General features: G+C 65.6%; 47 protein-coding genes and 5 pseudogenes (1 of these 52 running past the window's edge). 16 read left to right on the top strand and 36 right to left on the bottom strand.

Annotated features, from left to right (window positions below):
• The 12 genes and pseudogenes from SJH88_RS00260 to SJH88_RS00205 form a co-directional block, all read right to left on the bottom strand.
• Positions 1–948, bottom strand: partial view of a LapD/MoxY N-terminal periplasmic domain-containing protein gene (locus SJH88_RS00260; RefSeq protein WP_274753285.1) — the 5' portion only. Its footprint begins 153 nt before the window's first position; 948 of the gene's 1101 nt are visible here — the first part of the coding sequence; the start codon lies at positions 946–948; its stop codon lies off the left edge, out of view.
• A gap of 94 nt (positions 949–1042) precedes the next feature.
• Positions 1043–1249 (bottom strand): annotated as a pseudogene (locus SJH88_RS00255) (transglutaminase-like cysteine peptidase); the annotation flags it as partial.
• 67 nt (positions 1250–1316) lie between these two features.
• Positions 1317–2243 carry a class I SAM-dependent methyltransferase gene (locus tag SJH88_RS00250; protein ID WP_274753284.1) on the bottom strand — a complete coding sequence of 309 codons (927 nt, stop codon included), beginning with the start codon at positions 2241–2243 and terminating at the stop codon, positions 1317–1319.
• Positions 2243–2860 carry a DUF1415 domain-containing protein gene (locus SJH88_RS00245; RefSeq protein WP_234687581.1) on the bottom strand — a complete coding sequence of 206 codons (618 nt, stop codon included), beginning with the start codon at positions 2858–2860 and terminating at the stop codon, positions 2243–2245. Before SJH88_RS00245 ends, SJH88_RS00250 begins: the two co-directional genes overlap by 1 nt.
• A 118-nt stretch (positions 2861–2978) precedes the next feature.
• Complete coding sequence (locus SJH88_RS00240; protein ID WP_081888901.1) at positions 2979–4154, bottom strand: deoxyguanosinetriphosphate triphosphohydrolase; 1176 nt, start codon at positions 4152–4154, stop codon at positions 2979–2981.
• A 147-nt stretch (positions 4155–4301) separates the two neighbouring features.
• Positions 4302–5426, bottom strand: a complete 1125-nt coding sequence (gene aroB / locus SJH88_RS00235) for a 3-dehydroquinate synthase (protein WP_274753283.1) — start codon at positions 5424–5426, stop codon at positions 4302–4304.
• Positions 5427–5519: 93 nt separating this feature from the next.
• A complete protein-coding gene (locus SJH88_RS00230; RefSeq protein WP_390887247.1) occupies positions 5520–6071 on the bottom strand; it encodes a shikimate kinase in 552 nt (183 codons plus the stop codon).
• Between the two features lie 73 nt (positions 6072–6144).
• Positions 6145–8214: a type IV pilus secretin PilQ gene (locus SJH88_RS00225; RefSeq protein WP_420921701.1), complete on the bottom strand. Its 2070-nt coding sequence runs from the start codon at positions 8212–8214 to the stop codon at positions 6145–6147.
• The gene (locus SJH88_RS00220) at positions 8214–8762 is read right to left on the bottom strand and encodes a pilus assembly protein PilP (protein WP_043385479.1); all 549 of its coding nucleotides are present in this window, start codon (positions 8760–8762) and stop codon (positions 8214–8216) included. The genes SJH88_RS00225 and SJH88_RS00220 overlap by 1 nt, the downstream gene beginning before the upstream one ends.
• A complete protein-coding gene (locus SJH88_RS00215; protein WP_260674768.1) occupies positions 8759–9439 on the bottom strand; it encodes a type IV pilus inner membrane component PilO in 681 nt (226 codons plus the stop codon). The genes SJH88_RS00220 and SJH88_RS00215 overlap by 4 nt, the downstream gene beginning before the upstream one ends.
• Positions 9436–10047 carry a PilN domain-containing protein gene (locus SJH88_RS00210; protein ID WP_274753281.1) on the bottom strand — a complete coding sequence of 204 codons (612 nt, stop codon included), beginning with the start codon at positions 10045–10047 and terminating at the stop codon, positions 9436–9438. Before SJH88_RS00210 ends, SJH88_RS00215 begins: the two co-directional genes overlap by 4 nt.
• Positions 10044–11122, bottom strand: a pseudogene (locus SJH88_RS00205) (pilus assembly protein PilM). Before SJH88_RS00205 ends, SJH88_RS00210 begins: the two are co-directional and overlap by 4 nt.
• Positions 11123–11431: 309 nt before the next feature.
• Between SJH88_RS00205 and SJH88_RS00200 the strand changes: the two are divergent.
• Positions 11432–13753: a penicillin-binding protein 1A gene (locus SJH88_RS00200; protein ID WP_043385464.1), complete on the top strand. Its 2322-nt coding sequence runs from the start codon at positions 11432–11434 to the stop codon at positions 13751–13753.
• A 75-nt stretch (positions 13754–13828) separates the two neighbouring features.
• Here the strand turns inward: SJH88_RS00200 and cyaY are convergent, their stop codons facing one another.
• A complete protein-coding gene (gene cyaY, locus SJH88_RS00195) occupies positions 13829–14167 on the bottom strand; it encodes an iron donor protein CyaY (protein ID WP_154164215.1) in 339 nt (112 codons plus the stop codon).
• Between the two features lie 12 nt (positions 14168–14179).
• On the opposite strand from cyaY, the gene lptM reads away from it, so the two are divergent.
• The 3 genes from lptM to SJH88_RS00180 all read left to right on the top strand — a co-directional run bounded on the left by lptM (position 14180) and on the right by SJH88_RS00180 (position 15934).
• Positions 14180–14377, top strand: coding sequence for an LPS translocon maturation chaperone LptM (gene lptM / locus SJH88_RS00190; RefSeq protein WP_081770784.1), 198 nt, complete (start codon positions 14180–14182; stop codon positions 14375–14377).
• A gap of 129 nt (positions 14378–14506) precedes the next feature.
• A complete protein-coding gene (locus SJH88_RS00185) occupies positions 14507–15337 on the top strand; it encodes an oxygen-binding di-iron domain-containing protein (RefSeq protein WP_154164217.1) in 831 nt (276 codons plus the stop codon).
• A gap of 66 nt (positions 15338–15403) precedes the next feature.
• Complete coding sequence (locus tag SJH88_RS00180; RefSeq protein ID WP_162524708.1) at positions 15404–15934, top strand: ImmA/IrrE family metallo-endopeptidase; 531 nt, start codon at positions 15404–15406, stop codon at positions 15932–15934.
• A gap of 58 nt (positions 15935–15992) precedes the next feature.
• Here the strand turns inward: SJH88_RS00180 and SJH88_RS00175 are convergent, their stop codons facing one another.
• The 10 genes and pseudogenes from SJH88_RS00175 to SJH88_RS00130 form a co-directional block, all read right to left on the bottom strand.
• A complete protein-coding gene (locus SJH88_RS00175) occupies positions 15993–17123 on the bottom strand; it encodes an acyl-CoA dehydrogenase family protein (protein WP_042414417.1) in 1131 nt (376 codons plus the stop codon).
• 116 nt (positions 17124–17239) lie between these two features.
• A complete protein-coding gene (locus SJH88_RS00170; protein ID WP_234687569.1) occupies positions 17240–17902 on the bottom strand; it encodes an SDR family oxidoreductase in 663 nt (220 codons plus the stop codon).
• A 46-nt stretch (positions 17903–17948) separates the two neighbouring features.
• On the bottom strand, positions 17949–18575 hold the full coding sequence (locus SJH88_RS00165; RefSeq protein ID WP_274753280.1) for a pyridoxamine 5'-phosphate oxidase family protein: 627 nt from the start codon (positions 18573–18575) through the stop codon (positions 17949–17951).
• Positions 18572–19669, bottom strand: coding sequence for a hypothetical protein (locus tag SJH88_RS00160; RefSeq protein ID WP_274753279.1), 1098 nt, complete (start codon positions 19667–19669; stop codon positions 18572–18574). The genes SJH88_RS00165 and SJH88_RS00160 overlap by 4 nt, the downstream gene beginning before the upstream one ends.
• A 125-nt stretch (positions 19670–19794) precedes the next feature.
• Positions 19795–20985, bottom strand: coding sequence for an acetyl-CoA C-acyltransferase (locus SJH88_RS00155; protein WP_274753278.1), 1191 nt, complete (start codon positions 20983–20985; stop codon positions 19795–19797).
• Positions 20986–21024: 39 nt separating this feature from the next.
• Positions 21025–22832: pseudogene (aceK, locus tag SJH88_RS00150) on the bottom strand (bifunctional isocitrate dehydrogenase kinase/phosphatase).
• Between the two features lie 61 nt (positions 22833–22893).
• Positions 22894–23556, bottom strand: coding sequence for a carbonate dehydratase (gene can, locus SJH88_RS00145; RefSeq protein ID WP_042414435.1), 663 nt, complete (start codon positions 23554–23556; stop codon positions 22894–22896).
• A 53-nt stretch (positions 23557–23609) separates the two neighbouring features.
• Complete coding sequence (locus tag SJH88_RS00140; RefSeq protein ID WP_043385428.1) at positions 23610–24791, bottom strand: isovaleryl-CoA dehydrogenase; 1182 nt, start codon at positions 24789–24791, stop codon at positions 23610–23612.
• A gap of 56 nt (positions 24792–24847) precedes the next feature.
• On the bottom strand, positions 24848–25291 hold the full coding sequence (locus tag SJH88_RS00135; protein ID WP_274753277.1) for a PaaI family thioesterase: 444 nt from the start codon (positions 25289–25291) through the stop codon (positions 24848–24850).
• 51 nt (positions 25292–25342) lie between these two features.
• A complete protein-coding gene (locus SJH88_RS00130) occupies positions 25343–25762 on the bottom strand; it encodes a MerR family transcriptional regulator (RefSeq protein WP_042414599.1) in 420 nt (139 codons plus the stop codon).
• A gap of 123 nt (positions 25763–25885) precedes the next feature.
• On the opposite strand from SJH88_RS00130, the gene SJH88_RS00125 reads away from it, so the two are divergent.
• From SJH88_RS00125 to cyoE, 4 genes are all read left to right on the top strand, one after another.
• Positions 25886–26296: a YchJ family protein gene (locus SJH88_RS00125; RefSeq protein ID WP_274753276.1), complete on the top strand. Its 411-nt coding sequence runs from the start codon at positions 25886–25888 to the stop codon at positions 26294–26296.
• 54 nt (positions 26297–26350) lie between these two features.
• The gene (locus SJH88_RS00120; RefSeq protein ID WP_274753275.1) at positions 26351–27043 is read left to right on the top strand and encodes an HAD family hydrolase; all 693 of its coding nucleotides are present in this window, start codon (positions 26351–26353) and stop codon (positions 27041–27043) included.
• 375 nt (positions 27044–27418) lie between these two features.
• The gene (locus SJH88_RS00115; RefSeq protein WP_274753274.1) at positions 27419–28594 is read left to right on the top strand and encodes a COX15/CtaA family protein; all 1176 of its coding nucleotides are present in this window, start codon (positions 27419–27421) and stop codon (positions 28592–28594) included.
• A complete protein-coding gene (gene cyoE / locus SJH88_RS00110; RefSeq protein ID WP_154164229.1) occupies positions 28591–29493 on the top strand; it encodes a heme o synthase in 903 nt (300 codons plus the stop codon). Before SJH88_RS00115 ends, cyoE begins: the two co-directional genes overlap by 4 nt.
• A gap of 599 nt (positions 29494–30092) precedes the next feature.
• Here the strand turns inward: cyoE and SJH88_RS00105 are convergent.
• The 5 genes and pseudogenes from SJH88_RS00105 to cyoA form a co-directional block, all read right to left on the bottom strand.
• Positions 30093–30869, bottom strand: coding sequence for an SURF1 family protein (locus SJH88_RS00105; protein ID WP_270151153.1), 777 nt, complete (start codon positions 30867–30869; stop codon positions 30093–30095).
• Between the two features lie 2 nt (positions 30870–30871).
• Complete coding sequence (gene cyoD, locus SJH88_RS00100; RefSeq protein WP_270151150.1) at positions 30872–31345, bottom strand: cytochrome o ubiquinol oxidase subunit IV; 474 nt, start codon at positions 31343–31345, stop codon at positions 30872–30874.
• Entirely contained in the window at positions 31346–31960 is a 615-nt protein-coding gene (gene cyoC / locus SJH88_RS00095; protein WP_042414457.1) for a cytochrome o ubiquinol oxidase subunit III, read from the bottom strand.
• Positions 31953–33889 (bottom strand): annotated as a pseudogene (gene cyoB, locus SJH88_RS00090) (cytochrome o ubiquinol oxidase subunit I). The gene cyoC and the pseudogene cyoB overlap by 8 nt, the downstream one beginning before the upstream one ends.
• A 127-nt stretch (positions 33890–34016) precedes the next feature.
• Positions 34017–35063, bottom strand: a complete 1047-nt coding sequence (gene cyoA, locus SJH88_RS00085) for a ubiquinol oxidase subunit II (protein ID WP_042414464.1) — start codon at positions 35061–35063, stop codon at positions 34017–34019.
• A gap of 422 nt (positions 35064–35485) precedes the next feature.
• Here cyoA and SJH88_RS00080 point away from each other — a divergent pair, with 422 nt between their 5' ends.
• Positions 35486–36826 (top strand): MFS transporter, encoded by a 1341-nt coding sequence (locus SJH88_RS00080; protein WP_045267528.1) that lies wholly within the window; start codon positions 35486–35488, stop codon positions 36824–36826.
• 170 nt (positions 36827–36996) lie between these two features.
• Positions 36997–42929: pseudogene (uvrA, locus tag SJH88_RS00075) on the top strand (excinuclease ABC subunit UvrA).
• A gap of 27 nt (positions 42930–42956) precedes the next feature.
• Here uvrA and SJH88_RS00070 read toward each other — a convergent pair.
• Entirely contained in the window at positions 42957–44141 is a 1185-nt protein-coding gene (locus SJH88_RS00070; RefSeq protein WP_043385399.1) for an MFS transporter, read from the bottom strand.
• A 149-nt stretch (positions 44142–44290) separates the two neighbouring features.
• Here SJH88_RS00070 and SJH88_RS00065 point away from each other — a divergent pair, with 149 nt between their 5' ends.
• Both SJH88_RS00065 and SJH88_RS00060 read left to right on the top strand, forming a co-directional pair.
• Positions 44291–45262 (top strand): LysR family transcriptional regulator, encoded by a 972-nt coding sequence (locus SJH88_RS00065; RefSeq protein ID WP_420921700.1) that lies wholly within the window; start codon positions 44291–44293, stop codon positions 45260–45262.
• 88 nt (positions 45263–45350) lie between these two features.
• On the top strand, positions 45351–45674 hold the full coding sequence (locus SJH88_RS00060) for a hypothetical protein (protein WP_043385396.1): 324 nt from the start codon (positions 45351–45353) through the stop codon (positions 45672–45674).
• 92 nt (positions 45675–45766) lie between these two features.
• Here the strand turns inward: SJH88_RS00060 and SJH88_RS00055 are convergent, their stop codons facing one another.
• A complete protein-coding gene (locus tag SJH88_RS00055) occupies positions 45767–46339 on the bottom strand; it encodes an RBBP9/YdeN family alpha/beta hydrolase (RefSeq protein WP_274753272.1) in 573 nt (190 codons plus the stop codon).
• Positions 46340–46582: 243 nt separating this feature from the next.
• On the opposite strand from SJH88_RS00055, the gene SJH88_RS00050 reads away from it, so the two are divergent.
• On the top strand, positions 46583–47575 hold the full coding sequence (locus SJH88_RS00050; protein ID WP_274753271.1) for a Bug family tripartite tricarboxylate transporter substrate binding protein: 993 nt from the start codon (positions 46583–46585) through the stop codon (positions 47573–47575).
• A gap of 266 nt (positions 47576–47841) precedes the next feature.
• Here the strand turns inward: SJH88_RS00050 and SJH88_RS00045 are convergent, their stop codons facing one another.
• Positions 47842–48816: a LysR family transcriptional regulator gene (locus SJH88_RS00045; RefSeq protein WP_081770782.1), complete on the bottom strand. Its 975-nt coding sequence runs from the start codon at positions 48814–48816 to the stop codon at positions 47842–47844.
• A gap of 207 nt (positions 48817–49023) precedes the next feature.
• Here SJH88_RS00045 and SJH88_RS00040 point away from each other — a divergent pair, with 207 nt between their 5' ends.
• Both SJH88_RS00040 and SJH88_RS00035 read left to right on the top strand, forming a co-directional pair.
• On the top strand, positions 49024–49971 hold the full coding sequence (locus tag SJH88_RS00040; RefSeq protein ID WP_409818632.1) for a Bug family tripartite tricarboxylate transporter substrate binding protein: 948 nt from the start codon (positions 49024–49026) through the stop codon (positions 49969–49971).
• 108 nt (positions 49972–50079) lie between these two features.
• A complete protein-coding gene (locus tag SJH88_RS00035; protein WP_043385384.1) occupies positions 50080–51360 on the top strand; it encodes a TolB-like translocation protein in 1281 nt (426 codons plus the stop codon).
• 170 nt (positions 51361–51530) lie between these two features.
• Here the strand turns inward: SJH88_RS00035 and SJH88_RS00030 are convergent, their stop codons facing one another.
• Positions 51531–52331 carry an HAD-IIB family hydrolase gene (locus SJH88_RS00030; protein WP_274753270.1) on the bottom strand — a complete coding sequence of 267 codons (801 nt, stop codon included), beginning with the start codon at positions 52329–52331 and terminating at the stop codon, positions 51531–51533.
• 166 nt (positions 52332–52497) lie between these two features.
• Positions 52498–54126 (bottom strand): peptide chain release factor 3, encoded by a 1629-nt coding sequence (locus SJH88_RS00025; protein WP_183303617.1) that lies wholly within the window; start codon positions 54124–54126, stop codon positions 52498–52500.
• Between the two features lie 226 nt (positions 54127–54352).
• Here SJH88_RS00025 and SJH88_RS00020 point away from each other — a divergent pair, with 226 nt between their 5' ends.
• Entirely contained in the window at positions 54353–55033 is a 681-nt protein-coding gene (locus SJH88_RS00020) for a lysoplasmalogenase (protein WP_231499219.1), read from the top strand.
• 43 nt (positions 55034–55076) lie between these two features.
• Here the strand turns inward: SJH88_RS00020 and SJH88_RS00015 are convergent, their stop codons facing one another.
• The 3 genes from SJH88_RS00015 to SJH88_RS00005 all read right to left on the bottom strand — a co-directional run.
• Positions 55077–55796 (bottom strand): ABC transporter ATP-binding protein, encoded by a 720-nt coding sequence (locus tag SJH88_RS00015; RefSeq protein ID WP_274753269.1) that lies wholly within the window; start codon positions 55794–55796, stop codon positions 55077–55079.
• A gap of 5 nt (positions 55797–55801) precedes the next feature.
• On the bottom strand, positions 55802–57037 hold the full coding sequence (locus tag SJH88_RS00010) for an ABC transporter permease (RefSeq protein ID WP_238826190.1): 1236 nt from the start codon (positions 57035–57037) through the stop codon (positions 55802–55804).
• The coding region (locus tag SJH88_RS00005; RefSeq protein WP_274753268.1) for an efflux RND transporter periplasmic adaptor subunit at positions 57037–57671 on the bottom strand (635 nt) is incomplete at its 5' end. The genes SJH88_RS00005 and SJH88_RS00010, both read right to left, overlap by 1 nt.

Here is a 57671-nt window from a genome sequence, read left to right as displayed (position 1 = left end):
CTGGGCCTGCACCTGGGCGTTGTCGGCCAGCAGTTGCTGCACCTGCTGCCAGACGCTCTTGAGCCATTCGTCGACCTCGTGGCGCGCGTAGCTGGTGTTCATGGCCTGCAGGTCGCGCTGGCGCACCATCAGCACATGCCCCTGGGCCTGCGGCCCGCTGAGCAGGAGCTTTTGCAGCTCGTTGACGAAGTACTTGCGGTTGGGCAGCTGGGTGACCGGGTCGCTGTTGGTCTCCAGCTCCAGGTGTTCGATGCGCTGCGTCTGCGCCTGGGCCGCTTGCTGCACGCGCACATGGGTGTGCTGGATGGCGTGGGACACGGAGGTCAGCTCCGCCACGCGCGATTCGCCCACGTCGGCCACATCGCTCTGGCTGGTGCCGATGCGCAGCACCTGGGCCTCGATTTCCTCGTGCAGCACCCGTCGGAACCACCGCAGCAGCAGGCCCACGAACAAGGCCCAGGCGCCGCCCGCCACCAGGATCAGCCCGGTCATCCGGATGCTGCTGGACCACAGCGCATCCATGGCAAACCGGTTGTCCACCATCACGCAGAGGTTGCCCACCTGCCGCCAGCCGTCGCTGATGGCCCGCTCGGCCTGGGGCTGCGGCAAGGGCAGTATGTGGCGGAACCACTCGGGCGCGCGCGCTTGCATCTCCAGCGGCTTGCGTTCACGCTCGAACAGCACCTGCTCGTCCGGCGCCACCAGGCGAATGCCGGCGAACTGCCCCGTGTCGAACAGGGCCGCCATCAGCAGCTCCTGCGTGACGGGGTCCTGGTTGCCCGGTTGGGACAAGGACAGCGCCAGGGAGGAAGCGGCGTTCTCGCTTTGCGACTGCAACTGCTCCGTCAGATAGCTGCGCGCTGCCTCGATGCTGAACGCCAGCGTGCCCAGCAAGATCCCCGCAATCGCGATCGACACACTGAGTAAAAGCTGTTTGAGCAAGGACATGGCTTAAGGCCTTTCAAAAATACGCCGTTGCACCGTACCAGGGTCCAGGGGACCGACGGGTGGCGCAACGCAAGGAACTCGGTAATCAGGGCCTTCACAACGCATCAAACCCCTCCTTGCGCATCCGTTGCTGCAAGTCTTGCCAGCGGTTGATGCGGTCTGAGGGCGCAGAGCGCTCACCGCGGACATAAATCCCCTGGGCATTGAAGCTGAACACCGGGGTCAGGTCGGTGCGCAAACTGGCCAGCTGGATGCTGCTGACCAGGTTGTCCAGCACCAGCGGCTCGGCCTGGGGCGTCTCGTTGTTGATTTCCACCCAGAAAGGGGCATGTCGCCGCTCACCTTTTTTGGCGACTGTATACAAAAAACTACACTTCGCCCGCGTCCCCACTCTTCGGCAACGCCACTTTGAAGCGCTGCTGTGCCAGGGATTCGAGCCCGAACTCGGTCAGCAGCTGTTGGAGGCGCTCGGCCGCACTGCGTTTCTTGTGTCCGGTGTAGCGTGCCACGATCAGCTCGTTCTTCATGCTGTGTTCCCAGCCCACCAGCTCGGTCACGGTCACCTGGTAGCCACTGGCCTCCAGATACAGGCAACGCAGCACATTGGTGATCTGGCTGCCCATTTCCCGCGTATGGATGGGGTGGCGCCACAACTCCGCCAGGGGGGTGCGCGACAGGCTCAGCGCCTTGGTCTGGCGCAAGCAGGCAGCCACTTCGGCCTGGCAGCAGGGCACCAGGACCATGGCCTTGGCCTTTTTCTCCAGCCCGAAGGCGATGGCATCGTCGGTGGCGGTGTCGCAGGCGTGCAGGGCCGTGACCACGTCGAAGCGTTCGGGCATGGCGTCGGCGCGCGTGGATTCGGCCACCGACATGTTCAGGAAATGCATGCGCGCAAAGCCCAGCTCGGCCGCCAGCTTCTGCGAGGCCTCGACCAGGGGGGCGCGGGTTTCGATGCCGTAGATGTGGCCCTGCGCCTGGGCCTTGAAGTACAGGTCGTAGAGGATGAAGCCCAGGTAGGATTTGCCGGCGCCGTGGTCGGCCAGCGTGAGGGCCTGGCCGCCCTGCCCCAGCTCCTGCAGGATGGGTTCGATGAACTGGTAGAGGTGGTAGACCTGCTTGAGCTTACGGCGCGAGTCCTGGTTGAGCTTGCCGTCGCGCGTCAGAATGTGCAGCGCCTTGAGCAGCTCGATGCTCTGGCCAGGTTTCAGCTCCAGCTGCGTGGCGATGTCTTGGGGGGTGGGCTTGCCGCCCGCAGTTTTGGCCGGGGTCTTGCCAGCCTTGTCGTGTCTGCTCATCAATCTTTCTCGGTTGGGGGCGTGGCATCGCGGCCGGTGAACGGGCAGCGTGCCGCCAGGTCCAGGTCCAGCCAGCCTTCGATGCCCATCTGCTCCAGCACTTCCATGTTGCGCTCGTAGATGGTCTCGGCTTCGGGGAAAGCCTCCACGGCCTTGTCGATGCTGTCTTCACGCAGCAGGTGCAGCGTGGGATAGGGGGCACGGTTGGTGCAGTTGGTGACGTCGTCCACGTCCGTGCCTTCAAACTGGAAACGCGGGTGAAAGGACGCCACCTGCAGGATGCCGCCCAGCTCCAGCTCTTCCACCATGGCGTCGGCCAGCTCCAGGAAGTCGTTGAAGTCCAGGAACTCCTGCAGCGCCTGCGGCAGGATCAGCAAGGTGGTGTCGCGCTTGTCGGGCGAGATTTCGGCCAGCGCCTCCAGCTCCCGGTGCAGGTCCATGACCACACCTTCCGCGTCCGTGGCTTGGCTGACCACGTAGTGGATCTGCCCTTTGACATGCACGCTCTTGGCGAACGGGCACAGGTTCAGGCCGATCACGGCCTTTTCCAGCCAGCGCACCGTGTCGGCGATCACGATGTCTTCAGGAAAGGAGCGTTCGGTGGAGGTGTCGGTCATAGGTCGGCCTTAAAAACAAATGGGGGCACCATGCCCCCTCTTGTGTTGTGCTGCAAATTCTAGCCAGCCGGGCTTGGCGGTGCAGACCGCTTGGGATTGCCGCCACTCCACCCGCCCGTCAGCCCAGCAGCTGGCGCCCCGTGATGCGTTCGTGCTCTCGGGAGGCATAACGGTCCGTCATGCCGGCCACAAAGTCGGCCACGGCCCGGGCCTTGACCGCCTCCTGGTCCGCCTGCAGCGCGCGCTGGGCGAAGCGCGGCTTCATCATCGCCGGCTGCTGCAGGTAGGCGGCAAACAGCTCGCGCACCACCTGGCGGGCGGCGTCCATGGTCTGCATCACCTGGTCGTGGCGGTACAGCTGGTGGAACAGGAAATGCTTGAGCGCCTGGGACTGCGCCTGCATGCCCGCGCTGAAGGCCACCAGCCGTTGCCCCTGGGCGCGCACGTCGTCCACATGCGCCACGCCCGCCTGGGCAATCTGGGCGCGCGTGGTGTCGATCACGTCGTACACCTGGGCGCTGAGCATGCGGCGGATGGTCTCGTACAGCAGGCGCCGCTGCTCCGACGCCTGCGCCAGCTGCGGGTAGGCCGCCAGGGTCTGGGCATGGAAATGCGCAAACAGGGGTACGGCCTGCAACTGTTCGAGCGTGATCAGACCGGAGCGCACGCCATCGTCCACGTCGTGGGCGTTGTAGGCGATCGCGTCGGCCAGGTTGGCCAGTTGCCCCTCCAGCGAAGTCTGGCGCCCGCTGAGAAAGCGCGCCGCCACACCGCCCGGCTCCTGGGCTTCGAGCCTGAGCGCATTCGCGCGCGAGCAGTGCTTGAGGATGCCCTCGCGCGTCTCGAACGTCAGGTTAAGACCATCGTACTGGGGGTAGCGCTCTTCCAGCGCATCGACCACGCGCAGGCTTTGCAGGTTGTGCTCGAACCCGCCCCAGGCCTGCATGCAGGCGTTCAGTTCATCCTGGCCGGCATGGCCAAACGGCGTGTGCCCCAGGTCGTGGGCCAGGCAGATGGCCTCGACCAGGTCTTCGTTCAGGCCCAGCGGCCGGGCAATCGATCGGCCGAGCTGCGCCACCTCCAGCGAGTGGGTCAGTCGCGTGCGGAACAGATCGCCCTCATGGTTGACGAACACCTGGGTCTTGTAGACCAGGCGGCGGAAGGCGCTGGAATGCACGATGCGGTCGCGGTCGCGCTGGTGTTCGGTGCGCGTCGGCGCGGCGTCTTCCGGATACCGGCGACCGCGGGATTGCTCGGGCTGGCAAGCCCAGGGCGACAAGGTTTGCAGTGCCAAACGCAGCTCCTCCCGTTTCACGTCCCAAGGTGGCGAGCGCACAGCGCTCAACAAAAGCATAGCTGCTCGCGCTCTCCAAACAACGAATTCAGACCACTATGCAATCCAAAACTTTGTTCAGCGCGCGCTGGCAGCTATCTTTTCCGATTACGCCTGGATGCCCACGCCCTGGGCGCAGCAGGTGTCGATCACGCGACGCACCAGCGCGTCGGGCGCCGCGCGCACCACGGCCTTGCCCGGGCCATCGATCAGCACAAAGCGGATTTCCCCCGCCTCGGCCTTCTTGTCCACGCGCATGTGTGCCAGGTAGGCGCCCGCGTTGTCCGTGGCATCCAGCACGGCGCCGCGCGTGGGCAGGCCTGCCCGTTCAATCAGGCGCGTCAGGCGCTGCACGAAGGCGGCATCCACCAGCCCCAGTGCCTGCGACAGGTGCGCGGCCATCACCATGCCGGCACCCACGCCTTCGCCGTGCAACCAGTTGCCGTAGCCCATCCCGGCCTCGATGGCGTGGCCAAAGGTGTGGCCAAAGTTGAGGACGGCGCGCAGGCCGGCTTCCTTCTCGTCCTGGCCCACCACCCAGGCCTTGATCTCCACGCTGCGGCGCACGGCCTGCAGCAGCGCCGTGCGGTCGCGCTGGCGCAAGGCATCGATGTGGGTTTCCAGCCAGTCGAAGAAGGCCATGTCGGCAATCGGGCCGTACTTGATGATTTCCGCCAGCCCGGCCGCGACTTCGCGCTGGGGCAGGCTGTCCAGCGTGGCCAGATCGCACACCACCAGCTGCGGCTGGTAGAAGGCGCCAATCATGTTCTTGCCCAGGGGGTGGTTGATGGCCGTCTTGCCGCCGACGCTGGAATCCACCTGGGACAGCAGCGTGGTCGGCACCTGCACAAACGGCACGCCACGCATGTAGCTGGCCGCTGCGAAGCCGGTCATGTCGCCCACCACCCCGCCCCCCAGCGCGAACAGCACCGTCTTGCGGTCGCAGCCTTGCTGCAGCAGGCCGTCGAAAATCAGGTTCAGCGTCTGCCAGTCCTTGTGGGCTTCACCATCCGGCAGCACCACGGTGTGCACCTGGCGGTACTTGCCCGCCAGCGCGGCCTGCAGTTGCGCGGCATACAGCGGCTGCACCGTGGTGTTGGTAACGATGACGGCCTGCGCCGCATCGGGGCAGGCGGCGAAGGTCGCGGCCTGCCCCAGCAGATCGGCAGCAATCACAATGGGGTAGGAGCGGTCGCCCAAATCGATGTGGACGGTATGGCAGGTTTCGGTCACGGCAAGCATCTCGGCAAACATGGCAGGCCAGTGCGGCCTGGAAACAGCATGCAGCCCGGCGGCACGCTGTGGCATTGGGGCGTATTTATACCTTCAATCACCCGCAGCCCCTGGGCTGCCCTGGCCCGTCAGCAGGCCTGCCAACTCGGCCTGCATGCCAATCTTGCGGCTGACCTGGCTGGCGTTTTGCCGAGCGGCATCCACGACATAGTGGGCCGTCGCCAGGTACAGCGGCTCGCGCACCGCCAGCAGCTCCTGCAGGCGCTGCAGCGGATCGTCCCCCTGCATCAAAGGCCGGGTGGTGTCGTTGCGCAGGCGGCGGGCAATGTCCTCGGGCGTGGACTGCAGGTAAAACACGGTGCTGTGGGCCTGTAAGGCCTGGCGGTTGGCCGCGCGCAGCACCGATCCACCACCGGTGGACAGCACACAGGGCGCCGTGGCGGCCAGCAACTCGGCCAGCACCTGCTGCTCAACGTCGCGGAACGCCGCTTCGCCATGCTCGGCAAAGTACTGCTTGATGGTGCAGCCCAGGCGCTGCTCGATGACATGGTCGGAGTCGATGAAGGGCAGATGCCACTGGCGTGCCAATTGGCGCCCGATGGTGGATTTGCCGGAGCCCGGAAGGCCGATCAGAGAAAAGTGCACAACCGCATCCTGTTCATGCATAGACAAAGACCGCCTTGCGGCGGTCTTGGATTGTCACCGACATTGCGCGCTGTCAGTTGCGGGCAATCGCATCGGTCACCATGCGCGGAGTGATGAAAACCAGCATCTCGCGCTTGGTCGACTCGCGCGTGCGACTCTTGAACAGGTTGCCCATCACGGGGATGTCCCCCAGGACCGGTACCTTGTTGACCTGGTTGGTTTCTTCCATCTCGAAGATACCGCCGATCACCACCGTGCCGCCGTTTTCCACCAGCACCTGGGTCTTGATGTGCTTGGTGTCGATGGCCACCCCCTGGGGCGTGGTTTCGCCGCGCGAGTCCTTGTTCAGGTCCAGATCCAGAATGATGTTGCCCTCGGGCGTGATCTGCGGCACCACTTCCAGCTTCAGCACGGCCTTCTTGAAGGCGACCGTGGTGGCGCCATTCGGGGCGGTCTGGGTGTAGGGGTACTCGGTACCTTGCTCGATCACCGCCTGGGTCTGGTCGGCGGTCAGCAGGCGCGGGCTGGAGATCACCTTGCCTTCGCCTTCCGCCTCCATCGCGGACAGCTCCAGCGACAAGAAGCGCGTCAGCCCCGAGTTGAAGATGCTCAGTGCCAGCGACGAAGGCGTGCCCCCGGTCGACAGGCCGGCCGGCAAATTGACAAATGGGGAGCTGGTGGTCGTGCCATACGGCGCATAGCCGGTGCCGATGCTGCCGCGGCCAGGGCTTTGGTACCCCCCGCCAAACTTGACACCCAGAGAGCGACCGAACGTATCGCGCGCCTCGACAATCCGCGCCTCAATCAGCACCTGGCGCACAGGCACATCCAGCTTCTTCAGCAGGTTGGCGATCTCCTCCAGCTTCTTGGCGGTATCCGTCACAAACAGCTGGTTGGTGCGTGGTTCGGCAATCGCCGAGCCGCGCTGCGACAGGAAACGCGTGCTGGCTTCGCTGGAACCACCTTTATCCGCGATTTGCTCTTTTAGATTTTCGGCCTTGGCGTAGTTGATCTGGAAGCCCTGGGTGCGCAAAGGCTCCAACTGCTCGATATTGCGTGCCGCCTCAAAGTCGCGCTTGGTGCGTTCATCGATCTCATCCTTGGGGGCAATCCACAGCACATTGCCGTTTTTCTTCATGCCCAGGCCCTTGGCCTCCATGATGATGTTGAGCGCTTGGTCCCAGGGCACATCCTTGAGCCGCAGGGTCAGGGCCCCACCCACCGTGTCGGATGTCACGATGTTGAAGTTCGTGAAATCGGCGATCACCTGCAGCAGCGACCGCACTTCGATGTTCTGGAAGTTCAGCGACAGGCGCTCGCCAGTGAAGCCGGGGCCTTTGCTCAACTTGGTTGGATCCACGCGCTTGGGACGCACTTCCAGCACGAACTGGCTATCACTTTGGTAGGCACTGTGCTCCCACTCCCCGGTCGCTTCGACCTGCAAGCGCACGCGATCGCCTTGCTGGCTGGATGTCACCACCTGCACCGGCGTTCCAAAATCCACGACGTCCAGACGACGGCGCAATCCTTCCGGCAAACTGGTCTTCAGCAGATCCACCACGATCCCTTTGCCTTCAGGGCGGACATCCGCACTCACCATCGGCGAGCCCAGATCCACCACCACACGGCCAGCGCCATCGGCACTGCGGCGGAAATCGACATCCTTCAGGACCACTGCCCCATCCTGCTGAACCGGCTTGGCCACCAGACGGCGGTTGGGCGATTCCGTGGGCGCAATCGCCGAGGCCTGCTGCACCGGATCCAGGAACACCAGGACGGTGTTGCCCTTGGTTTCCGTGCGGTAGGTGGTCGCGGTCTTGAGATTCAACACCAGCCGCGTACGGCCGGAGACCTCCACCACATTCGCGGTGTTCAGGTTGCCCTGCTGAATCTCCAGCAGCGATTGCCCCAGGGCATTGCTGGTCTGCGGGAAATCCAGCGCAATGCGTGCCGGCGTCTGGATGGCAAACCCGGTGACAGGTGCACTCAGGGGCTCGGAGAGCTCGATGCGCACCACCTCACCGCCGGCCTGCAACGACCCCGTGACCGACTGGATGCTGGCCGCCCAGGCCCATGAGGAACACAACGCAGTCATGGATACGGCCAACCAGCGCGCGGACAGCCAATTTTTCTTTTTCAGCATTATTTATTCCCCTCTTGCAGATCCAGCGTGGTCATGCGCTCCACCCAGTCCCCCGCAGGGTCCTGGACGATTTCACGCAGCTTGATGCTGTGTTCTCCAATTTGGACGATACGCCCGTAGTTCTGCCCCAGATAGTTGCCCGCCTTGACCTGGTAAATCAACTGATTCACCTTGAGCAGCGCGGTATCCTGCCCGCCCTTGCGCAAGCTGCCCACCATCACCATGCTGTCCAGGGGATAGCTTTCCAGCTCTTCCTTGCGCCGCCCCTGCTCTGCGATCAAGAGCGCCATATTCGAGGTGTTTTGCGCCGATTCGCGGGTCAGAACCTGGGTCAGCTTGCTCATGCTGAAAGGGTCTGCACCATCGGCCGCCACATAAGCTTGCGGGGTGAAAACCGAAGGTTCCTTCAGTGGCTGAATCCTGGGCTTGGTCACCGCCCGTTGTTCGGCCACCCATTGCTGCAAGTCCCCGTGCTCATCCCCCGAGCACCCCAGCAGCAGGAGAACGCTCAGACAGCCCACCCAACGCGCATTACGGAGGTTCATCATTTGCCACCCCGCTTGGTTTTTTGGGCGCCAGCCCGCCCACTGATCTCCTCCGGATCCAAGTAACGGTAGGTCTTGGCCGTCGCATCCAGCGTCAGCACACCATCCTTACCTTTGGGCGCCACCGACAGGTCATTCAGGGTGACGATGCGCGACAAATGCGCCACATCCGACGCAAACATGCCCATGTCGTGAAACTGCCCGGACACCCTGACGGCAATCGGCAACTCTGCATAGAAGTCTTTCACCACTTCGGTACCCGGCTTGAACAGTTCAAACTGCAGACTGCGCCCTAATCCAGCCTGGTTGATATCAGACAACAAGGCCGCCATTTCCGATTTGCTGGGCAACTGTTTCTCCAGCTGGATCACATATTGCTGCACTTGCTCGCGCTGCTGCTTCAAGCCATCCAGGCTGACTGCCTTGAGCAGTTTCTTGCTGTAGTCTGCGCGCAAGCTGGTCTCTTTATCGCGCTCGCTTTGCAAATCGACTTCCAAGTCGCTGAGGTAGAAATACCATGCTGCCCCCGCCGTGAACAACGTGATGGCGATGCACAGCACTACCCGGGGCAAGATGGGCCACAGTGAGGGGTCCTTGGGATCCAGGTCCTGGAACTGTGCCTTGGCATCGGCCAGATACCCCGCGACATCCAGCTTCAACTGCACTTTGGAGGATTTCATGGTTTTGCCCCTCCAGTCGCAATGGCCGCAGCCCCAGACTCCGCGTCAACCGGCAGCACCAGCAAAAAGCTCAAATTGAAGTTGACCACCTTGCGTTGGTCCTTCGGGGACAACGCCACTGTCGATGCCACGATCTCTTTGAGATCAGGTTTGGCAAACCAGGCGGTATTGCCAGACAAATTGCGCAACACTTCCGAGACACGCTCGTTGGATTGCGCAACCCCCTTCATCTCGACCTGCAGACCGTTTTGCTTGATCGAGCTGATGTACACGCCTTCCGGGAGCTGGCGCACCAGCTCATTCAGCAGATGCACAGGCAAATTGCGGTTGGCCTGCAAGGCCTCCACCGCTTTCTGCCGCTCGCGCAGCGCATTGATTTCCCCTTCCAAGCCCGCAATTTCCTTGATCTGCTTGTCCAGCACGGTAATTTGCGAGCTCAGGTAGGCGTTGCGATCTTGCTGGTTTTCAATCCGCGATTGGAACCACCAATAGACCAGGGCCGCCACCAGCAGACCCACGACCACGGCCAAGAACATGGTGACCTGAAACGCCTCTTTGCGGCGCTTGCGCGCAGCCTCTCTGTGGGGCAATAGATTGATCAAGATCACGACAGGAACCTCCGCATCGCCAAGCCGCAAGCCGTGAGGTACATGGAGGCATCCTGCTTCAGTCGGGACTGCAGCACGCCCGTCGACAGCTTCATGCCCTCGAAGGGGTTCAGCACATGGGCCTGCACGCCGGTTTGCGCCTGTACCGCCTCGGCCAAACCTGCCACCCCTGCTGTGCCGCCAAACAGCACCACATGCTGCACGCTGTGATAGGGCGTGCTGGTATAGAAGAACTGAAGGGCGCGCCCGATATCCTGGGCCAGGCTGCCAACAAAAGACTGAAGCACGGCCTGGGGATAATCCGCCGGCAAGTCACCCGTCCTTTTCTTCAGCTCCGCCTCTTCCACCGTCACCCCGTAGTGGCGCGCAATCATCTGGGTCAACTGCGCACCGCCAAATGCCTGCTCGCTATCGTGCAGAACCTCATCGTCACGCACGATTTGCAGGCTGACGTTACGGGCGCCAACCTTCACCAAGGCAATCAGCTCACCGGCGCCGGCGTTCGGCAGCTTGGCAATCCAGCGCCCCGCTGCCAGACGCGAGGCATAGGACTCCACGTCCATCACCACCGGATTGAGCCCCACCAAAACCGCCAAGTTGTTGCGCTCTTCCACCCGTTCCTTGCGTGTGGCCGCGAGCAGCACATCGACGTCGCTGGGGTTCTTCGCGTTCGCGCCCACCACACAGAAATCCAGGCTCACTTCGTCCAACGGGAAAGGAATGTATTGGCTGGCCTCGGACTCCACCTGCACCTCCAGCTCCTGCTCGCTGAGGCTGCCCGGCAAATGATTCTTTTTGTAATAACCGCAGAATAAGGTAACGCAAGGGCCGTGTTCTTGGCCCGCGTCCCGCTTTTCTTCAACAGGCGCCGCAGCGCGTCGGCCACTTCATCGAATTTTTCGATGTTGCCATCCACGATCCAGTCCGCGTCCAACGGCTCTGTCGCGCACCGCTCCAGCACCCACTCACCTTGACCGTCTTGATTCAGTTCGACCAGCTTGACAGCAGATGCACTGATGTCCAAGCCAATCAGCGGCGAGGGCTGGCGCCTAAATAGAGAACCTACAGATATCAAGGGGCCCTCCCTTCCGGTTTCATTTTGAGATATAGAAATTAGCAGTTCGAGGCATGCTATCAGTAAGGATAGAAATCAACCAAGCCCTCCCCATAGCGGGCGGCTGCGCTATCGTTGCCAAAAGTAGACGCTTTGGCGCTCACCGCGCCAGGAGCTCCGCAAGCTGCCTGGGCACCGTCACCGTTTCACCGCATTGAATCTTGACCATTTCTATAATGGTCTCCCCCTTTTGAGTGGAGCGTCATGCCTACCTCTCCAGACTCTCGAGATAAGAGCACATCCCGTCCTCAGACCCCCCCACACGCACGCATGCACTGGCTGGTGCGTGCTTTTTTATGGCTGATCGGCCTGGCGGTCGCTGGCGCGCTGGCCTTGGCCATGGTGATTGCCGTAGCCCTGGCGATGGCATATCCCAACCTGCCGGACGTGTCCGAGCTGGCCGACTACCGCCCCAAGCTGCCGCTGCGCATTTACTCGGCCGAAGGCGCTCTGCTGGGAGAGTTCGGCGAAGAGCGGCGCACGCTCACGCCCATCAACGATATCCCCAAGGTCATGGTGGATGCGGTCCTGGCGATCGAGGACACCCGCTTCTTCGAGCATGGCGGCGTGGATTACAAGGGCATGCTGCGTGCGGCCTTGGCCAACCTGGGCAAGGTCAAGAGCCAAGGCGCATCGACCATCACCATGCAAGTGGCCCGCAACGTATACCTGTCTTCCGAGAAGACGTACACGCGCAAGATCTATGAAATCCTGCTGACCTTCAAACTGGAACATTTGCTGACCAAGGAGAAGATCCTCGAGATCTACATGAACCAGATCTTCCTGGGTCACCGGGCCTACGGTTTTGCGGCGGCCAGCGAGGTCTACTTCGGCAAGCCCCTCAAGGATGTCTCGATCGCCGAGGCTGCGATGCTGGCTGGGCTGCCCAAGGCCCCCTCGGCCTACAACCCCATCAGCAATCCCAAGCGTGCTCGCATTCGCCAGCTCTACATCATCGACCGCATGGAAGAGAACGGCTTCATCACCCCCGAGCAGGCACGCCTGGCGCGTGAGGAGCCGCTGCAATTGCGCAACGCAAACCACAACGTGGGCGTGAACGCGGACTACGTGGCCGAAATGGCCCGCCAGCTGGTCTATGCCCAGTACGGTGACGATGCCTACACCCGCGGACTGAACGTCTACACCACCCTCAACGCTGGCGAGCAGGAGGTGGCCTATGCCGCACTGCGCAAGGGCATCATGGACTACGAACGGCGCCAGCGTTACCGCGGCCCCGAAAAGTTCATTGCCTTGCCCAGTGATGCCCAGGCGCTGGAAGATGTGATTGACGACACCCTGGCCCAGCACCCCGACAACGGGGATGTGCTGGCCGCCGTGGTGCTGGAAGCCTCGACCAAGTCGATGACCGTGCAACGCCCTGACGGCGAGAAGATCGTCATCACCGGGGACGGGCTGAAGCCCGTGGAATCGGGCTTGAGTGACAAGGCGGCCCCCAACATCAAGATCCGCCCGGGTGCCGTGATCCGGGTGATCGAAACCGGCAAGGGCAAGTGGTCGGCCACACAGCTGCCTGAAGTGGAAGGCGCGTTTGTCGCAGTCGACCCTCGCACCGGCGCCATCCGCGCGCTGGTCGGTGGGTTTGACTTCCAGAAAAACAAGTTCAACCACGTCACCCAGGCATGGCGCCAGCCCGGCTCGTCCTTCAAGCCGTTCCTGTACTCGGCGGCCCTGGAGAAGGGTGTGGGCCCTGCCACCCTGGTGAATGACGCGCCCATGTTCTTCGGCGCCAACGTCACCGGCGGCCAGCCATGGGAGCCACGCAACTACGATGGCAAATTCGAAGGCCCGATGCCCCTGCGCACGGCCCTGGCCAAATCGCGCAACATCCCGTCGATTCGCGTGCTGGAGTTCACCACGCCACAGTTCGGCCAGGAATGGGTCACCCGGTTTGGGTTCGAGGCCAGCCGCCATCCCGCCTACCTGACGATGGCCCTGGGCGCCGGCTCGGTCACCCCAATGCAGATGGCCACCGCCTTCTCGGTGTTTGCCAATGGTGGCTACCGCATCAACCCCTGGCTGATCTCCAAAATCACGGACCACAAGGGTCAGGTGCTGTCGGCCTACACCCCCAAGCCGCTGGAAGAGCAGCCACAGGCCATCGACGCACGCAATGCCTTCATCATGAACAGCATGCTGCAGACCGTGGCCAAATCCGGCACGGCAGCGCGCGCGCAGGCCACGCTGAAGCGCCCGGACATCTACGGCAAGACCGGCACCACCAACGATGCGGTCGATGCCTGGTTTGCCGGCTTCCAGCCCACGCTGACCGCGATCACATGGATTGGCTATGACACCCCGCGCAACCTGGGTTCGCGCGAAACCGGTGGCGGCCTCAGCCTGCCAATCTGGATCAGCTTCATGCAGCACGCGCTCAAGGACGTGCCGGTTGCCACCTACCCCGTGCCTCCGGGGGTGGTGAACATGGGGGGGGAATGGTTCTACGAGGAATATGCTGGCGGCGCCGGCGTGACCGCGCTGGGCATGAACCCCGGGTACTTCAACCCCGATCAGCCCACGGAAGCGCCTCCGCAAGAAGAGCGCAGCCGCATCCTGGACCTGTTCCGCAACTGATGCGCCCACAAAAAAGCCCGGTGGTCACCCACCGGGCTTTTTTCATTCATGGGCTTGGCGATCACCCGCCAGCCGTCAGACCGTCTTGGCGGTGAATGCCAGAGTCAGTCCCGATTGGGCGCTGGCAAAACGGCTCAGGTTCTCGAAGAACTCACCGCCGCCCTTGGTGTCCTGCCAGTGCTGGCCATCGAACTTGTAGTGAAAGCCGCCGGCCTTGGCCGCCATCCAGATTTCATGCAACGGCTTTTGCTGGTTGATCACAATCTGCGTGCGGTTGGCAAACACCAAGGTCACCATCCCCCCCACGCGCTGGGCATCAATGTCTGCGTCGGTCTCATCGTTGAGCCGATCGCACGACTGCTCCACGGCCAGCAGCAACTGCTCGGCTCTGTCTAAATATTCAAGGTCGGTCATTACAATCCACTCATGTTGAATGCTCCCCAAATTCTAGTCAGGTGCATTGCCCTTGCCGTTTGTACGGCGGCCTTGGCAGCCTGCGGCCAGCGCGGACCTTTGTACCTGCCCACCGACCCCGCGGCCCAAGGGCGTGCCTCCCTGCCCGATACAGTGCTACCGAACACCCCTGCGCCGGGCACCACCCCGCCACCTGCGCCGGCACGCTGAACCTGCGGCGGCTGGGCGACGGTCTGCGCCCACCGGCCGGGTGCGCAGCATACGGTGGATTGCGCTTGATCAAGCGCTGGCCGGTCCACGTCTCCTACAGTGGGCCCTTTTTCCGCATCGACCCTGCAGATGGCCATCGAACTCTACCGTGACAAGACCCACGCTTGCCTGATGTTCACCGACCTCATGGAGGAAGATGGGCAGGCCGTGCAGTGCAACCAGTTCCTGATCGTCGACCATGGCACCGGCGCCATCATCGACCCCGGCGGCAACCTGGCCTTCAACGAGCTGTTCATGGGCATGACACGGCACTTTGCGCCGCAAAAGCTCTCTTACGTCATCGCCTCCCACGCCGACCCGGACATCATCGCATCGCTGGACCGCTGGATGAGCAGCACCAAGGCCTCTCTGGTCATCTCGCGCGTCTGGGAACGCTTCGCGCCGCACTTCACCAAAGTGGGCAAGACCGAAGACCGCGTGATCGGGGTGCCGGACAGCGGCGGCCGCCTGCCGCTGGGGCGCACCGAACTGCTGCTGCTGCCGGCGCACTTCATGCACTCCGAGGGCAACTTCCACTTCTACGACCCGATCAGCCGCATCCTCTTCACCGGCGACCTGGCGGTGTCCATGACCACCGGGGCCGAGGCGCGCAAGCCCGTGGTTCACATGCCCAGCCACATCCCGCGCATGGAAGCCTTCCACCGCCGCTACATGGTGTCCAACAAGATCCTGCGCCTGTGGGCCCAGATGGCCCGCCAGCTGGACGTGCAGATGCTGGTGCCCCAGCACGGCGCCCCCATCATCGGCAAGCGGGCGATCGAAGACTTTTACTGCTGGATTGAAAACCTGGAGTGCGGCATCGACCTGTTCGGTGCGCAGCACTACCAGATCCCCTCGGCCCAGATCGATCCCGTCACCCGGCAGATGCGCACGGGCCAGCCGGCGGTGGCCACGCCCTGAGCACCACCGCCAGCGCATGGGGGCAGACAGCGCCCCCCGCCGGCGCCGATAGCGATAATGCAGCCCATGGCACTCTTGGCTGAAGGCATCCTCAAGCTGCACTGGGACCAGACGGTCCCGGTCAACATTGCGCACATCGTCAAAAGCATGGGTGTGCGCCTGTCGCTGGAAGACAGCGTGCCCTGCAGTGCCCGCCTGTCCATCACCGCGGGCAACCAGGCCCAGCTGCAGCTGTCACGCCAGTTGCCCCACCTGCACCAGCGCTATGTGGTGGCACACGCCCTGGCGCACGTGGCCCTGCACCACCTGCGCCCCGGCATGCAGCGCGAGCTGCACCTGTCCGAGGATTTCCGGCTGGATTTCGGTGTGCCCCACAACCTGGAAGCCAACGACTTCGCCCTGCGCCTGCTGATGCCCGAGCCGGCGCTGCGCTACGCCGTCGAGCAGATGCAGGCGCGCAGCATGGCCGAGCTGGAACATGTGTTCGCCGTGCCGGCCCTGTTCATCAAGCAGCGCCTGAGCGACCTGGGGATGGAGCTGCCACGGGCCCAGCCGCGTGCGCGCCGCAGCACCCGCCCGCCGGTGCAAGACGTCTGAACGGCGGTGAGCACCCCTGGCCGTGCAGCGCCCAGGACGGAGCCCCACCCGACGCTCATCAGGCCAGCGCGCGCTGGATCAGGATCTTCTGCACATCGCTGGTGCCTTCGTAGATCTGGCACACGCGCACATCGCGGTAGATGCGCTCGACCGGAAAGTCGCTGACCACGCCGTAGCCGCCCAGGGTCTGGATGGCGGCGCTGCACACGCGCTCGGCCATCTCGCTGGCAAACAGCTTGGCCATGGCCGCCTCCTTCAGGCAGGGCAGGCCGGCATCGCGCAGGCTGGCCGCATGCCAGATCAGCTGGCGCGCGGCCTCAATCTGCGTGGCGCAGTCGGCCAGCCGGAATCCCACGGCCTGGTGGTTGAAGATGGGCTGGCCAAAGCTCTCGCGCTCCTTGGCGTACTGCAGCGCGCACTCGAAGGCGGCGCGCGCCATGCCCACGCTTTGGGCGGCGATGCCGATGCGCCCGCCTTCCAACGCGCTCAGCGCGATCTTGTAGCCCTCGCCTTCGGCGCCGATCAGGTTGGTGGCGGGGATGCGGCACTGGTCAAAATTGATCTGCGCCGTGTCGCTGCTGTGCTGGCCCAGCTTGTCCTCCAGCCGCGCCACCACATAGCCGGGGGTGTGGGTGGGCACCAGGAAGGCGCTCATGCCCTTCTTGCCCGCGGCCTTGTCGGTCACGGCGATCACGATGGCCACGTCACCGTTCTTGCCGCTGGTGATGAACTGCTTGACGCCCTGGATGACGTAATCGCCACCATCGCGGGTGGCCGTGGTGCGCAGCGCCGAGGCGTCCGAGCCGACATGCGGCTCCGTCAGGCAGAAGGCACCCAGCATGTCGCCCTGCGCCAGCGGCTTGAGCCATTGCTGCTTTTGCGCCTCGCTGCCATAGCGCATCAGGATGGCGTTGACCGGGCAGTTGGTCACGCTGATCACGGTGCTGGTGCCGCCATCGCCGGCGGCAATCTCTTCCAGCACCACGGCCAGGCTCACATAGTCCAGGCCGGCACCGCCGTACGACTCGGGCACGCAGATGCCGTAGCAGCCAAGCGCCGCCAGGCCGCGGTGCACGTCCTGGGGGAAATGGTGTTCCTTGTCCCAGCGCGCGGCGTGGGGGGTGATCTGCTCCTGCACAAAGCTGCGCAGGGCCTCGCGGATCATTTGCTGGTCTTCGGTCAGCAGCATGGAAGGTGTCTCCTTGGTTTTATATCAATAAGAGCTGCCAGCGCAGGTGCTTGCTTGGTTTCAATACAAAAAGTATTTGAAGTGCTTGTCTATCCTGCGCTGCCAGCTATGCTTTTTCAGCCCTTGCAGCGTTCGCCGTTGTAGCGCAGCAGGCCGCCCCGGTCCTCCAGGGTCAGCTGGTCGACCGTGTCCAGCATGCCCTGCACGCTGGTCTCGACCGTGATCGGTGCGGCGGCGCCGCCCATCTCGGTCTGCACCCAGCCCGGGTCCATGGCGATCACCGTGGCACCGGGCCACTGCGGCTGGGCGCTGGCCACCACCATGTTGACCGCCGCCTTGCTGACGCGGTACAGCCAGGCATCCGCGTCGGCCAGCGACAGGCGCGACATCTCGCTGCTGATGCAGACCATGGTGCCGCCGGCGGCCTCCACGCCGGGCATGACCTGGGGCAGCACCTGCATGGCGCCCAGCACATTGGTGTGCATGACGCGGTCAAACTGCTCCTGGGTGGGCGGGTGGGCCGCCGTGCCGGCATCCCACACCCCGGCCACATACCAGGCGCAGTCGATCTCCTGGCCGTCCAACTGCCAGGCCAGGCCGCTGACGCTGGCGGGATCGGCCACATCCACCACCAGCACCTCGGCGCCTTCGGCCCGCAGGGCCTCCCCATCCGCACGTTGGCGCACGGTGGCGATCACGCGGTCGCCGCGCGCCACACAGGCACGCACCAGACCGCGGCCAATGCCGCGCGAAGCCCCCATCACCAAAATCACTGCCATACCACTCCCTTTTGCTCAGTTCACGGCCGCACACGGCGGAACTGGTTCAATCCTGCGCGCGCTCCGCCGCAATCTGCTGCTGGTAGCGCTGCTCCATCGCCGCCTGGCTTTCCGGCGGGGTGTCCAGCCCGATCTGCGCGTGGATCATCTGGTTCATGCTGGGCAGGGCCGAGCGTTCCACCTGCGCCTCGGCCTGCCACAGGCGCGAGCGCATCAGCGCCTTGGCGCAGTGCAGATAGGCCTCGCGCACCTGCACCTCGATCACCAGCTTGGGGGTGAAGTGCGCGCCGGCAAAGTGCCCGGTCCAGGCCGGCTCATCGCGCAGCCGGGCCGTACCATTGATGCGCAGGGTTTCGTTCACCCCGGGCACCATGAACAGCAGGCCGATGCGCGGGTCGTGCAGCAGGTTGCTCAGGCTGTCCAGTCGGTTGTTGCCACCGGCATCGGGGATCCACAGGGTCTGGGCATCGTGCACGTGCACAAATCCCGGCGCGCCGCCGCGGGGCGACGCGTCCATCAGCGCCCCGGCACCGCCGCCGGTGGCCAGCACGCACAACGGCGACAGCGCGATGAAGCGCTGGCAATGCGCATCCAGCGCAGCCTGCTGCTTGCGCAGGGCCCGCTCGGCCGGCATGGGGTACAACTGGCGCAACTGGTCTTCGCCGGTGATCATGCGACCTCCTCGGCCGCGCGCCGGTCCTGGCGGTGGATGGCGCTGTACATGCCCAGGTACTCGCGCCAGGAGGGGTCGTACTCCAGCGCCAGCGCAGCGTCCAGACCCGGGGCATGCTCGGCCGCCAGCTGGCGGGCCAAAGCGGCGGCGACGTCTGGGTCGTCCACATAGAAGGCCGCCACGCGGGACTGCATGCCCTCCATGCGCGTGAAGACCTGGACGCCGCGCTGCTGGCCCAGCAGCTGCGCATCCAGCGCGTCCTGGGCCGCCCGCGCGCAGTCCAGGCTCTCCTGGCTGTCCACCGGGAACCGCAGCGTCAGCAAATAGGACAGGTCGGCGCGCGTGGCCAGCGCATGGGCGCTGTCGTGGAAGGTCAGCAGATCGGGGGCATCGTCCTCGTCGGCATCGCGGGACCGGACTTCCAGTGAGATCCAGCGGTCCTGCTCCTCCTGCGGAAAGTCGTAGGTGCGCCCCAGGACCTCGCGCTGGAAGGCATCGAACACGGCGGGGAACTGCGACAGCGGCACCGCATCGGCCTCGGCGTCCCCAAATTCCACCGGACCCACGCGCACGGCGAAATCCCATTCGCCCAGGGCATGGTCCAGCAGGATGAAGGCCATGTGCCGGGCCTGCTCCTGCAACTGCGGCGGCACGGCCTGGGCGAACGACAGCGCCAGCCCGATGATGCCGCCCGCGTCATAGTGGGCCACCAGCACATCGTCACAGGACAGCTCGAAATCCTGCAGGCGCATGGCGAAGTTGCTGCCGGCGGCGCGGCTGCGGAACGCCTGCACGGCATAGCCCGCCAGCGGCGGGGCCTGGCGCACCATGGCCTGGGCCACCTCAAAGTGTTCGATGTTGCCGTGGGCCGTGACCACCAGGCGGGCGCCGTCCTGGCCGGGCGTGCCTTCCAGCTCCAGCGACAGGCCGGGGGCATGGCGCTGCAGCAGCGCGTTGGCCGCCTCGACAAAGGCCCGCCCGTCCAGCGCGGCCAGGGCCGTCAACTGGCCGGAAAAATCATTCCAGAAGGCGGTCACCTGCGCGGCGCTCAAGGGTGCGGGGGGGTGGTCGTCTTCGGGCAGTTCTGCATGCATAGGGGAAATCCTGAAAAGGGCCGCGCCCCGCAAGGTGGGGGCGCGGCCGGTGGCACATGGACCGACTGTAAGCCAAGCCCTGCGGCCCTGTGCCCAGCAGCGCCGGGGGACGGCGCCGTGGTCGCTCAGACCAGTTCGATGGCCATGGCCGTACCTTCGCCACCGCCAATGCACAGCGTGGCCAGGCCGCGCTGCTTGCCATGGCGCTGCAGGGCGTGGATCAGCGTCACCAGGATGCGCGCGCCGCTGGCGCCAATGGGATGGCCCAGGGCACAGGCGCCGCCGTGCACGTTGACCTTGTCGTGGGGCACCTTCATTTCGGCCATCAGCGCCATGGGCACCACGGCAAAGGCTTCGTTGATTTCCCACAGGTCCACATCCTCAACCTTCCAGCCGGCCTTCTTCAGCGCCTTTTCGGTGGCGCCCACGGGTGCGGTGGTGAACCACTCGGGAGCCTGTGCAAAGGTCGCGTGCGAGACGATGCGCGCCAGCGGCTTGCAGTCCAGCTGCTTGGCCGTGGACTCGCGCATCAGCACCATGGCGGCGGCGCCATCGTTGATGCTGGAGCTGGAGGCGGCGGTGATGGTGCCGTCCTTCTTGAAAGCAGGCTTGAGGCTGCCGATCTTGTCCAGCTTGGCCTTGGCCGGGCCTTCGTCCACGCTGATGGTCACATCGCCCTTGCGGGTCTTGACGGTGACGGGGGTGATCTCGGCATCGAAGGCACCGCTCTGGGCGGCTTGCTGCGCGCGTTGCACGCTGGCAATCGCAAACGCGTCCTGCGCTTCGCGCGTGAACTGGTACTTGGCGGCACAGTCCTCGCCAAAGGTGCCCATGGAGCGGCCGGCTTCGTAGGCATCTTCCAGGCCGTCCAGCATCATGTGGTCATAGACCTTGTCGTGGCCCATGCGGTAGCCGGCACGGCCCTTCTTCAGCAGGTAGGGCGCGTTGGTCATGCTCTCCATGCCCCCGGCGATCATCACGTCACGGCTGCCGGCAATCAGTTGGTCGTGGGCCAGGATGGTGGCCTCCATGCCGGCGCCGCACATCTTGGACAGCGTCACGGCGCCGGTGCTTTGCGGCAGGCCGCCCTTGAAGCCGGCCTGGCGTGCCGGGGCCTGGCCCTGGCCGGCCATCAGGCAGTTGCCGAACAGCACTTCCTCGACCTGCTCGGGCTGGATGCCGGCGCGGGCCACGGCGGCCGCGATGGCCGCACCGCCCAGGTCGTGGGCGGCCAGATCGGAAAAATCGCCCTGGAACGCACCCATGGGGGTGCGCGCAGCGCTGACGATGACGACGGGGTCTTGGTGTTGTGGCATGGAAGTCTCCTTGTTGATATCAGTTTGCAAGCCAAAGGTTCACGAAGTCAGCGCCGGCGCATGCAGCTGGCGGCTGGGGTCGTACGGAAAAACGTCGTGCATGTGGCCCTGCTGGATGCGCGCCTGGTGCGCCTGCCAGAAGGCGGGCTCCAGCAGGTCGGCGTGGTGCTGCAGGAAGACCTCGCGCACGGCGGGATGGCCCAGCAGGAACGGGCCAAAGGTCTCGGGGAACACATCGTGCGGGCCGACCCGCCACCAGATCTCCCCGCTCATCTCTTCCTCTTCGGTGCGTGCCGGGGGGATGGCCCGGAAGTGGCAGTCCGTCAGGTATTCGATCTCGTCGTAGTCATAGAACACCACCTTGCCGCCGCGGGTGACGCCGAAGTTCTTCCACAGCATGTCGCCCGGAAAGATGTTGGCCGCCACCAGGTCCTTGATGGCATTGCCGTACTCGATCACGCAACGCTCCATGTTGGCGCGCGCACGGGGCTGCTCCAGCCCGGCATCGAAACACTCCTGCAAGTACAGGTTCAGCGGCACCAGCCGGCGCTCGATGTAGAGGTGGCGAATGATGACTTCCTGCTGCCCGTCGCCATCGCGGTCGCTGACCTCTATCTGCTCGGGCGCATGGGCCAGCAGTTCGGCCAGCAGGGCATCGCTGAAGCGCTCGCGCGGGAAGGCCACCAGGCTGTACTCCATGGTGTCGGCCATGCGGCCCACCCGGTCGTGCTGCTTGACCAGCTGGTACTTAGCCTTGACCTGGGCGCGCGTGGTCTCCTTGGGCGCCGGGAAGCGGTCGCGGATCAGCTTGAACACGTAGGGAAAACTGGGCAGGTCGAACACCAGCATCACCAGGCCCTTGATGCCCGGCGCGATGCGGAACTGGTCGCTGGAATGCTTGAGGTGGTGCAAGAATTCCCGGTAAAACAGGGTCTTGCCCTGTTTGGCTAAGCCCAGGGCGCTATAGATTTCGCCACGCGGCTTGCGCGGCATCAGGCCGTGCAGAAACTGCACGTAGGCGCTGGGCACGGCCATGTCGACCATGAAGTAGGCCCGCGCAAAGCTGAACAGCCCGTGCAAGTCATCCTCGCCGAACAAGGCCGCGTGCAGCACCAGTTGGCCCTGGGCGCCGTGCACGATGGGAATGGCCAGCGGCAGCTCGGTGTAGCCGGTGATGATCTTGCCCACCAGGTAGGCGCCCTTGTTGCGGTAGAACAGGCTGGACAGCACCTGGATCTGAAAATTGGCGCGCAGCGTCAGGCCCGCCAGGCGCTCGCGCATGCGAGCGGCCAGCACGGCGATGTCGCGGGCCAGGTCCTCGAACGGGGCTTGCAGCTGCAGCTGCTGCACCAGGGCCTGCAGTGCCTGCGGCAAGGCGTCCAGCGATCCGGGGTAATAGGCACGGTACGTGGGCGCATCGTCCGGGTCCCGGCTCTCCAGGTACTCGGTGCTGACGGCCGGCCGCACGAAGATGAAATCGTTGTGGAAGTGGGTGCGGTGCAGGATCTTGGTGGTGACGGAGTTGAAGAAGGTCTCCGCCAGCTCCGGCTGCAGGTGCTCCACCATCAGGCCGATGTAGTGCAGCTTGACCTGCTGCCACACCGGCATGGGCAGCTGGCCAGCATGGAACTCGGTCTCTAGCCGCTGCACGCACTCGGTCACGCGCAGGTCGTAGAACGCGATGCGCTCGCGCTGCGCGGTCTGCTGGCCGCTCCAGTCGGCTGTTCGAAACGGCGCTTGGCGCGGGCCGATTCGGCCCGGAACAGGCGGTAATGGCGGTCAAAGCCATCCATCATCGCCTGGGCGATGCCAAAGGCCTGGGGAGCGTCCAGCTGCTGGGGAAACATGGCTCAACGCACGCCAAGACGCCCTAGGCACAGGGCCCGGGGGCAGCCGCTTGCCTGCCGTTCAGTCACGCTGGCGCTCGGCCACCAGCTGCACGGCACGCTGGTGGATTTCATGCAGCCCACCGACGCCGGGGACGGTCATCTCCAGGTTGGTGATGTGGCCGTTCTTCAGGCTGTAGCACCAGCCGTGCAGCGACACGCTCTGGCCGCGGGCCCAGGCGTCCTGCATCACGGTGCTCTGCGCCACGTTCATCACCTGCTCGATGGCGTTCAGCTCGCAAAGCACGTCGTGGCGGTACTGCACGGGCGTGGCCTTGATCAGGTCATAGTGCTTGTCGCGCACGTCGCGCACATGGCGGGTCCAGTTGTCGGCCAGGCCCAGGCGGATGCCTTCCAGTGCCGCCAGCACGCCGCCGCAGCCATAGTGGCCCACGACCATCAGGTGCTCGACCTTGAGGTGGTCGACCGAGTACTGGATGGTGGACAGGCAGTTCAGGTCGCTGGGCACCACCACGTTGGCCACGTTGCGGTGCACGAAGACTTCACCCGGCTCCAGCCCGGTGATCTGGTTGGCAGGCACGCGGCTGTCCGAGCAACCGATCCACATGTACTTGGGTTTTTGCTGCGACATCAGCCCGGTGAAGAACCCGGGGCGGTCGCGCTCCATCTGGGCAGCCCATTCCTTGTTGTGCACAAACAGGTCATCGATGGAGGTAGTGGTCATGTGGCCTTCCTTTTCAGATTGCATGGAACATGCGCCGGACAGCGAGCGTGCCTTCAGCAGGTTTCCGCGAACAGTTCGCGGCCGATGAGCATGCGGCGAATCTCGCTGGTGCCGGCGCCAATTTCGTAGAGTTTCGCATCCCGCCACAGACGGCCCAGCGGGTACTCGTTGATATACCCATTGCCGCCATAGATTTGCACGCCTTCGCCGGCCATCCAGGTGGCCTTCTCGGCACACCACAGGATCACGCTGGCGCAGTCCTTGCGCACCTGGCGCACGTGGTCGGTACCCAGCATGTCCAGGTTCTTGGCCACGGTGTAGGCGAAGGAACGGCCCGCCTGCAGCACGGTGTACATGTCGGCCACCTTGCCCTGGATGAGCTGGAACTCGCCAATGCTCTGGCCGAACTGCTTGCGGTCGTGGATGTAGGGCACGACGTTGTCCATCACGCTCTGCATGATGCCCAGCGGGCCGCCGGTCAGCACGGCGCGCTCGTAATCCAGGCCGCTCATCAGCACCTTGGCACCGCCATTGACCTGGCCCAACACGTTCTCGGCGGGCACTTCCACGTTCTGGAACACCAACTCGCCGGTGTGGCTGCCGCGCATGCCCAGCTTGTCCAGCTTCTGCGCGATGGAGAAACCGGGCATGCCCTTCTCGATCAGGAACGCCGTCACGCCGCGCGCGCCCAGCTCGGGTTCGCTCTTGGCGTAGACCACCAGGGTGTCGGCGTCGGGGCCGTTGGTGATCCACATTTTGTTGCCGTTGAGCAGGTAGTAGCCGCCCTTGTCCTCGGCCTTGAGCTTCATGCTGATCACGTCGGAGCCAGCACCGGGCTCGCTCATGGCCAGCGCGCCCACGTGCTCGCCGCTGATCAGCTTGGGCAGGTACTTGGCCTTCTGCGCGGCGTTGCCGTTGCGGTTGATCTGGTTCACGCACAGGTTGCTGTGCGCGCCATACGACAGGCCCACCGAGGCGCTGGCGCGCGAGATTTCCTCCATGGCCACCATGTGCGCCAGATAGCCCATGTCGGCGCCGCCGTACTGCTCGGGCACGGTGATGCCCAGCACGCCCAGCTCGCCGAACTTGCGCCACAGGTCCATGGGGAACTGGTCGCTGCGATCGATCTCGGCGGCGCGCGGGGCGATCTCGGTCTGCGCGAACTCGCGCACCGCGTCGCGCAGCGCATCAATGTCTTCACCCAGCTGGAAGTTCAGTCCTGGCAGTTGGCTCATGGTGGTGTCTCCTTGTGTGTATCGGTGTCTGTGCCGGGGCTGGCGATCGGCGCCGCCTATTTGCCCGCAATCCCTTGGCGCCCCTGCACCGCCATCAGCGTGCAGTGCATGGTGGCGCAGAGTTTTTCCTGCCCGCCGTCGATCGCGAAGGCCCGGCCTTCGGCCAGGACGATGGTGCGTCCGGGCTTGAGCACCCGGCCTTCGCAGCGAAAGCACTGCCCCTTGGCGGGGGCCAGCAGGTTGATCTTGAATTCGATGGTCAGCACCCCGGCGTCTTCCGGCATCAGGCTGAAGCCGGCATAGCCGCAGGCGGAATCCAGCGCCGCCGACAGCATGCCGGCGTGGATAAAGCCGTGCTGCTGCGTCAGGCCCGGGGCCCAGTCAAAGCTGATGTCCACCGCGCCCGGCGCCAGGTGGGTGAGTTGCGCCCCCAGCGTGCTCATGGCGCCCTGCAGTGCAAAGCTGTCCCGCACACGCTGCAGGTTGTCGGTCTGGGCCATGTTGTCTCCTTGGCTGTGCGGAATTTTCCATTCCTTTTACGTTAACGTCAATTATGACGTCTTGGCCTTGGGCAGCTTGCGCAACAGCGACTTGGCCTCTTTTTCCTGGGCGCAGACTTCGTCCAGCGTGGCCTGCAGGTCTTCCATGCGCGCCTCCAGCTGGCGGCGGTGGTTGCCCAGCACCTCGAGAAAGCGCTCCAGCTGCACATGGGTGTCACGCGGGCTGTCGTACAGATCGATGATTTCCTTGGCCTCCACCAGCGACAGTCCCAGGCGCTTGCCGCGCAGGATCAGGCGCAGGCGCGTGCGGTCGCGCGGGCTGTAGACGCGGGTGCGCCCGCCCGAACCCTGGCGCGTGGGCTGCAGCAGCCCCATGTCTTCGTAGAAGCGAATGGCGCGGGTGGTCAGGTCAAATTCTTGCGCCAGATCGCTGATGGAATAGGCCACAGGGGCCTGGGTGGTCTTGCTCATGGCCTGCATTATTGACGTGCACGTCAACGTCAGACACAACCATGCCCTGCGCGCGCGGGGTTTTGGCCGAAAATCACGCACTTGCCGCCTGTGCGGCACCTGCCTGAACCCTCGCCGTTGCCCATGCCCCTGTCGCCCCACGCCGCCTGCCCCTGCGGACGCACCACCGCCCAAGGCCTGCCCGTGGCCTATGCCGATTGCTGCGCCCGCTTTGTGGAACACTTCGACACGGCCCCGGCCCCCGATGCCGAGCACCTGATGCGCTCGCGCTACAGCGCCTTCGTGACCGAAAACGCGCCCTACCTGCTGGCCACCTGGCACCCCAGCCAGCGCCCCGCGACGCTGGACTTCGAGGCTGGCGCCAAATGGCTGGGCCTGCAGGTCAAGGCCTTTCAGCCGACGGGCGCGGCCATGGCCGAGGTCGAGTTTGTGGCGCGCTTTCGCGTCGGCGGGCGGGCCGTGCGGCTGCATGAACGCAGCCGCTTCGTCTGCGAAGACGGCCGCTGGTTCTATGTGGACGGCGACCAGTTCTGATGCAAACCACAGCCTTTTACCCTTTGCACGCAGGTGCTGCCTGCGCTGACAGCCATGTCTTTTGAAGCCATCTTGTTCGACTGCGACGGCGTCCTGGTCGACAGCGAACTCATCACCAACCGCGTGCTGCACGCCATGCTCAACGAATCGGGCTGGACGCTGTCCGAGGACGACTGCATGCGCATCTTCATCGGCAAGACGGTGCGCAGCGAGACCGCCCGCATCGAGGCCGAAACCGGCAAGCCCCTGACCGACGCCTGGATGGCCGCGTTCTATGAACGCCGCAACCAGCGCCTGCGCGCCGAACTGGTGGCCATCGACGGCGCCGTGGACGCCGTGCGCGGCGTGCACGCCCAGCTGCAGGGCCGCATCGCCGTGGCCAGCGGCGCGGACAAGCCCAAGGTGCTGATGCAGCTCGACAAGGTGGGCCTGCTGCCCTACTTCGGCGGCCACGTCTTCAGCGGCCACGACCTGCCGCGCACCAAGCCCTGGCCCGATGTCTACCTGGCCGCTGCGGCCGCCGTGGGCGTGCCCCCCGAGCGCTGCCTGGTGATCGAGGATTCCGTACCCGGCCTGACGGCGGGCGTGCGCGCCGGCGCCACGGTCTGGGGCTACTGTCCGCGGGTCAACGCCCACACCACGCCCGAGGCGTTGCGGGCCGCCGGTGCCGTGCGGGTGTTCGACCACATGGCAGACCTGCCCGCCTTGCTGGCCCAGGCCCTGGCGGCCGCACAGGCACCGCAATAACAGGAGCAGGCTGCGCAGGCCGAATCGGTCTTTCGCAGTCATTGACCATCGAAACGACGATACAGCGCGCGCCATGCGCTCACTTTTTCGCGCTATGCCCTCATGCCACAGGGGCGGCTTTGCGGGTTTGCCCTGCAGAGCACAGGGCTGAAATATAGAATCTGCGCCAGATCAAGGTTTTGCCGGATTGGCGTACCCCCGGGGGCATGCAAATCTGTGCCCCATGCTGGCAGACCGATCGCCCCCGGCCCCGCCCTGGCGACACGGCCTGGGCCCCTGGCCCCACGGCGATGCGCCGTCTGCCCGCCCTGTGGATGCGGGTCTGTGCCAATCTTCGTCGGACATGTTTCAGCCAATGCTTGTTGAGGAGTGCTGATGGGCGAACAGCCTCTTTACGATTTAGCGCCGCTGCTTGAACTGATGGCCCTGGGTGCCGTCATCGCCCTGGCCCCGCTGCTGTGGGTCTGGCACCGCAACCGCGGCGCCGGCCCTGCCCGCCGCCTGCAGGCCCTGGGCCTGCTGACCCTGTTCCTGACCTTCGACCTGGTGCTGTTCGGCGCCTTCACGCGCCTGACCGATTCCGGCCTGGGCTGCCCCGACTGGCCGGGCTGCTACGGCAACACCAGCCCCCTGGGCGCGCACGCCGAGATCACCGCCGCCCAGACCGCCATGCCCACCGGGCCGGTGACCTTCAGCAAGGCCTGGATCGAGATGATCCACCGCTACCTGGCCACCACCGTGGGCGTGCTCATCATCGCCCTGGTGCTGCTGGCCTGGCGCGAGCACCGCAAGACCCCGCTGCACGGCCCGCGCCACCCCTGGTGGGCCACGGCCACGCTGGTGTGGGTGCTGATCCAGGGCGCCTTCGGTGCGCTGACGGTGACCATGAAGCTGTTCCCGGCCATCGTCACCCTGCACCTGCTGGGCGGCCTGCTGCTGCTGGTGCTGCTGTGCGTGCAGGCCGTGGGCCACCAGCAGGCCGTGCTGCGCCAGCTCCCCGCCCCCATTCCCGGCACGCTGCGCGCGGCGCTGTGGGCCTGTCTGGCGCTGCTGTTCGCCCAGGTGGCGCTGGGCGGCTGGGTCAGCACCAACTACGCCGTGCTGGCCTGCTCCACCTTTCCGGACTGCAACGGCCAGTGGTGGCCAGCAATGGACTTTGCCCAGGCGTTCGAGATCTGGCGCCCGCTGGGCCTGCTGTCCGACGGCAGCCACATCAGTTTCGCGGCGCTCACCGCCATCCACTACGTCCACCGCCTGGCAGCCTATGGGGTGATCGCGGCCGTGGTCGCCGTGGGCCTGGCGATGCGCAGGCAGCCGGCCCTGGCCGGCCAGGGCCGCTGGCTGCTGGGCCTGATCGGCCTGCAATTTCTGACGGGCCTGTCCAACGTGGTGCTGGACTGGCCCCTGGTGGCCGCCGTGCTGCACACCGGCGGCGCGGCCGCCCTGGTCACGGTGATGACCTGGGCCCTGGCCGCCACCCGCACCCACAGCGCAGCCGCGCTGCAAGACGATACACAGGCGCCCCACGGCGCACGGAGAGTTGTGGCATGACTGCACAAACTTTGAGTGACACCCAAGGCTCGCGCTGGAGCCAGTTTTACGCGCTGACCAAGCCCCGCGTGGTGCAGCTGATCGTGTTCTGCGCCCTGATCGGCATGGTCCTGGCCATCCCCGGCGTGCCGACCTTCCAGCAGCTGGGCGACATGGCTGTGGCCTGCCTGGGCATCTGGCTGGTGTCGGCGGCGGCGGCGGCCTTCAACTGCCTGGTCGAGCGCCACATCGATGCGCGCATGAAGCGCACCAGCTGGCGCCCCACGGCCAAGGGCGAGCTGACGCCCCAGCAGGCCCTGGCCTTCTCGGCCATCCTGTGCACGGCCGGCGCGGCCATCCTGCTGGCCTTCACCAACACCCTGACCATGTGGCTGACCCTGGCCACCTTCATCGGCTATGCCGTGATCTACACCGTGGTGCTCAAGCCCGCCACGCCGCAGAACATCGTCATCGGCGGCGCCTCGGGCGCCATGCCCCCCGTGCTGGGCTGGGCAGCCATGACCGGCCAGGTCAGCCCCGAGGCGCTGATCCTGTTCCTCATCATCTTCCTGTGGACGCCCCCGCACTTCTGGGCCCTGGCGCTGTACCGCGTGGACGACTACCGCAAGTCCGGCCTGCCCATGCTGCCCGTGACGCACGGCGCCAAGTACACCCAGCTGCAGATCCTGCTGTACACCCTGGTGCTGTTTGCCGGCTGCCTGCTGCCGGTGATCTTCGGCATGAGCGGCTGGCTGTACTTCACCGTGGCCTCGGCACTGTGCCTGGGCTTCAGCTGGTATGCGCTGCGCCTGTGGATGCACTATTCGGACGCCCTGGCGCGCAAGACCTTCCGCTTCTCGCTGATCCACCTGAGCGGCGTGTTTGCCGCCCTGCTGATCGACCACTACCTGGTGACCTGAGCGCCATCCACCGCACGCCTGCGCCTGTCCAGCCCGCGCAGGCAGCACTCACCACCCCGCATCCCCCAAGGCCGCCATCGCGGCCTTGTTTTTTGGGCGAGTGCCTCCGACCCGCGTCGCGCACACCTCCAGGCACAGTGCTCACTCGACCGAGCAAGGCCGCCTATATGTCGAACAAAAAGGCCTGCAGTGCGCGTCCAGCCTGCACAGACTGCTATGCAAAACAAAGACCGCAGCGCGGCCTGGGAGTGGGGGGGGAACCGGCCTCCGGTCGGAAGGATTCGGGTCGGTACCGGCCGCCCCGCTCAGGACGGCCGTCTGCGCCGCTCGCAGCACACCACCCGCCCAGATCTCCCAAGGCCGCCATCGCGGCCTTGTGGGTGGAGGCAGCGACCTGGCACCCGCGCCGTGCCCCACCTCCGGACCAGGCACTCCATCGATGGCGTCACACCGCCCACATTTCAGCCAAAAAGGTCTGCAGCGCGCGTCCAACCTGCGCAGGCTGCTATGTAAAAAGCAAAGGCCGCATGCGCGGCCTTGGAGGAAATAGGGAGCCGTGCTCCCGTCGGAAGGATCCGGGTCGTTCCAGGCCGTCCCGCTCAGGCCTGCCGTTTGCGCCGCTCGTGGCGCACCACCAGCCAGGCCGCACCGACCACCATCAGGGCCAGGCCGTACCAGGTCAGCGCATAGACCGCATGGGTGTTGGTGAACTGGATCACCGTCAGCCCCGGCCGTGGCCAGGTGGCCGCCACGGCGGCGCCAGGCAGGCCCTGGTCGACAAAGAACGGCGCCACCTGCTGCAGCCCCTTGGCCTGGGCGATCGCCTGCACATCGCGCGAATGCCAGCGGTCTTCCGCAGGCACGTTGTCCCGCATGAAGCCGCCCTTGGGCTCGGAAAAACGCAGCAGGCCTTCCACCGTCACGGTCGCGCCTGCAGCCTCCTGCGGTGCGGCGGCGATGCGGTCGGCAAAGTCCTTGCGCTGCTCCGCAGGCACAAAGCCGCGGTTCACCAGCAGCTGGCTGCCATCGGCCTGCTGCAGCGGCGTCAGCAGCCAGAAGCCAGCGCCCAGCTCGGTCACGGCCTGGGTCAGCACGCTGCGCCCCTCCATCCACTGGCCCTGGGCCTGCACGGGCAGGTATTCATGCGTGGGCGGCTGCACCTGCGGCCAGGCCGCCGCAGCCGGCACCGGCACGGGGGCGCTGTGCACGCGGGTGTTGACCCGCTCGATCAGGTCCAGCTTCCAGGCGCGGCGCTGCACCTGCCAGGTGCCCAGGCTGAGGAAGGAAATAAAAAGGGCGATGCCCGCTAGCGCGAGCACCGCCTTCACGAAGGTGGAGCGAGAGCGCCGGGGCGCCCTCGTGGTGTCAACCGTCATGTTCAGTTGCTGCTGTGGCCACTGTGTGCGGCAGCAGGTTCTGCCGCGGGTTGCACCGCCGCCTCGGCCGCAGGGGCCGGCGCCGTGACCGCGGGCTGGTCCACCGGAGGCAGGTCGGTGTGGCTGGGCATCATGTTGGTGTTCATGTGGAACATGACCCACAAGGTACCCGCCAGGGTGATGGCCACGAAGACCACCGAGAAGATGGTGGACAACATGGTCCAGCCGCCCTGGATCTTGCCGTTCATGTGCAGGAAGAAGTACATGTGGACCACCACCTGCACGGCGGCAAACAGGCCCAGCACCATCGCGGCGGTGGCACGGTTGTCGATCACCTTGGCCATGACCAGCCAGAAGGGGATCACGGTCAGGATGACCGCCAGGATAAAGCCGGTGACGTAACCGCCGGTGGTGACGTGAATCTCTTCCTCACCGTGGTGGTCGTCGTGACCAGCATGCAGATCATGCGCGCTCATTTACAGCACCCCCATCAAATACACAAAGGTGAACACACCGATCCAGACCACGTCCAAGAAGTGCCAGAACATCGACAGGCACATCAGGCGGCGGTTGTTTTCACGGGTCAGGCCATGCTTGCCCAGCTGGATCATCAGCACGATCAGCCAGATCAGACCGAAGGTCACGTGCAGACCGTGGGTGCCCACCAGGGTGAAGAAGGCCGAGCCGAAGGCGCTGGACTGGGGTGTCAGGCCTTCGTGCATCAGGTGCGCGAACTCATACAGTTCCACCGCCAGGAAGGCCAGACCGAACAGGCCGGTGATGGCCAGCCAGGTCAGGGTGCCCTTCAGGTTGCCCTTTTGCTTCTGGATCAGCGCAAAGCCGAAGGTGATCGACGAGATCAGCAGGAAGGCCGTGTTCAGGGCCACCAGCTTCAGGTCGAACAGCTCGGCGCCCGTGGGGCCGCCGGCGTAGCTGCGGCCCAGCACGCCGAAGGTGGCGAACAGGGCTGCGAAGATGAGGCAGTCGCTCATCAGGTACAGCCAGAAGCCCAGCGAAGTGCCGTTCTCAGGATGGGGCTCGTGCGCGGGGTGGTACTCGCGCTGACCCGCTTGGATGGAAATATTAGACATGGCGTGCGAGCTGTTCAGTACGTGCGTCTTCCGTCGCCTGCACTTCAGCTGCAGGGATGTAGTAGTCGCGGTTGTAGTTGAAGGTGTGGATGATCGAAGCCAGGATCATGCCGGCGAAGGACACCACGGCCAGCCACCAGATGTGCCAGATCAGCGCAAAGCCCAGCACCATGGCGATCATGGAGATCACGAAGCCGGCGCCCGTGTTCTTGGGCATGTGCAGGTCTTCGAAGCCGTTCAGCGGACGCTGGTAGCCATGCTTCTTCATGTCCCACCAGGCGTCGATGTCGTACACCACGGGGGTCTTGGCGAAGTTGTACGCGGGAGGTGGCGAGGAAGTCGCCCACTCCAGGGTACGGCCGCCCCAGGGGTCGCCCGTCACGTCACGCAGCTTGTCGCGCTGGAAGTAGGACACCACCAGTTGCAGCAGGAAGGCACCGATACCGCAGGCGATGATGGCCACGCCGACGGCAGCGATCACGAACCAGATCTGCAGCGATTGGTCGTCGAAATGGCTCACACGGCGGGTCACGCCCATCAGGCCCAGGATGTACAGCGGTGTGAAGGCGACCCAGAAGCCGACCAGCCAGCACCAGAAGGACACCTTGCCCCAGAACTCGTTGAGGCGGTAGCCGAAGGCCTTGGGGAACCAGTAGTTGATACCGGCCAGCAGACCGAACACCACGCCACCAATGATCACGTTGTGGAAGTGGGCGATCAGGAACAGCGAGTTGTGCAGCACGAAGTCGGCAGGAGGCACGGCCAGCAGCACGCCGGTCATACCGCCGATGGCGAAGGTGCACATGAAGCCCACCGTCCACATCATGGGCGGCTTGAAGGCAATGCGGCCCTTGTACATGGTGAACAGCCAGTTGAAGATCTTCGCGCCCGTGGGGATCGAGATGATCATCGTGGTGATACCGAAGAAGGTATTCACCGCTGCGCCGGATCCCATGGTGAAGAAGTGGTGCAGCCACACCAGCCAGGACAGCACGGTGATACACACGGTCGCGTACACCATGGAGGTGTAGCCGAACAGGCGCTTCTTGGAGTAGGTCGCCACGATTTCGGAGAAGATGCCGAAGACGGGCAGCACCAGGATGTAGACCTCAGGGTGGCCCCAGATCCAGATCAGGTTCACGTACAGCATGGGGTTGCCGCCCAGCTCGTTCGTGAAGAACTGCGTGCCGAAATAGCGGTCCATGGACATCAGCACCAGGGCTGCAGTCAGGATCGGGAACGAGGCAACGATCAGCGCGTTGGTGCACAGCGAGGTCCACACGAACACGGGCATCTTCATCAGGTTCATGCCAGGGGCACGCATCTTGATGATGGTCACGATCAGGTTGATACCCGACAGCGTGGTGCCCACACCCGACAGCTGCAGCGCCCAGATGTAGTAGTCCAGACCCACACCCGGGTTCTGGTTGCCCAGATTGGACAGCGCCAGCCAGCCGGAGGTCGAGAACTCACCCAGGAACAGCGACACCATCACCAGCACGGCGCCGTGGTGGTCATCCAGAACGAGAAGTTGTTCAGGAAGGGGAACGACACGTCGCGCGCGCCGATCTGCAGCGGGATCAGGTAGTTCATGAAACCCGTGACCAAGGGCATGGCCACGAAGAAGATCATGATCACGCCGTGCGCGGTGAAGATCTGGTCGTAGTGGTGCGGAGGCAGGTAGCCCAGGTTGTCACCAAAGGCCATGGCCTGCTGGATACGCATCATCACCGCGTCGGCAAAGCCGCGCAGCAGCATGACGATACCCAGGATGATGTACATGATGCCGATCTTCTTGTGGTCGATCGAGCAGACCCAGTCGCGCCACAGGGGACCCCACAGCTTGAACTTGGTCAGTGCGGCCATCATCACGAGGCCGCCGAGCACCACGGCAATAAAGGTCCACAGCACGATGGGCTCATGCGCCATCGGTATGGAGTCCCAGCTGATCCGCCCAATCAGCGGATCGTGGGGCAGCGTTGTTTGTCCAGACATAGTTGTGTCTCTTTCAGTGGCTGCCTGACGCGCCGGAACGCATCAAGGCCGCCGTCCTTGCTTATTGCTGTGCCACAGCACCCTGGGAATCGCGCTGGTCCAGGAGGGCCACCACGCGGTCTGCGTTCTCCACCGAGCACACATCGTCAGGCAGGTTCAGGCCCACCTTCTTCATGTAGGCCGCGCCGCCAGCAGCGTCGATGGCCATCATGTGGTGCATGCACATCTTTCCCTCTTCCACGCACATGTTCAGCACGCGGTTGTAGAGCCCGTCCTGCACGGACGAGAAGCGGGTCACAGGGTGACGCTCGCTGGGCTTGACCAGATCCAGGTAGGAGGCACGATCGAGCACTTTGCCTTCGGTCTTGGCCTGTTGCACCCAGGCGTCGAAGCCTTCGTTGCTCAGGCCGTGGAACTTGAAGGTCATGCCCGAGAAGCCCGCACCGCTGTAGTGCGAGTTCAGCCCCTTGTAGGTGCCTTCCTTGTTGATCACGGCGTTCAGCTGGGTCTCCATGCCAGGCATGGCATAGATCATGCCGGCCAGATCAGGCACGTAGAACGCGGCCATGGTCGAGGTGGCGGTCAGCTTGAAGCGGATGGGACGGTCCACCGGTGCGGCAAATTCGTTCACCGTGGCAATGCCTTGCTCGGGGTACAGGAACAGCCACTTCCAGTCCATGGACACCACCTGCACTTCCAGCGGCTGGACGTTGGGGTCCAGGGGCTTGGTTTCCGAGATGCGGTCCAGGGGACGGTAAGGGTCCAGCTTGTGGGTGCTGATCCAGGTCAAAGCGCCCAAAGCAATAATGATGATTAATGGAACACTCCAGATGACCAGCTCCAGAGCGGTCGAGTGGTGCCATTCCGGGTCGTACTCGGCCTCGGTGTTCGACTGGCGGTACTTCCAGGCAAACAACAGGGTCAGCAGGATCACGGGAACGATGATGATCAGCATCAACAAGGTGGCAGTCACCACCAAGTCGCCTTGCTGAGCAGCAATGTCCCCTGCGGGATTGAGCACGACGGCCTTGCTGCAGCCCGTGAGGGTCGCTAGCAGAGCCGCGGCAGCGAGCCAGGCTGGCCCGCGGTTTTCCGTGGATGTAGGCATGCTGTGAACGCGAAAAAACGCGCGTTGTTAGGTGTAAACGCGGATAACAAAACCTGCCGAATTTACTCCGCCTGCCCATCTTCCTGCGCCCCCTTGGTGCTCAACGCAGTGCCGTGTGTTGTCTTTATGTAGGAACTTGACACCAGCCCGTGTCAATTGATTTCCATCAAAGCGTCTCTAAATCCTTGTTTTTTCAGGAAATCCTGAAATAAATAAAACCCATTGATAAATGTCAAGGGCATCCCCATATTGGGGCAACCCAGCCACAGAACACGCCCCCTTTGGCGCCATGGTTTTTGCCACTTCCATGTCGCTTCAGCCTCCCGACAAACCCTTCTCCTACACGGTGGGCAGGCAAATCTCGCTTGTTGACGCACATCAAGCGGCGTACAAGAGGTGCATCGTCTCGAGGAGTTGCACCTATGACCAGCTTTGCACACCCTGGCTCCCCTTCTGGAACAGCACCCGTCGATCCCGGCCTGGCCCATGCCCACGGCCACCAAGACGTGACCCCCGGCGAGATTGCCGCCGGCGTCATCATCGGCCGGGCCTCCGAATACTTTGACTTCTTCGTGTTCGGCATCGCCTGCGTGCTGGTGTTCCCCTATGTGTACTTCCCCTTCCTGACCACGCTCAACGGCATGCTGGCGGCCTTTGCAGTGTTCGCACTGGCCTTCTTCGCCCGCCCGGTCGGTACGGCCGTGGGCATGGCCGTGCAGCGCCGCTGGGGCATGGCCGTCAAGCTGACGATTGCCCTGTTCCTGCTAGGCAGCGCCACCGTGGGCATCGCCCTGCTGCCGGGCTATGAAAGCATCGGCGTGGCGGCCATCTGGTGGCTGGTGGGCCTGCGCGTGGCGCAGGGTCTGGCCGTGGGTGGCTCCTGGGAAGGGCTGCCGTCCTTGCTGGCGATGAATGCGCCCAAGGCCAAGCGGGGCTGGTACGCCATGATCGGCCAACTGGGGGCGCCGATCGGTTTCGTGGCGGCCGCCTCGGTGTTCGCCTACATCTACACCCAACTCTCGCACGAGGAGCTTCTGGCCTGGGGCTGGCGCTATCCTTTCTGCGTGGCTTTTGCCATCAACGTGGTGGCCCTGTTTGCCCGCCTGCGCCTGGTCGCCGACGAGAGCTACACCACCATGTTCCAGACCCTGGAGCTCACGCCCACGCCCACGCTCGAGCTGGCGCGCAGCGGTGAGGGCCGCAACGTGTTCCTGGGCGCGCTGGCCGCGCTGGCCAGCTTTGCCCTGTTCCACCTGGTCACCGTGTTCCCGCTGTCCTGGATGACCTTGTACGGCGAAGCCTCGCCCCCGCAGATCCTATGGACCCAGGTGGCGGGTGCGCTGGTGGCCTGCGCGGCCATCGTGCTGTCGGGCTGGATGGCGGACCGCTTTGGCCGCCGCAACACCCTGGGCGCCATGGCGGTGCTGATCGGACTGTTCAGCTTTGCCACCCCCATGCTGCTCAATGGCGGCACCGCCGGCCAGAACCTGTTCATCCTGATTGGCTTTGCGCTGCTGGGACTGTCGTACGGCCAATCCTCGGGCACGGTCACGGCCAACTTCTCGCGCAAGTTCCGCTTTGTGGGAGCGGCCTACTCGGCCGACCTCGCCTGGCTGCTGGGCGCGGCCCTGGCGCCCCTGGTGGCCCTGTACCTGTCCTCGCACTTCGGTCCGGTGGCGGTCGGTGGCTACCTGCTGTCGGGGGCCGTCTGCACCCTGGCCGCGCTGGGCATCAACCGGGCGCTGGAGACCTCGCGCAAATAAGGCCTCCACGCCGCACCACCCCAGGCCTGCTGTCACCAGCAGGCCTTTTTGCTGCCCGTTTACCAGCACGGACCGCATGCGCTTTGACCAGACCGGCCGATCCACGGCGGCAGCCTGCCTAGAATGGTCGGCCGCTTTGTTTTTGACGCTTCTTCTTCGCGCAGCTCACCATGACCCAAGGCCAGATCCGCATCCGTGGCGCACGCCAACACAACCTGCAGAACGTGGATGTGGACATCCGCACGGGCGAATTGACCGTCGTCACCGGGCCCAGCGGCTCGGGCAAGTCCAGCCTGGTGTTCGACACCCTGTTTGCCGAAGGCCAACGCCGCTACGTGGAAACCTTCAGCGCCTACGCGCGCCAGTTCCTGGACCGCATGGACAAGCCGGCCGTGGACCGCGTCGAAGGCGTGCCGCCGGCGATTGCCATCGACCAGACCAACCCGGTGCGCAACTCCCGCTCCACCGTGGGCACGATGACGGAGCTGAACGACCACCTCAAGCTGCTGTTCGCGCGCGCCGCCCACCTGTTCGACCGCCAGACCACCCTGCCCGTGCAGCACGACACGGCCGAGACCATCTTCGCCGCCCTCCAGCAGCGTTGCGAACGGGCCGGCGACCCGCGCATTGCACTGACCTTCCCGGTCGAGCTGCCCGCCAACACCTCGCAGGAAGAAGTGGAGCAATGGCTGTCGGCCAGCGGCTTCACCAAGGTGCAGGCCGAGCGTGAAGTCGAACGTGCGGCACCCGTCGAAGAACCCGCCAAGGGCAAGAAGGCCAAGGCCGCGCCACCCGAAAGCATCAAGGTGCTGGACGTGGTGGCCGACCGCTTCCGCTTCAGCCGCGTGGAGCGCTCCCGGGCCATGGAGGCCATCGAGGTCGCCCTCAAGCGCGGCAGCGGCCACCTGACCGTGTACGTCATGCCCGAAGCGGGCGAGGCTGAGACGTGGAAGTTCTCGCAGGGCCTGCACTGCCCCGAGAGCAACCTCAGCTACACCGCACCCATGCCGTCGCTGTTCTCCTTCAACTCCGCAGTGGGCGCCTGCGACGCCTGCCGGGGTTTTGGCCGCGTGATTGGCGTGGACTGGGGCCTGGTGATCCCCAACGACAAGCTCACGCTGCGCACCGGGGCCATCAAGCCCATCCAGACGCCCGGCTGGAAGGAGATCCAGGACGACCTGATGCGCCACGCCGAGGCCGAAGGCATCCCTCGCGACATCGCCTGGAGCAAGCTGACCCCGGAACAGAAGCACTGGGTGATCGAAGGCTCGCCGCTGTGGAAGGGCCAGTGGAACAAGCAGTGGTACGGCATCCGCCGCTTCTTCGAGTACCTGGAAACCAAGACCTACAAGATGCACATCCGCGTGCTGCTCTCCAAGTACCGCAGCTACACGGAATGCCCCACCTGCGCCGGCGCACGCCTGAAGACCGAAAGCCTGCTGTGGCGCATTGGCAGCAAGGCGCAGGCCGATGCGGTGCTGCCTCCTGCACAGCGCTTTATGCCCACCGGCGTGGCCTGGAGCCGTGCCCAGCTCGAGGCCCTGCCCGGCCTGTGCCTGCACGATCTGATGCGGCTGCCCATCACACGGCTGCGCAGCTTCTTCGACAGCCTGCACCTGGGCAACCAGACCGGGCTGGCCGAGGGCGAATTGCAGGCACTCAAGCTGCTGAACGAAGAGATCGGCACGCGCCTGAAGTACCTGGTGGACGTGGGCATTGGCTACCTGACGCTCGACCGGCAAAGTCGCACCTTGAGTGGTGGCGAGGTGCAGCGCATCAACCTGACCACCGCGCTGGGCACCAGCCTGGTCAACACCCTGTTTGTGCTGGACGAGCCCAGCATCGGCCTGCACCCGCGCGACATGGAGCGCATCACCCAGGCCATGCACCGCCTGCGCGATGCCGGCAACACCCTGGTGGTGGTGGAGCACGACCCGGCCGTGATGTTTGCCGCCGACCGCATGATCGACATGGGCCCCGGCCCCGGTGCGCGCGGCGGGCAGATCGTGTTCGACGGCACGCCCGAGGAACTCAAGCACGCCGACACCCTGACCGGTGCCTACCTGGGCGGGCGCAAGCAGGTGGGCTTTGGCGTGAAGCGCATGGTGACCGAGAGCACGCCCCGCCTCATCCTGGAAGCGCGCGCCAGCACAACCTGCAAAACCTCAATGTGGACTTCCCGCTGCAACGCCTGGTCACTATCACCGGCGTTTCGGGCTCGGGCAAATCCTCGCTGATCCAGGACATCCTGGCCCCGGCCCTGCTGCGCCACTTTGGCAAGCCCACCGACAGCCCCGGCGCACATGACCGCCTGCTGGGCGCCGACCACCTGGCCGACGTGGTGTTTGTCGACCAGTCGCCGATCGGCAAAACCGCACGCTCCAACCCCGTGTCCTACGTGGGTGCCTGGGACAGCCTGCGCGAACTGTTTGCACTCGCGCCGCTGTCGGCCCAGCGCGGCTACACGGCCAGCAAGTTCAGCTTCAACAGCGGCGATGGCCGCTGCCCCACCTGCGGCGGCTCGGGCTTCGAGCATGTGGAGATGCAGTTCCTGTCCGACGTCTACCTGCGCTGCCCCGACTGCAACGGCAGCCGCTACCGTGCCGAGATTCTGGAAATCAAATTGGATCGCGATGGCCGCAGCCTGAACGTGGCCGATGTGCTGGAGCTGACGGTGGCCGAGGCGGCCCAGCTGTTCCGCCAGGATGCCGAGGTGATCCGCGCCCTGCAACCCATCGTCGATGTGGGGCTGGAGTACGTGAAGCTGGGCCAGCCCGTGCCCACGCTGTCGGGCGGCGAAGCCCAGCGGCTGAAGCTAGCAGGCTTTCTGGCCGAGGCGGCCAAAACCGCCTCCAAATCCAAGCAAAAGATTGCGCGCAAAGGGACGCTGTTCCTGTTCGACGAGCCCACCACCGGCCTGCACTTTGAAGACATCGCCAAGCTGATGCGCGCGCTGCGCAAGCTGCTGGAGGCGGGCCACAGCCTGATCGTCATCGAGCACAACCTGGACGTGATCCGCGCCAGCGACTGGCTGATCGACCTGGGCCCCGAGGGCGGCGACGGCGGCGGCCAGATCGTGGCCCAGGGCACGCCCGAGGACGTGCGCCAGGTCAAGGGCTCGCACACCGCACAGGCCCTGCGCGAATACGACCTGGCCATGGGCGTGGGCGGCCAGTTGGTCGAAGAAGTCGCGCCCATGCTCTATAAAAAAGAGCTGTCAGCGCGCGCCCACAAATCTCCAGCAGGCAAAAATGCCATTGAAATCGTCAACGCCCGCGAGCACAACCTCAAGGGCCTGAGCGTGGACATTCCGCGCGGCAAGTTCAATGTGGTGACCGGCGTGTCCGGCTCGGGCAAGTCCACGCTGGCGTTTGACATCCTGTTCAACGAAGGCCAACGCCGCTACCTGGAATCGCTGAACGCCTATGCGCGCTCCATCGTGCAGCCCGCGGGCCGACCCGAGGTGGATGCCGTCTGGGGCATTCCGCCCACCGTGGCCATCGAGCAGCGCCTGTCGCGCGGCGGGCGCAAGTCCACCGTGGGCACGACCACCGAGGTCTGGCACTTCCTGCGCCTGCTGTACGTGAAGCTGGGCACCCAGCACTGCGTGCACGACGGCGCCGCCGTGGAGCCGCAAACGCCCGAGCGCATTGCCGCCCAGTTGCTGACCCAGTTCAAGGGCCAGCACATCGGCCTGCTGGCCCCGCTGGTGGTGCACCGCAAGGGCGTGTACACCGAGCTGGCCGACTGGGCCCGCCCCAAGGGCTACACGCACCTGCGCGTGGACGGCGCCTTCCTGCCGACCACGGGCTTCCCGCGCCTGGACCGCTTCAAGGAACACACCATCGAGCTGCCCGTGGCCAGCGTCAAGGTCACGGCGGCCAACGAAAAAGAGCTGCGCGCGCAGTTGGCCAAGACGCTGGAGATCGGCAAGGGCGTGGTCCATGTGCTGTCCGGCATCGACACCCTGGAGGCCGCGATTGGGGCGCCCGAGCAGGGCAAGGGCGTGGGCACGCTGCAAGTGTTCTCCACCCAGCGCGCCTGCCCGGTCTGCGCCACCAGCTATGCCGAGCTGGAGCCCAGCCTGTTCAGCTACAACAGCAAGCACGGCTGGTGCCCCGACTGCGTGGGCACGGGCGTGAAGCTAACCAAGGAGCAGCGCAAGGTCTACGACGACAGCACCCTGGCCGAAGACAACCGCGGCCGCGAGCTGACGCTGACCGCCAACGAGGTCGAAGACCTGGAGGAATGCACCTGCCCGACCTGCGAGGGCACACGCCTGAACGCCCGCGCCCGCGCCGTGCGCTTCCACGGCAAGACCATCACCGAGCTGGCCCACCTGTCGGTCAGCGCGCTGCGCCAGTGGTTCCAGCAGCTGACGACGACCGGCCGCGAAACCGACATCGCGCGCGACCTGCTGCCGGAAATCCTGGGCCGCCTGGAATTCCTGGAGGAGGTCGGGCTGAACTACCTGACCCTGGACCGGGGCGCGCCCACGCTGTCCGGCGGCGAGGCGCAGCGCATCCGCCTGGCGGCGCAGCTGGGCAGCAACCTGCAGGGCGTGTGCTATGTGCTGGACGAACCCACCATCGGCCTGCATGCGCGCGACAACCACATCCTGCTCAACGCCCTGCACAAGCTGGGCGACAAGGGCAACACCCTGGTGGTGGTGGAGCACGATGAAGACACCATCCGCCGGGCCGACCACGTGATCGACATCGGCCCCAGCGCGGGCAAGCGCGGTGGCCAGCTGGTGGCCCAGGGCACGCCGGCCGACATCATGGCCGCCGCCGATTCGCAAACCGGCCGCTACCTGCTGCACGCCATGCGCCACCCCTACCAGGCGCGCCGCGCGGTGCATGGCGTGGCGGATGCAGCCGCTATCCCAACAGAAGCTGCCAGCACAGATGCAGCCAGCGCAAAACCCAAGAAACGCACCAAAAAGCAGATCGCGGCCGATGCGGCCGCCGCCTTGGCTGCCGACAGCGCGGCCCTGAATGCCGAGCTGGCCAACCCCCGCAAAGCCACCGGCCCGCTGCACTGGCTGGTGGTGAATGGCGCGAACCTGCACAACCTGCAGGACATCGAGGCCAGCGTGCCCCTCCAACGCCTGGTGGCCATCACCGGCGTGTCCGGCTCCGGCAAATCCACGCTGGCGCGCGATGTGCTGCTGACCAATGTGTCCGCGCTGGTCAGCCAGCGCAGCACCAAGGCAGGCCGCGAAGCGGCGCAAGCGGGCCAGACACCCGCGCTGGTCGGCTGTGAAGCCGTCTGGGGCACGGAAGCCATCGACCGCGTGCTGGAGGTGGACCAGACGCCGATCGGCAAGACCCCGCGCAGCTGCCCCGCCACCTACATCGGCTTCTGGGACACCATCCGCAAGCTGTTTACCGACACTTTGGAGGCCAAGGCCCGTGGTTACGGCGCGGGGCGCTTCAGTTTCAATACCGGCGAAGGCCGTTGCCCGGCCTGCGAAGGCCAGGGCATGCGCACCATCGAGATGAGCTTCCTGCCCGATGTGAAGGTGCCCTGCGAAACCTGCCACGGCGCGCGCTTCAACCCCGAGACGCTGGCCGTCACCTGGCGCGGCAAGAGCATTGGCGACGTGCTGCAGATGGAGGTGGACGAGGCCGTGGAGTTCTTTGCCTCCATGCCCAGCATCGCGCACCCGCTGCAGCTGCTCAAGGACGTGGGCCTGGGCTATCTGACGCTGGGCCAGCCCTCGCCCACACTGAGCGGTGGCGAGGCCCAGCGCATCAAGCTGGTGACCGAGCTGACCAAGGTGCGCGACGACATCACCAAGCGCGGCAACAAGGCGCCCCACACGCTGTACGTACTGGATGAGCCCACCGTGGGCCTGCACATGGCCGACGTGGACAAGCTGATCCGCGTGCTGCACCGCCTGGTGGACGGCGGCCACAGCGTGATCGTCATCGAGCACGACCTGGACGTCATCGCCGAGGCCGACTGGATCATCGACCTGGGCCCCGAAGGCGGCAGCGGCGGTGGCCGCATTGTGGCTGCGGGCACCCCCGAAGAGGTGGTGGCCCTGGGCACGCACACAGGCCAGGCGATTGCGCCGGTGCTGGCGCGTACCGCCTGAGCGGCCACACCGACCCGCGGACCCGCCTCAGGCCCGCGCCAAATCGCAGGCCTGGGGCACGGGGTGGCGCACCGGCAGGTAACGGCTCCAGACCGTCAGCAGCAGGCCCATGGCCGTCAGCGCGGCGGCGACCCAGCCCAGGTGCACCAAGCCCAGCCCCCCGGCCAGGGCCAGGCCACCGGCCCAGGCCCCCAGCGCATTGCCCAGGTTGAAGGCTGCGATGTTCAGGCTGGACACCAGGTTGGCGCCGTGGGGGCCGGCCTGGTCCAGCACGCGCATCTGCATCGGGGCCACGGTGGCAAAGGCCATGACACCGAGCACGACCACATAGGCCATGGCCACGCCCGGGTGCCCAAAGGCCCAGCGGCCCAGCGCCAGCACCACCAGCAGGGCCACGAGGCTCCAGGTCAGGGCCCGCAGCACGCCGCGGTCGGCCAGCTTGCCGCCCAGCAGGTTGCCCACGGCCAGGCCGGCGCCGAACAGCAGCAAGGTCAGGGCCACCAGGCTGCCCGCCATTCGGGTCACCTGGGTCAGCAAGGGCTCGATGTAGGTGTAGAGCGCGAACACGCCGGCAAACCCGAACACGGTGATGCCCAGGCCCAGCCAGACCTGGGGATGGCGCAGCGCGGCCAGTTCCTGCTGCAGCGGGGGAACGGCCGGACGGCCCAGGTCGCGCGGCACAAAGGCCACCAGGATGGCGAAGGCCACCACGCCCACGCCCGCCACGGCAGCGAAGGCCATGCGCCAGCCGAAGTGCTGACCGATCCAGGCCCCAGCGGGCACGCCCAGCAAGGTGGCCAGGGTCAGGCCCGAGAACATCAGCGCGATCGCCGAGGCCTTTTTCTCCAGCGGCACCAGGCTGGTGGCCACAACAGCCCCCACGCCGAAGAAGGTGCCGTGGGTCAGCGAGGTCAGCACCCGCGCCGCCATCAGCGCGGTGTAGTTCGGCGCAAACACCGCCGCCAGGTTGCCGGCGATGAAGATCAGCATCAGTGCCAGCAGCAGGCGCTTGCGCGGCCAGTGGCGCGTCAGCAGGGTCAGTACGGGCGCGCCCACAGCCACGCCGATGGCGTAGCCCGAGATCAGGGTGCCGGCCGTGGGAATGCTGATCCCCAGGTCGCTGCCGACCTGGGTGAGCAAGCCCATGATGATGAATTCCGTGGTGCCGATGCCAAAGGCACCGGCCGCCAGGGCCAGAAGAGAGAGCGGCATGGGAAAGGTCCTTGGGGTATCCAGAAAAATCCGAGGGGGTGACTGTGCCCCCGACCAGGATCTTTGTGTAGATGGAATAATGGCAATGCATTTGTTCCCAAGCGGAACAAATTACCTCCTGGTTCCCGCCCTGCAATTCCGGAGACTCCGTGCCCGACACCCCCCGCTTGTCGCCCTTGGCTGCCCAGGGCAGTGAGGTCAACCGCTCCGGCGAACTGGAGGTGCTGGTGCTGGTGGCCGAACAGGGCAGCCTGTCGGCCGCCGCACGGCAGATGGGTGTGTCGCCCTCGGCCATCAGCAAGACCGTGTCGCGGCTGGAGGCCCGCCTGGGGGTGCAGTTGTTGCAGCGCAGCACGCGGCGCATGCAGCTGACGGCCGAAGGGGCGCAACTGGTAGAGCGCGGCAAGCGCCTGCTGGCCGACCTGGACGAGCTGGAGGCCACCGTGGCCGCCCGCAGCGCCCCCAAGGGCGTGGTGCGCATCAGCGCCAGCACCTCCACCGGCCAGCGCCTGCTGGTGCCGCTGGTGGCCCCACTGATGGCGGCGCACCCGGGTCTCCGGCTGGAGCTGTTCTTCACCGACCAGATCGTGGACCTGGTGGAGGACAGCATCGACATCGCCATCCGCTGGGGACAGTTGCCCTCCTCGGACATGGTGGCGCGGCGCCTCGGCTGCACGCGCCAGGTCATCGTCGCCGCCCCGGACTACCTGGCCCGCCATGGCGTGCCGCAGCACCCGAAGGATCTGGCGGACCACCGGCGCATGGGCTGGACCTACCCGCGTGCGATCCCACACTGGCCGTTTCTGGTCCAGGGCGAGCGTATGGCGGTGGAGATCGGCCAGGCGCTGCGCGTCAACGACGGCGATGTGCTGCGTGGCCTGGCTTTGGGCGGCGCCGGGTTGGCGCGGCTGTCGCTGTTCCACGCCTGGGAGGACCTGCAGGCCGGCCGGCTGGAGGTGGTGCTGGAAGACTTCAACACCGGCGACCTGGAGCCCATCCACGCCGTCTACCCGGGCAAGCCAGACCGCCTGCCACCGCGCACGCGGGCGGTGCTGGACTTTCTGCAGGCCCACGTCGACCTGGCGCATGCCGAACAACTGCCCCCCGCCTGGCGGGCCTAAGATCGCGCCATGGCCTTCCACGCAGCTCTCATGCCGACCGTCACCGCCACGGCGCGCCACCCCTGTCCACAGGCACCGGGGGTGCCGCGTGCCTGAACGCGTCATCTACCTGCAGCCGGCGGCACCGGCCAAACCCGCCATGGGCGCGCCCTGCAATGGCTGCGGCCTGTGCTGCCTCGCCGAGCCGTGCCCGTTGGGCATCTGGGTGTCGCGCCGGCGCACGGGCGCCTGCCAGGCGCTGCAGTGGGACGCCAGCGCGCAGCACTACCGCTGCGGCATGGTCAGCGATCCCGGGGCCGTGCTGGGCTGGCGCCGCCCCTGGGCCATGCGCCTGGTGGCCCGGCTGGCGCGGCGCTGGATTGCGGCCGGCATCGGCTGCGATACCGATTGGGAGCCCCAGCCCCCACGCTAAAGGCCCTGGCCCCATGGCCACAGGACACACCGCGTGGGGCGGCATGCGGTACGGCCCCAGGCCGTGCTATGTGCGCGCCGGCTGGCACGGATTCAATTGCCGACCACCTCTGCCGCCAACAACTCCTCCAGCCACTGGCGACCCTGGGGCCAAGGGCCCAGACCGCTGTCGGCATTCAGATGGCCCAAGGCACCCACCACTTCCAGACGGGCACCCCAGGCGGTGGCAAACACCTGGGCCCGCTCCAGCGTGACCCGGGGGTCGTTCGTGCTGGCGACCACCAGGGTTGGAAACGGCAAGCGCTGCATCGGCATCGGGGCAAAACCCAGGGGGCCCGGCGGCCAAGTGGGTGACTCCACATCGCTGGGGGCCACCAGCAAGGCCCCGCGCACGGGCAGGGGTCGGTCCGGGTGGTACCGCGGCCAGGCGGCCACCAGGTGATTCACCAGGGCCACGGCCACCGAATGCGCCACCAGCACGGCCGGCGTCTGCCGCTGCGCCAGCACCGCCACCAGGGTGTGCACCCAGTCGGCGCACTGGGGGGTCTGCCATTCACGCTGCCACACCCGCTGCATCTGTGGGTCACTCGCTTCCCAGTGGGACAGCCAATGCTCCGGGTTGGCATTGCCACGGCCCGGCAGCAGCAAAATCGAGGGTTCTTGCATGTCGCTCCTTGTACGATGGCCGCCCGGCTCGGCAGCGCCTGTGCCGCATTGTGGCCTGCGGGGAGCCCCGACGGGACGCCCCAACTGGCTTGATGCCCCTGCGACAGCCGCCCAGGGATTGCCCTCGGTACGGCTGCGCGGTGCGGCTTTTACAGTGCAAATGTCGCGCTGACAAAACCAGCCCGACATTCAGGGAGTGGCAGCCCCCGCTGCCCGCATAACGAGACAACTGGAGATTCCCCCATGGCATTTGCCCCTCACCGCAGCCGTCGTTCGGCCCTCTGGGCCACCCTGGCGCTGTCCAGCCTGGCCCTGACCGGCACCAGCTGGGCCCAGGAACCCGCCGCCCAGTGGCCCAGCAAGCCCATCAAACTGATCGTGCCCTACACCCCCGGCGGTTCGACCGACATCGTCAGCCGCACCGTGTTTGAGGCCGTGGGCAAGCGCCTGGGCCAACCCGTGGTGATCGAGAACAAGCCCGGCGCCAACAGCACCATCGGCGTGACGCAGACGGCGCGCGCGCCGGCCGACGGCTACAACTTCGTCAGCGTGCTGGCCGCCTACACGGTCAACATGTCGCTGTACAAGAAGCTGCCCTACCAACCCAGCGACCTGGTGGCCGTCAGCCATGTGGCCGACCTGCCCATGTTCCTGTTCGCGGCCAACAAGCTGCCGGTGAAGAACGCCAAGGAACTGGCCGAGTACGGCAAGAAGCAGCCGCTGAACTACGCCTCCAGCGGCACCGGCGCCAGCGCCCACATGATCGGCGCGCGCTGGGCCCAGGAAAACGCGCTGAATGCCCAGCACGTGCCCTACAACGGCAGCGCTCCCATCCTGGCCGACCTGATGAGCGGCCAGGTCGACATGCTGTTTGACCCCGCCCTGGTGCCCATGCCCCACGCCAAGAGCGGCAAGATCAAGGTGCTGGCCGTGGCGTCGAAGCAGCGCTGGCCCGGCGAGCCCGACATCCCCACCATGGAGGAAGCGGGCTTCCCCGGCTTTGTGATGAACTCCTGGGTTGGCGTGCTGGCGCCCAAGGGCACGCCCCAGCCCATCGTCGACAAGCTGTCCAAGACCATCGCCGAGGCCGTGCAGTCGCCCGAGGTCAAGGCCAAGCTGACGCAGTTGGGCTTCGGCGCCATCGGCAGCACGCCCGCGCAGTTCCAGCAGCTGATCGACCAGGACACGGCGATGTACAAAAAGGTGATCGAGACCGCGAAGGTAAGCATCGACTGATGCTTTGCATGGGGGTCGCGGCCCGTGCGGAGGCGCCCATACGGCGCTTCATGCGGTGTTGCGCGCCCTTGCCTTACCGACGTACTGTCTGCGGGCGTGCGCTCAACCTGAAGCAACGTCTGAGCGTTGGGGAGGATGGTGCAACGCCCGCTGTGCTGCAGGGGCACGTTCTGGCTTTTGTTTTTTTATAGCTGCTTGTGCTTTTTTAGTAACAATTTCAGTATGTTTTTGACCTAAAAATGGCTCTGAAAGCGCTGAAGCAGCTCTTATTTTTGCATCTTGCGCGCGCGGCCAGTGCGTAGCACCACGCCATCGCTGTGCGCCGTGGCAGGCGGGGCTCCCTCTTCCGGCAGCGTCTGCAGCTGTTCGCGCAGCAGCTGGATAAAGCATTCCGCCCGCTCTGATGGAGCGTACTGCGGCGGCAGGGCCAGCACCACTTCCACCGCGCACAGCGGCTGCAGCGGCAGCACCCGCAGCTCGCGGGCAAACACCGAGGCCATATACGGGTTGACCACGCCAATGCCCAGCCCCTGCGCGGCAAGGCTGCAGATGGTGGCGGAGTAGGTGGTCTCGATGGTGGAGCCGGCTTCGATGCCGTGCTCCTGCATGGTGCGCTGCAGCTGCAAAAAAATGTCGTCGTTGGCGTTCAAGGTCAGCAGTTTTTGGCCTTGCAGATCGCGCACATGGATAGCGTCTTGTGCGGCCAACCGGTGCTGCGGATGCATCACGCATACCGCGTGGCTGCGGTGCAGCACGCTGGCGTCCAGCTCGGCACTGGCAATCGCCATGGTGCTGACCACCAGGTCCAGCTGACCATACAGAAGGCCTTCGCGCAGCGGTGTGGTGCCCAGGGTCTGCAGGCTCAGATGGGTGCTGGGAAAGCGCTGTGCAAAGCGGTGCACCACGGTGGGAATCACGCTCAGCCCCAACGCCGGTGTGCAGCCTACGCGCAGCGCACCGGCGCCGGATTGGCGCAACACGCTCAACGCGCGCTCAATGCGCTCGCGCCCCATGAAGTGCTGCTGCACGGTGGCGTACAGCTCCATGGCTTCGGGCGTGGGGCGCAAGCGGCCTTTGTGCATGTCGAACAGCTTCAGCCCGGCAGCCGCCTGCATCTGCGCCAGCAGCCGGCTGACCGAAGGCTGGGTGGTGTGCAGCAGCTGGGCTGCCGCAGTGGTGGTGCCGGTCTGGATGACAGCGCGGAACGCCTCAATTTCGCGGGAGTTCAGGGGCCGGGACATGGCGTTGCAGCAGGCAAGTGGTGAGGTAGGAAGGGTATACCAATTTTGTATAGCAGCCTCGAATAAATGCATTTTTCACGAGATGGCGTGCTTTCTACACTGCCTCACATCGATCAAAAAAACTCCGCCCTAGGCGATGAACAGGAGCAAGACATGCAACAACAATCGGGTTTGAGGACACGCCGCAATGCCGTGCTGGGGGCTGTGATGGCCGTGATGGGTTTGGCCGGTGCCAGCGCCCAGGCGCAGCAGGATTTCCCCTCTGCCAACCGACAGATGCGCATCCTGGTGCCCTTCACCGCCGGTGGCAGCTCCGACGTGCAGGCCCGCATGCTGGCGGACAAGCTGGGTCGCCTGTGGAATGTGCCGGTGGTGGTTGAAAACAAGCCCGGTGCGGGCGGTCACTTGGGCGGCAAATATGTGGTGGACCAGCCCGCCGACGGCTACACACTGATGGTGGGCTCCATCGGCTTGCACGCCACCTACGCCGTCTACCCCAAGCTGCCGTATGACCCCGCCAAGGATTTGCGCGTGCTGACGGTGCTGGCCGAAATGCCGCACGTCGTAGTGGCCACGCCCAGCCTGCCGGTCAAGACGCTGAGCGATCTGACGCAGCTGACTAAGAAAGAGTCCAACTCCATCAACTTTGGCTCGGCCGGCGTGGGCTCTTCGGTGCACATGATGGGCGAGCTGTACAAGCTGCAATCGGGCGCACCCATCGTGCACGTGCCGTACCGCGGCAGCTCCGCCGCACTGAACGATTTGCTGGGCGGCCAGATCCAGCTGATGTTTGAAAACCCGCCCACCGTGCTGTCACATGTGCGTGGCGGCAAGCTCAAGGCCCTGGCCGTGACCGGCTCCCAGCGCCTGGAAGCGCTGCCCGATGTGCCTACCGCCGCCGAAGCCGGCATGAAGGACTATGTGGCCACATCGTGGACCACGGTGGCCGTCTCGGCCAAGGTGCCTGAGACCATTGTGCAAAAGCTCAACGCCGACATCCGCAAGGTGGTGAACACGCCGGAATTCCACAAGGGCCTAGCCGACCAGGGCATGAGCGCCGTGGCCAACACCTTGCCTGAAGCCCAGAGCTTTGTGGCGCGTGAAAAGCAGCGCTGGGACCGTGTGATCAGCGAAGGCAAGATTACCGCCAACTGATGGCGCAGCATGCTGCTGCCGCCTGTTTTGGGCGGCAGCAGTCTATGCCAGCAGCCGCAGACCTGAGCACAGCGCTGCGGCTGTTCTTTTTCGATATGGGTAACTGTGATGACGACTTCTGCAACTGATCAATTTGTGCCTTGCCGCCGCGTGGGTGATGGCAGCCAGCACCATTTTTTTGGCTACTACAACAAGTCCAACTGGGACAAGACTAACCGTTTGCTGGCCGCGCAGCGCACGCCGTGGATGGATGTGTACCTGACGCCCGATGCCACAGCCACCATTGGCTACTTCGACACCCAGGATGGTGACCGCTTTCACGCCGTGGGCGAGACCGGCGCGTGGAACTTTCAGATGGGCAGCCAGCTGCAGTGGCTGGATGGCGCACCCGGCCGCCAGCTGATCTACAACGACCGCACGGGTGATATGAACGCCCGCTACCCCGGCTTTGGCGCCGTGGTGGTGGATGTGGACAGCGGCGCACGCCGCGTGCTGCCTATGCCGGTGTATGTGGTGGCACCCTGCAGCGCCTGGGCGCTGTCGGTCAACTACCGACGTCTGTACATCACCCACGAGACCATTGGCTACAGCGAACCCGGCCAGCCTTTCGATCTGCCGCTGGCGCCAGCGGACGACGGCATCTGGCGCATGGAGCTGGACAGCGGCGCTGCCCAGCTGCTGGTCAGCTACGCCCAGCTCAAGGCATTCCACCATGTGCCGTCGATGGACAAGGCCATCCACTGGGTGAGTCATATTGAAGTGAACCCTGCGTCCTCGCGCATCCTGTTCCTGCACCGCTGGACCGAGCGCGTGAAGGATGAAACCTGCTTCCTGCACCGTCTGATCACCATGAACCCCGACGGCTCGGACATGCGTTTGCTAGAGTGCTCGGACCATCCGCTGCCGCAGCTGGCGGCGGATTTTGACCCCAGCGCTGTGGGCACGTTCGACTACGAAAAGTCGGAATACCAAATCTCCCACCCGCTGTGGCAAGACAACGAGCACATCATCGTCTGGGGACCGCATGCGGGTGAGATCCACTACCACCTCTACCATGACGTGACAGGCGGTGCGGTGCAGGTGATTGGCCGTGATGTGCTGGTGGAAAACGGTCATATGACCTTCTCCCCGGTCAGCACGCGCTGGATGCTGAGCGACACCTACCCGGACGACAAGACGCACGAGCGCTATCTGTTCCTGTTCGACATGCAGACCGGCGAACGCCGCAACCTGCGCAGCTTCTATGCCACGCCGGACTTGAGCAAGGAAAACCGCTGCGACCTGCACCCGCGCTGGAGCCGCGATGGCCAGCAGGTGTGCATTGACTCGGTGCACGAACACCAGCGCCAGATGTATGTGCTGGACGTATCGTCCATCGTCAATGCCTGAGCCTGCTCCATGCCGATCGCGTTGAGCCCCCTAGTGCCAGCGCGAGCGTAAGCAAGACTGAAAACAAGCCAGCAACCGCAAGGTGCTGGCTTTATTGATAGCTGCTTGTGCAGAGGCGGTTTCAATCAAATTTTCATCTGTAAATGGCTTTACAAGAGCTAAAGCAGCTCTTATTTTTGAGTGACCAGAATATGGTCTGCTAACTGCACAAAGCCATCGCCGCGCTCGGCCGTGGTCACATAGCGCGGCAGGTGCTGCAGCTGGGGCACGAAACGCGCGATGTTGGCCACGCCCACGCTGTGGGGCATGTGCTGGAACATCAGCTGGTCGTTGGTCGAATCGCCGATGTAGACCCACTGGCCCAGCGTCGCGTCCAGGTCGATGCCGAACAGGCTCTGCACGATCCAGCGTGCGCCTTCCAGCTTGTTGTGCGCGCCAAACCAGCCGTTGATGTGGATGGAGCTGACGGTGGCGTTCATGCCGGCGTCGCGCATGATGGCCACGCAGGCATCGATCTGCGCCTGCGACAGGGTGGTGAACTCGCTGTGGTCCACGGCGATGTCGCACTCGCGGCCGTGCGAATCGGTGGCGCGCTGCGCGCCGGGCACCTGCTGCTCGATCTGCGCCAGCACTTCCTGCATCTTGGCGAAGTTGTGCACGCGCGTGTCGTCGTCCTGCTGGTAGAGCTTGTCCAGCCCACCCCGGTCGTTGCGGCGCAGGGCCACGGCGCCGTTCTCGGCGACGATGGCCTCCACCGGCCAGGCGCGCGCAAACGGCACGCTCCAGCCCACAGGGCGACCGGTGATGGGCACCACCTTCAGGCCCGCGGCCTGCAGGCGGCCGATGGCGGCCACCACGTGCGCAGGCACCACGCCCTCGGTGGTCAGGGTGTCATCGATGTCGGTCAGCACGCCCAGCAGGTTCGCGGGCACCGGCAGTTCAGACAAGGGGCGCAGAAATTCTTGGCTCACAGCAAACTCTCAACAACCAACCCGTGCCAGGCACGGGTGAGATCAAACACAGCGTAGAAATCAGTAGCGGCCAGCGCAGCGGTGCAGGCGAGGCGCCGGATCGAAGACAGTAGCAGCGCTACGGCGAGATTCGGCAACGACGCATGCAGGCCGCTAGTGATTTCAATTAATGGGCACTACCCAGGGCCAGGCCGGCGTGTTCGCGCAGGGGGTGGAAATGGATCTTGGGGAAGCGTTCCTGCGCCAGGCGCACGTCGTAGGGGCTGGTGCAAAGGAAGGCCAGGGTGTCGGCCGCATCGTGCGCCAGGCGCATGGGGTAGGCGTTCTCGAACTCGCGCAGCTCGGCGGGCGAGTCGGCCGTGATCCAGCGCGCGCCGGTGTACTGGCAGCCTTCCAGGCGCACGTCGCAGTCGTACTCGGTCTTCAGGCGGTGCTGCACCACTTCGAACTGCAGCTGCCCCACGGCGCCCAGCAGCATGTTGCCGCCGACATCGGGCTTGAACACCTGGATCGCGCCCTCTTCGCCCAGCTGCATCAGGCCTTGCTGCAGCTGCTTGGTGCGCAGCGGGTTCTTGAGCACCACGGTCATGAACATTTCGGGGGCGAAGAACGGCAGACCGGTGAACTGCAGGCTGGGGCCGTCGGTGATCGAATCCCCCAGCTGCACGCCGCCGTGGATGGTGAAGCCGATGATGTCGCCGGCATAGGCCTCGTCCACCGCCTCGCGGCGCTGCGACATGAAGGTCACCACGGACGTGGGGCGCAGCTCCTTGCCGGTGCGCTGCACCTTCATCTTCATGCCGGGGGTGTACTTGCCCGAAGCCACGCGCACGAAGGCGATGCGGTCGCGGTGGTTGGCATCCATGTTCGCCTGGACCTTGAACACCACGCCGGCGAAGGTCTTGTCTTCGGGGTGGATGGTGACTTCTTCGCGGTTGCGGTTCACCTCGGTGAAGGCGATGCGCGGGCCGGGCGGGGGCGACATGTCGACCACGGCGTTCAGCACTTCCATCACACCGAAGTTGTTCACGCCGGAGCCGAAGAACACGGGGGTCAGCTTGCCTTCCAGGAAGGCCTGGTGGTCCCACTCAGCGGACGCGCCCTGGGCCAGTTCCATGCTCTCGATGGCATCGTCAAAGGCCTGGCCGAAGCGCGCGCGCAGCCGGTCGGTTTCGGTCAGCGGGATCACCTCGAAGTCCTCGGGGCGCTTTTCGCTGCCGGCGGCAAACACCGTCATGGTCTGCGTCTGCAGATTGATGATGCCGCCGAAACTCTTGCCCTGGCCCACGGGCCAGGTGATGGGGCAGCAGGGCATGCCCAGCTCGCGCTCGACCTCGTCCAGGATGTCCAGCGGGTCGCGCACTTCGCGGTCGAACTTGTTGACGAACGAGAGGATGGGCGTGTTGCGCTGGCGGCAAACCTCGATCAGGCGGCGGGTCTGCGATTCCACACCGTTGGCCGCGTCGATCACCATCAGCGCCGAGTCCACGGCCGTCAGCACGCGGTAGGTGTCTTCCGAGAAGTCCTTGTGGCCGGGGGTGTCGAGCAGGTTGATGACGTGGTCGCGGTAGCTCATCTGCATCACCGACGAGGCCACCGAGATGCCGCGCTGCTTTTCGATTTCCATCCAGTCCGAGGTGGCGTGGCGGCTGGCCTTGCGCCCCTTCACGGCCCCGGCGATCTGGATCGCCCCCGAGAACAGCAGCAGCTTTTCGGTCAGCGTGGTCTTACCCGCATCCGGGTGGGAAATGATGGCGAAGGTGCGGCGACGCCGGGTTTCAGGAGCGTATGACACTGGTCGGGGACGGGTTCGGTCGTGGCGACGGCCACGCGTTTGCGACAAAGGGCCGCAAGCGCAGCAGTGCGCAGCGGGCCTCTCAAGGTAAAGAGGGGCGATTTTAAGGGAAAGCACGAAACTCCACCGGCCCCGGAGAATGCGCGCCCACGGCATCCGTGGCCCACCCCGCAAGGCGGGACAGCCCCAATGCCCAGCCGTGCGCGTGGCCCGCAGACTGGCCGGCATGCACCTGCTTGCCCACCTCCATCCGCTGCAATGGGCCATGGCCCTGTGCGCCCTGCTGGCCATGCTGGCCGGCCACCTGGGGCCCTTCGCTGCCTATGCCCTGCTCAAACCCCTGCCGCTGCTGCTGTGCCTGGCCCTGGTCTGGCGGCGCGCCGACCGCCAGGGCCAGCCCGTGGCCACCCGCTGGCTGCTGGCCGGCCTGGCGCTGAGCCTGCTGGGCGATGTCTGCCTGCTGTCAGCGCAGGGCTTCCTCGCCGGCCTGGCGGCCTTCCTGCTGGCCCACGGCTGCTACATCGTGCTGTTCCACCGGGGCCTGCCGTGGCTGCCGCACCGCCCGGCCCTGCTGGCGGTGCTGGCCTGCGCCGCGCTGGTCTACGGCTACCTGGCGACGCACGGCCTGCCCGCCGACATGCGCCTGCCTGTGGCCGCCTATGTGCTGGTGATTGCCGGCATGGCGGCCCAGGCCATCGGCCGCGCCCAGGTGCTGCGCAGCGCGGGCGCACGCTGCGTGGCCTGGGGCGCACTGAGCTTCATGGTCAGCGACAGCATCCTGGCGATCGACCGCTTCGTGCAGCCCCTGCCCGCCGCCACCGTGTGGGTGCTGGGCAGCTATTACCTGGCCCAGGGGCTGATCGTGCACGGCATGCTGCGGGTGCTGCACGCACCGCAAAGAAAATAAGAGCACTCTGCGCAGGCAGGACGCGCGCCAGCGACCAAAAACACTACATGTGTGGCGTCTGCGTGTCCTGGGCGATCTGGCCATCGACCATTTCCACCAGCCGGTCGCAGCGCGCCGCCAGGCGCGGGTCGTGGGTGACGATCAGAAAGGCCGTGCCCTGCTGGGCATGAATCTCGCGCAGCAGCGCGAACACATCGTCGGACGACTGCGTGTCCAGGTTGCCCGTGGGCTCATCGGCCAGCACCAGGGCCGGCTGCTGCACCAGCGCCCGGGCGATGGCCACGCGCTGCTGCATGCCGCCCGACAGCTCCGACGGCTTCTTGTGCAGCGCCTGGCCCAGGCCCACGGCGCGCAGCAGCTGGATGGCGCGGTTCTTGTCCGCGCCGGACACCACGCCGTGCGCCATCAGCGCCGGCAGGGTCACGTTCTCCAGCGCGGTGAAGGCCGGCAGCAGGTGGTGGAACTGGAACACGAAGCCCAGGCTCTGGCGGCGCAGCAGGGTCAGGCGGTCGTCGCTGAGCCGGTGGGTCTCCTGCCCCAGCAGCTGGTAGCTGCCGCTGCTCATGCGCTCCAACAGGCCCAGGATGTTCAGCAGGGTGCTCTTGCCCGAGCCCGACGGGCCGACCAGGGCGATGAACTCGCTGGCGCGCAGCTGCAGGTCGATGCCGTGCAGCACCTCGGCCTCGCTGGGCTGGCCCACGTTGTAGGACTTGCGCACGGCCGACAGCTGCAGCAGGGGTGCGGTGGTGGGGTCGTGGGCCATGGGGGTCACATCCGTATCGCCTGGGCCGGGTCCATGGACGCGGCGCGGCGCGCCGGCACCACGGCCGCCAGCACGCCGCACACGGTGGCAATCAGCGCCGCACTCAGGGCGTCGGGCAGGGTCAGGTGGATCTCGAACAGCGCGCCGCCCTCGGCGCTGCGCGCCAACGTGGTGAACAGCTGCACCATGGCCCAGGACAGCAGCACCCCGCCGACCGAGCCCAGGGCCCCGACCACCGCGCCCTGCAGCAGAAACACGCGCAGCACCTGGCCGCGCGTGGTGCCCATGGCGCGCAGGATGCCGATCTCGCGGCGCTTTTGCACCACGCTGACCACCAGCACGCTGGCAATCCCCAGCACCACCACCACCAGCACCACCACGCGGATCACCGTGGTGCTGATGGTCTGGGCGTTCAGCGCCGAGAGCAGCTGCGCGTTCGTGTCCTGCCAGCTCTCCACCTCATAGTCGTAGCGCGCGCGCAGCTGGCGCGCGATGGCATCGGCTTGCCACACGTCGGCCACCTGCATCTCCAGCACCGTGGCACCGCCGGGCACGCCCAGCAGGCTTTGCGCGCTGCGCAGCGGGATGATCACGGTGCGGCGGTTCAGGTCCTTGAGGCCCAGGTCCAGCAAGGCCGTCACGCGCACCGGCTCGTTCACCGCGCCGGTGGCGATGGTGAAGCGGTCGCCCGGGCGCACGCCCAGGTCGGCGGCCAGTTCGGTGCCGATCATGGCCTCGCCCGGGGCCAGGCCCCAGGCGCCGGCCACCAGCTTCTCGCGCAGGTTGACGATGCGCTGGTAGCGCTCCAGCTCCACCCCCATCAGGGCGATGGACTGCGAGGCCTCGCCGCGCAGCGCCAGCCCGGCGCCCGAGACCATGGGAGACACGGCGATCACGCCCGGCTCGCGCTCCAGCACCGGCAGCAACTGCTGCCAGTTGGCCACCGAGCGCAGGCGCTGCGCGCGCGGCTGGGTGTCCGACAGCAGCACCGCATCGCCCACCGCCGGGCGCGGCAGGGGCGTGACCACGTCCTCGGGCGCGCGCAGGCTGATGTGGGCCTGCGTGCCCAGCGTCTTGCGCACGGTGTTGGCCTGCAGGCCATGGATCAGCGCCGTGATGTAGGTGACCACGGCCACGCCCGCCGCCACCCCGGCGACGATCATCAGGCTTTGCATGCGCCCTTCGCGCAGAAAGCGCAGGGCCACCTGCCACTCGAAGCCCCAGGGCATGCGCACGGCCATCAGCGCTCCTGCTGCGGCGCAGCCGCGCGCACCCGCTGGCCTGCCTGCGCCGGGGGCAGCAGCACGGTATCGCCGGCGTGCAGGCCGTCCACAATTTCCGCAGCCTCCAGGGTGCGCAGGCCCACCTGCACCGGGCGCGGCGTGGCCCGGCCGTCCTGCAGCACCAACACCTGGGCGGCGCTGTGGCCTTCACGCAGGCCTTGCAGGGCCTGCAGCGGCAGCACCAGGGCCTGGGCCTGGCGACCGGTCTCGACCTGCACCGACAGGCTCATGTCCTCGCGCAGGAAGTCCGGCGGCGCGGCCTGCAGCGCCAGCTTCACCTCCACCGCGCCGCGCTGCGCGTCCACGCCCGGGGCGATCGACACCACGCGCGCCGCCAGGCGTTGGTCGGCAAAGGCATCGGCCACCACCTGGGCGCTCTGGCCCTCGCGCAGCTGGTCCAGAAAACGTTCATCCACCTGGGCCACGATCAGCGTCGGCCCCTCCAGGGCCAGCTGCAGCAGCGCCGTGCCGGCCTGCACGATCTGGCCGGGCTCCACCGTGCGCGCCAGCACCTTGGCGGCGCTGGGCGCGACGATGTGGGTCTGCTGCAGCTTGGCCTGGGCGGCCGCCAGGGCCGACTGCGCCTGCTGCA

Source organism: Comamonas sp. GCA5, from assembly GCF_036541385.1.
In the GTDB taxonomy this organism is placed as follows: domain Bacteria; phylum Pseudomonadota; class Gammaproteobacteria; order Burkholderiales; family Burkholderiaceae_C; genus Comamonas; species Comamonas aquatica.
This window is presented reverse-complemented; position numbering and strand designations above follow the sequence as displayed.

Excerpts from the sequence above, each read along its gene's own strand:
- SJH88_RS00250 (WP_274753284.1), bottom strand. The coding sequence starts at position 2,243 with ATGAGCAGACACGACAAGGCTGGCAAGACCCCGGCCAAAACTGCGGGC.
- SJH88_RS00245 (WP_234687581.1), bottom strand. The coding sequence starts at position 2,860 with ATGACCGACACCTCCACCGAACGCTCCTTTCCTGAAGACATCGTGATC.
- SJH88_RS00225 (WP_420921701.1), bottom strand. The coding sequence starts at position 8,214 with ATGCTGAAAAAGAAAAATTGGCTGTCCGCGCGCTGGTTGGCCGTATCC.
- SJH88_RS00220 (WP_043385479.1), bottom strand. The coding sequence starts at position 8,762 with ATGATGAACCTCCGTAATGCGCGTTGGGTGGGCTGTCTGAGCGTTCTC.
- SJH88_RS00215 (WP_260674768.1), bottom strand. The coding sequence starts at position 9,439 with ATGAAATCCTCCAAAGTGCAGTTGAAGCTGGATGTCGCGGGGTATCTG.
- SJH88_RS00200 (WP_043385464.1), top strand. The coding sequence starts at position 11,432 with ATGCACTGGCTGGTGCGTGCTTTTTTATGGCTGATCGGCCTGGCGGTC.
- cyaY (WP_154164215.1), bottom strand. The coding sequence starts at position 14,167 with ATGACCGACCTTGAATATTTAGACAGAGCCGAGCAGTTGCTGCTGGCC.
- lptM (WP_081770784.1), top strand. The coding sequence starts at position 14,180 with ATGTTGAATGCTCCCCAAATTCTAGTCAGGTGCATTGCCCTTGCCGTT.
- SJH88_RS00185 (WP_154164217.1), top strand. The coding sequence starts at position 14,507 with ATGGCCATCGAACTCTACCGTGACAAGACCCACGCTTGCCTGATGTTC.
- SJH88_RS00180 (WP_162524708.1), top strand. The coding sequence starts at position 15,404 with ATGGCACTCTTGGCTGAAGGCATCCTCAAGCTGCACTGGGACCAGACG.
- SJH88_RS00175 (WP_042414417.1), bottom strand. The coding sequence starts at position 17,123 with ATGCTGCTGACCGAAGACCAGCAAATGATCCGCGAGGCCCTGCGCAGC.
- SJH88_RS00170 (WP_234687569.1), bottom strand. The coding sequence starts at position 17,902 with ATGGCAGTGATTTTGGTGATGGGGGCTTCGCGCGGCATTGGCCGCGGT.
- SJH88_RS00165 (WP_274753280.1), bottom strand. The coding sequence starts at position 18,575 with ATGATCACCGGCGAAGACCAGTTGCGCCAGTTGTACCCCATGCCGGCC.
- SJH88_RS00160 (WP_274753279.1), bottom strand. The coding sequence starts at position 19,669 with ATGCATGCAGAACTGCCCGAAGACGACCACCCCCCCGCACCCTTGAGC.
- SJH88_RS00155 (WP_274753278.1), bottom strand. The coding sequence starts at position 20,985 with ATGCCACAACACCAAGACCCCGTCGTCATCGTCAGCGCTGCGCGCACC.
- can (WP_042414435.1), bottom strand. The coding sequence starts at position 23,556 with ATGACCACTACCTCCATCGATGACCTGTTTGTGCACAACAAGGAATGG.
- SJH88_RS00140 (WP_043385428.1), bottom strand. The coding sequence starts at position 24,791 with ATGAGCCAACTGCCAGGACTGAACTTCCAGCTGGGTGAAGACATTGAT.
- SJH88_RS00135 (WP_274753277.1), bottom strand. The coding sequence starts at position 25,291 with ATGGCCCAGACCGACAACCTGCAGCGTGTGCGGGACAGCTTTGCACTG.
- SJH88_RS00130 (WP_042414599.1), bottom strand. The coding sequence starts at position 25,762 with ATGAGCAAGACCACCCAGGCCCCTGTGGCCTATTCCATCAGCGATCTG.
- SJH88_RS00125 (WP_274753276.1), top strand. The coding sequence starts at position 25,886 with ATGCCCCTGTCGCCCCACGCCGCCTGCCCCTGCGGACGCACCACCGCC.
- SJH88_RS00120 (WP_274753275.1), top strand. The coding sequence starts at position 26,351 with ATGTCTTTTGAAGCCATCTTGTTCGACTGCGACGGCGTCCTGGTCGAC.
- SJH88_RS00115 (WP_274753274.1), top strand. The coding sequence starts at position 27,419 with ATGGGCGAACAGCCTCTTTACGATTTAGCGCCGCTGCTTGAACTGATG.
- cyoE (WP_154164229.1), top strand. The coding sequence starts at position 28,591 with ATGACTGCACAAACTTTGAGTGACACCCAAGGCTCGCGCTGGAGCCAG.
- SJH88_RS00105 (WP_270151153.1), bottom strand. The coding sequence starts at position 30,869 with ATGACGGTTGACACCACGAGGGCGCCCCGGCGCTCTCGCTCCACCTTC.
- cyoD (WP_270151150.1), bottom strand. The coding sequence starts at position 31,345 with ATGAGCGCGCATGATCTGCATGCTGGTCACGACGACCACCACGGTGAG.
- cyoC (WP_042414457.1), bottom strand. The coding sequence starts at position 31,960 with ATGTCTAATATTTCCATCCAAGCGGGTCAGCGCGAGTACCACCCCGCG.
- cyoA (WP_042414464.1), bottom strand. The coding sequence starts at position 35,063 with ATGCCTACATCCACGGAAAACCGCGGGCCAGCCTGGCTCGCTGCCGCG.
- SJH88_RS00080 (WP_045267528.1), top strand. The coding sequence starts at position 35,486 with ATGACCAGCTTTGCACACCCTGGCTCCCCTTCTGGAACAGCACCCGTC.
- SJH88_RS00070 (WP_043385399.1), bottom strand. The coding sequence starts at position 44,141 with ATGCCGCTCTCTCTTCTGGCCCTGGCGGCCGGTGCCTTTGGCATCGGC.
- SJH88_RS00055 (WP_274753272.1), bottom strand. The coding sequence starts at position 46,339 with ATGCAAGAACCCTCGATTTTGCTGCTGCCGGGCCGTGGCAATGCCAAC.
- SJH88_RS00050 (WP_274753271.1), top strand. The coding sequence starts at position 46,583 with ATGGCATTTGCCCCTCACCGCAGCCGTCGTTCGGCCCTCTGGGCCACC.
- SJH88_RS00045 (WP_081770782.1), bottom strand. The coding sequence starts at position 48,816 with ATGTCCCGGCCCCTGAACTCCCGCGAAATTGAGGCGTTCCGCGCTGTC.
- SJH88_RS00040 (WP_409818632.1), top strand. The coding sequence starts at position 49,024 with ATGGCCGTGATGGGTTTGGCCGGTGCCAGCGCCCAGGCGCAGCAGGAT.
- SJH88_RS00035 (WP_043385384.1), top strand. The coding sequence starts at position 50,080 with ATGACGACTTCTGCAACTGATCAATTTGTGCCTTGCCGCCGCGTGGGT.
- SJH88_RS00020 (WP_231499219.1), top strand. The coding sequence starts at position 54,353 with ATGCACCTGCTTGCCCACCTCCATCCGCTGCAATGGGCCATGGCCCTG.
- SJH88_RS00015 (WP_274753269.1), bottom strand. The coding sequence starts at position 55,796 with ATGGCCCACGACCCCACCACCGCACCCCTGCTGCAGCTGTCGGCCGTG.
- SJH88_RS00010 (WP_238826190.1), bottom strand. The coding sequence starts at position 57,037 with ATGGCCGTGCGCATGCCCTGGGGCTTCGAGTGGCAGGTGGCCCTGCGC.